Below are 57,671 nucleotides of genomic sequence, written 5' to 3'. Positions count from 1 at the left end.
AGCAGATTACATCCCTAAATATCCTAAATCTGGTAACGGATTTTATATGCTAAGTCCAGAAGAAAGTCCTAGACCTAGAATTAATGGAGCTAGTGTCTTTGGAGTTCGCCCAGGTAAAGTATTTTTATACACCATTCCTGCAACAGGAGAAAGACCTATGACTTTTTCTGCATTAGGATTGCCTAAAGGACTTACTTTAGACAGTAAAACAGGAATCATTTCTGGTAAAATTGAAAACATGGCTCACAAAGACTATAAAGTTACTTTTAAAGCCAAGAATCATAAAGGAAACGCTTCCAAAAAATTCGTCATCAAAGTAGGTAAAGAAATTTGCTTAACACCTCCTTTGGGATGGAACAGCTGGAACTCATGGGCAAGAAGAAATTCACAAGAAAGAATGCTAAACTCTGCGAGAGCTATGATTTCCAAAGGTTTAGCAAACTACGGGTTTTCTTATGTAAACTTAGACGGAAACTGGCAAGGAAACACCAGAGGTGGTAAATACAATTCTTTAGAAGCAGACCCAAAAAGGTTTACAGATATGCAAGCTATGTTTGATGAAATTCATGCTTTAGGTTTAAAATGCGGGATCTATGCTACACCTTGGGTTACCTCTTTTGCAGGCGGAATTGGTGGTAGTACTAATGATAAAGATCAAGTATGGAACAATTCTATGGTAGACCCTAAAGGCACTAAAATGGCAAACAGTGTTTGGAGACGTGTTGGTAAATATTCGTATGCAGCACAAGATGTTAAACAATGGATGGAATGGGGTATTGATTATTTAAAATACGATTGGACTCCTCATGACGAAAAAAGTCTACTAGAAATGGCTGATCTGTTAGAAAACAGTGAAAGAGATGTTATTTATTCTATTTCTAACACCTTAGAGCTATCTCATGCAGAACTAGCTAAAACAAGATTAAACGTATGGCGTAGTGGTGGTGATATTAAAGACCATTGGATTCACCCTACTAGAAAAAGAGGAGGTAGTCTATTGGCTGCTTGGATAAACCAAAGAGAATGGCAAGAAAAAGGATTTAGAGGAGCTCCTGGACATTTTCCAGATCCTGACATGTTAATTGTAGGAGATGTAAACTCTAGTAGTATAGGGCCTAGATTAGAGCCTACATTACTAACTCCTGATGAGCAATATACGCATATCTCACTTTGGACACTTTGGGCAGCTCCTATGTTAATTGGTTGCCCTATTGACTACATGAATTCTTTTACTTTAAATTTATTTAAGAATTACGAACTAATCGATATCCATCAAGATTCAAAAGCGATTCCTGGTATTACAGTTTATGATAAAGATGGATTGGAAGTGGTTGTTAGAGATTTATCTGATGGCTCAAAAGCTATTGGTTTATTTAATAAAAATGAAACGGAACAAGTTGTTAAAATGGACTGGAAAACAGTAGGACTTTCTGAAGGCCCAAAAAAATTCCGTGATGTGTGGAGACACAAAGACATTGGTACATTTGAAAACAGTTTTTCTGCAAGTGTTAGACCTCATGGTACCGTTTTACTTAGAGTGAAATAAATCTTATGAATGTTTTAATACATGCCCATATTTAAACATCTATATATTAATAACCCTTTAATTTTTGGTAATGCTGCCAAAAATGGTTGGTGTTTTTTTTATAAGATATACATTATATTACCCAAGTTAATTTGAACAAGATATAAGCTCTGCTGAGGAGCAACTTATTAGCGATAGAATTAACCTTATACAGTAAAATAAGAGATTAGGATTTTCCTAGTCTCTTTTTATTTTACTGGCAACCTAAGTTCTATTATTAAAATACTGATAATCTGAATATTATAGTTTTCCTGCGAGGTTTTGAACACCTTGTAGGTATTTCTAATTGATGTGATCATACCTACAAGGTCAAAAAAAAGACCTTGCAGGATATCAGAGTTGGATTTTATTGCTTAAAATCAATTCATTATATGAAATATTATTAAACGAAATCAAGTTGGTACGTTTATGGCTAAAAAAATATAAACTTAAAAAGTCAAGATGATTTCTATATAAAAAATAGCTAAACTTACCTAAACCTCCCAAATTCGCTTTTATATTTTTTTGGTGTCGTATTTAAAAATAATTTGAAATCTTTATTAAAGTGACTCTGGTCATAATAACCACAGGCCAAAGCTACAGACTTTAAACTCTTATCTGTACTTCTAAGCATTTTACAAGCCAAATGAATCCGTACTTTTTTTAAGTATGCTAAGGGAGAGGTTTGAAAAGTTTCTTTAAAATGTCTTAGCAAAGAGGTTTTAGACATTAAGGCTATTTTACAAAGTTCATCCAATGATATTTTTTGATCAATATGGGTTTCCATATAATTTAATACCTCAATTAACTTATCGTTTTTAAAAGAATATTCATTAGATTCTCTTAATTTTGATGTAATACCAAGAATGGCTACAACATTTTTATTTATATCGTATATAGGGTACTTCGATGTTTTAAGCCAATGTGTTTTAAAATCTGCAAATGGCACCATTTCAATTTTATCAATAATCGTTTTTCCTTCCCTCAAAATCAAACTATCATCACAAACGATAGACGTTGCTATGTGCTGTGGAAAAAAATCAAAATCAGTTTTGCCTAAAACCTCTTTTTGTGTGTCAACTCCATAAATAGAAAGCATAAAAGTATTTATGCTCAAAATCTCTCCTTTGGTGTTTTTAGCAAAAAACCCCAAATTAGTTTTTTCGAATAACTTTTGAATAAAATTAATCGAAATAACTCCATTAGGCAAGGCATAATCTATTTTCACAAAAAAAATATTTAATCAAAAAAATAGAAATTAATATTTAAGAAATCTACATTTTTTGGTTCTTTTTTACAAAAAAAAGATAATTTAATCATATAAAAAATGATTTATCTATATTATTTTTACCAAATGTCAATTTAAACTAATCTAATCTTTGCTTAAAATTTATAAAATATTACTATGCATAACTGTTTTTTTTACGGTTACAAATGGCTTTGCTAAGCGCTATGTATTTGATAAAAAAAAGATTGGCGGAAACTTTAAACTCATCTTTTATGCCCCTGAAAATTTTAATGCTAAAAAGGTCTCAAACTTGGCATATCTTTTGGTTGACTCTTTAAACATAGAGCTAAGCAATTACATAAAGACTAGTGATATCGAAAAGTTAAACGCTAATGGAGCGCTTAAAAACCCTTCAGTATATTTATTAGAAGTCCTTAAGCATTCACAAACAGCCTATGATACTACTGAAGGCTATTTTGATATTTCCATGAAGCCTCTAATGAAACTTTGGGATAAAGCCGAAAAAAGCGGAAGACTTCCTAAAAAATGCCGATTAAGAAAAGTTAAAAAAACCATAGGATTACATGATGTGTTTTCTATACAAGAAAACAGTAATTTAAGCTTAAAAAAACATAGCGCACTAGATATAGGCGGTATTGCAAAAGGCTATATTATAGACAAAGTATATGAATTATTAAAAACACATAAGGTACCCGCTTTTTTAATTGAAGCTGCCGGAGATATAAGAGTTTTTGGCAAACCAGAAGGTCATGAAAAATGGATGGTAGGTGTTTCCTCAAATACCAACTCTACTATCAATGTAACGTTAAATTCAGGGCAAGCCATTGCTACATCTGGCAAAACGTATCGCTATCGAGTTATCAAAGAAAAAAAATACTCCCATATCATAAATCCAAAAACCTTAACACCAGTAACTCATAATATAACAGCTTCTGTAGTTTCAAATTCGGCTACCGAAGCAGATTATTTGGCTTCCACATTTAATATTGTTGAAGACCAAAGTCAAAGAGAAATAATTTTAAATAAACATAAAAATGCAGAACTCCTATTATTAAACAACAAAGAGGTTCTGTATTCATCAAATAAATTCCCAATTTCAAATTAAACTAAAATGAAAAAAATAAGTGTTTTCATTCTGCTTCTGCTATGCGCCTCTGTTTTTAATGCACAAACTAAGTACACACTTTCCCCAGATTCTAAAATGAAAGTTGATGGTTCTTCAACCGTTAGCGATTGGTCTGTAGAAGTTATTGAACCTACTGGAGACTTTGTATTAGTAGATGATTTTAAAATCGAAGTTGGAGCTGCTATTTTATCAAATTTATCCTTCAGTTTCGAGGTAGAAAAAATGGATAGCGGTAGAGGTCCGATTATGAATGGTAAAGTAGAATCTGCATTAAAAAGCGACGATCATCCAAATGTTAGTTTTACTTCAAATGAAGCGAAAATTACCGCGGTTGATGCTGATGGTTTTACTGCTGAGTCTATAGGCACTATCAAAATAGCTGGAGTTGAAAAAGAAATAACTGTTGTATTTAAAGTAACAACAGAAAATAACAATGGTTCATTTCACTTTAAAGGAAACAAAGGTGTAACTATGTCTATGTTTTCTATTGAAAAGCCAACAGCTTTTTTTGGAAAGCTTAAAACTATGGATGATTTGGATGTTTCATTTCACTTAAAGTTTACTAAATAAAAATTAATTAAAGTAATTATATTCAATATGAAAAATTTAAAAATCGCTTTATTGGTAGTTGTAACCTTAGCAAGCTCAATAAATACGATAGCTCAAGAATCTTTTAAAGCCTATACTCAAGAAATCCCAGGAACAGATGTTTCTTTTAAAATGACACCTATTGAAGGAGGGACTTTCGTATTAGGTGCCTCTAAAAAAGATAAAAAGAAAGAAGATGATGAATTACCAAATGTAAACGTTGAAGTGGCCTCTTTTTGGATGGGAACACACGAAGTAACCCATAAAGAGTTCTTGTTATTTACAGACAAAACAAGAGATATTTTACCAGATGGAAAGCAAAACCCTGAAGTTATATCAAGACCTTCAAGCCCTTATGAAGACCCATCAAAAGGATTGGAAGACGAGGATTTAAAACCCGTTGTTGGGCTTACACAATATGGCGCCTTATCATACTGCAGATGGTTGTTTAGAAGAACAGGCGTATTTTATAGAATACCAACTGAAGCTGAATGGGAGTTTGCCGCAAGAGCAGGCACCGAAACACCATATTTCTTTGGTAAAAAGAGTAAAAAACTAAAAGAATATGCTTGGTTTGCTGATAATGGTGAAGAAAAACTACACGTCGTTGGTTTGAAAAAACCTAGTCCAAATGGGCTGTACGATATTTATGGTAATGTATCTGAATGGTGTCTAGACCAATACTATGAAGATTTTTATTCAAAAATTGAAGCGGGAGAAAAAAACCCACGAGCATATCCAGATGCGCTTTATCCAAGATCTGCAAGAGGAGGTTCTTTTTTAGATGACCCTGAAGAATGTAGAAGCTCAAACAGAATAACCTCAACAGACCAATGGAAAGAAAGAGACCCACAATTACCTCAAAGTTTTTGGTGGAATACAGATTCAGAGTTTGTAGGATTCAGATTAGTAAGACCATTAGAGCAGCCTAGTAAAGAAGATGCTGAAGCATTTTTCTCGTCAATGCTAGAATAATATTATTTTATTAAACTAAATAAAAATGAAAAGAAGACATTTTATAAAAAATTCGGCAATGGCAGGAGCTGGTTTATTAGCAACTTCAAGTGCTTTTGCTAGCGAATTAGGATTCAACAGCGGATCAAATGACACTTTAAAAATTGCATTAATTGGATGTGGAGGAAGAGGTTCCAGAGCCGTTTTAGCTGCGTTAAAATATAAAGACGTGCCTTGTGAATTGGTAGCCATGTGCGATTTGTTTAAAGACAAAATAGACGAAAAACATAATGCAATACTAACAGCTGCAGGGGCAAACAAATCAAAAATAAAAGTTACAGAAGACACTAAATTTGTTGGTTATCAAGGTTATAAAGATGCTATTGCTATGTGTGATATTGTATTTATAGGTACACCAGCATCTTCTAAACCTGTTATTTTTGCAGAATCTATTAAACAAAACAAACACGTGTTTATGGAAAAACCTGTTTGTGTAGATTCATTAGGTTTCCAAAGTATTTTACAAACAGCTGCATTAGCAACTCAGAAAAAAAGATACGTAGCTTCAGGTTTACAAAGACGCTATTCTGAAGGTTACAGACAAATGATAGCTGAAATTCAAGATGGAGCTATTGGAGATATTCACACCGCAGAATGCTACTGGATGGGAGGTCCTATTGGGCAACTAGGCAGACCTAGAAAAGAAGGATGGACTGAAATGGAATACCAAAACAGACACTGGAGATCGTTCTCTTGGGTAAGTGGTGGAAATATTGAAGAGTTTCATGTTCACAATCTAGATATTATAAATTGGGCATTAGGAGAATTAAACCCAGAGTCGGTAATTGCCTTAGGAGGAAAAAACTTCGACAGACACTATTCTAGTGCTGTAGGAGGTTTTGATTATATCACCTCTAACTTTAAATACAAAAACGGTGTGTCCTTACACAGTTATAGTAGAAATTCTAGAAACTGTAAAACTAAAAATGGTGAATACCTTTACGGAACTAAAGGAAAAGCAGTTATGACAAATGATGGTTTTATCTATAACAATAAAGGAAAATTAATTTTTACTGCGGAAAGTAAAAAACTAGGTAAATTCCATGGTTCTCATAATAAAGTTCAAGAAAAATTAATTGATAGCATATACAACAGCAAACCTTATTATAATGAAGCTGTATATGCAGCGCATTCTACAATGACTGGTACATTTGGAAGAATGTCAGCTTGGTCTGGTAAAGAAATGATTTGGGATGAAGCTGTTACATCAAAAGTTCAATTATTTGATTATAACGATCAAACAAGTTTAAACAGTGTGGCACCAATTTTACCTAATGCCAATGGAGAATACCCAGTACCAATTCCAGGAAAAACTAAAGTTATGTAATTAACTTTTTGGTATTTAAAAATCTAAAGCGTTTTGGATTTTTTATCCAATTCCTAAAATTAAATTAATAAACGCTTTTTTAAGAACCTTAAAGATGTTAACAAACAAAGTTTATTTATTCGTAGCACTCGCAATACTATACATAAATAAAATACATACGCAAAACAGTGCTAAAACACCAAGATTAAACCCATAATAGTAAATTATAAAAATTATGAATACGTTTTATAAACCATATACCAACAATCTATTTAAAACTATTTTATTAAGTTTTACAATTATATTCTTAGTTCAGTGCAAACATAAATCACAGTCTCAAGAAAAAACAAACACCATCAATGTATTGGCTGGTGATGCCTTATCAAATTTTCATGAGTCAAATGGTTGGCAAATGGTTGAAGCTGTAAAAGCTGTTCCTAATAAAACGGAATTCACCATTACAAGCAATTCTAAAAATAAAGGCACTATTCTAAATAATGGAGCCACAAAAATAAAGCACCCTTTTTTAATTACTAAGCAAGCGTTCCAAGATGTAAAAATCGATCTCGAATTTATGGTTCCTAAAGGCTCTAATGCTGGAGTTTATGTTATGGATCGTTATGAAATTCAAATTTTAGACAGTTATGGTGTAGCTCATCCTACGTTTGCCGATTTAGGAGGAATATACCAACGATGGGATCCTAAAAAAGAAGATGATTTAAGAGGTTATGGAGGTGTTGCCCCAAGAGTAAACGCATCTAAAGCACCAGGAGAATGGCAAACTTTAAGCATTATTTTTAGAGCCCCTCGTTTTGATTCTGAAGGAAACAAAACTGAAAATGCTCGATTTATCTCTGTTAAAGTAAATAATCAATTGGTTCAAGATAATGTAGAAGTAGAAGGTCCTACAAGAAGATCCGAAATTAAACCAGAAGTGCCTACTGCTCCTATTGCCATACAAGGAAATCATGGGCCTGTTGCCATTAAAAAGTTTGAAATAACACCTTTAGATAAAGACCCGTTGTTAGCTATTGAAGAAGAATGGACAACATTATTTAATGGTAAAGATTTAAGTGGTTGGGCAGCTTATACAGGAGGAAGAGGTGATGAAAACGCATTAAAAGGCGATCGTATTTTTAAAGTAAATAATGACGTTATTCATATTTACGAAGGCGCAAAATCCAATTCAAAACAACATAATGCGAACCTCGTTTCAGAACAGGTGTATTCCAATTTTCATTTACAAGTAGAATACCGATGGCTTAAAAAGAAATTTGAACCTCGAACCAAAGCAAATCGAGATGCAGGTATTTTATTTCACATTCATACAGATTTACAAAAAGTATGGCCACATTCCATTGAAATGCAATTAGGAGATGGTAAATCTGGAGGCAAATATGTTACAGGTGATATTTTTGTAATTAAAGATAGTAGAGCTGAAACCCCAATTGAAAACAATGCCTACAAAAAAGGAGCGCCTTTAAGCCCAAGAGGTATGTTAGATACAGGTAGGGTTGGTCGTGGAAAGACCTCTATTTTCCCGGAAAAAGAAATTGGGGAATGGAATTTAGCCGAAATCATTGTAAACGGAAATAAAAAAGCAACATATTATATGAATGGCGTATTGGTAAATGAAGTTTACAATATGCAATATAAAGCGACAGATAGTACTTGGAAACCACTCATATCAGGTCCTATTTCATTGCAGGCTGAATGGGCAGAATTGCAATACAGAACGATTCGCTTAAAAAAATTAAACCCAACTAATCAATAAAAAACAACTAAGAATCGTGTATTATATAGGATTTGACTTAGGAAGTTCATCAGCAAAAGTAGCTTTAGTAGATGCTAAAACTGGTGAAAAACTTATGGCGCTTCATGAACCAGAAAACGAAATGGAAATTACAGCCTTACAATCTGATTGGGCAGAACAAAATCCAGAACTTTGGTGGGACTATATTTGTACCGCTACCAAAAGGGTTATTAAAGAAGCTAATATTGATGCCTCTAAAATTGAAGGTATTGGTATTTCATACCAAATGCACGGTTTGGTGGTGATTGACAAAGCTGGAAACTCATTAAGAGATGCTATCATTTGGTGTGATAGTAGAGCTATTGAAATAGGAAATAAAGCCTTTGATGAACTGGGTCAAGATAAATGTGCTGAACATTTATTAAACTCCCCTGGAAATTTTACAGCTTCTAAACTAAAATGGGTTTTAGATAATGAACCCGATGTTTATAAAAACATTTATAAATATATGTTGCCTGGTGATTACATTGCCTATAAATTATCTGGTAAAGTGGCTACCACAAAAAATGGGCTTTCAGAAGGCATCTTGTGGGATTATAAAAACGATACTCCAGCAAACTGGCTATTAGAACACTATGGAATAGACACTTCTTTAACTCCAGATATTGTTGAAAACTTTACGAACCAAGGTGAAGTTAATCAAAAAGGATTTGAAGACACTGGAATTCCTGTAGGAACTCCAATTTTGTATAGAGCTGGAGATCAACCAAACAATGCACTTTCTTTAAATATTTTTAATCCTGGTGAGGTTGCCGTAACTGGCGGTACATCAGGAGTTATTTATGCAGTTACAGACCAATTAAAATCTAAAGAATCATCAAGAATTAACAACTTCGCTCACGTAAACTATACCAAAAGTAACACCAACTTAGGGAAACTTTTATGTATAAATGGCGCTGGAATTATGTACCGTTGGTTACGCAACAATGTTGCCGTTAATTCTTATGAAGATATGAATAATAAAGCATCCGAAGTTGCGGTGGGTGCTGATGGCTTAATTATTATTCCTTTTGGAAATGGTGCAGAACGCATGTTAAACAACAAAAACATTGGAACACATTTTTCCAACCTAAACCTAAATCAACACAGTACAGGACATTTATGTAGAGCTGCTTTAGAAGGGATTGCCTTTTCATTTGTATATGGTATGGAAATTCTAAAAAACGACAATGCAACTATTAATGTGATTAGAGCAGGTAACGACAACCTTTTCCGTGCAGAAATTTTTGCCAATACAGTTGCCACTTTAATTGGACATGAAATTGAAATCTACAACACAACAGGTTCTGTAGGAGCTGCTAGGGCTTGTGGATTAACAGATGGTGATTTCAAATCTTTTGGAGATAATATTACAAATAACGACCACGTTATGACCTTTAAACCCCTTGGGAATAAAGAACAGTACGAAAAAGCATATCAAGTTTGGAAAAAAACGTTAGAACAACTAATTACTAAAACAGAATAATTATGACCCGTAAAACCAATTTTTTTACAAGAAGAGATTTTATAAAAGATTCTTCATTAGCTACTGGAGGCATATTACTTGCACCTTCAATACTAAGCGCAACATCACCTTTAAAAAGCAAAACAAACACTTTAAAATTAGCTATTGTGGGTTGCGGAGGAAGAGGTACTGGTGCTGTTCTTCAGGCTCTAAATGCAGATAAAGACGTAAAATTAGTTGCTATGGCTGATGTGTTTAAGGACAAACTTGATAAGTCTTTCAAAACACTTTCTGAGCATATTGACGCTAATAGAATTCCCGTAAAAGAAAGTCATAAATTTACTGGGTTTGGTTCTTACAAAAAAGCTATTGACGAAGCCGATGTAATTATACTAACCACACCTCCAGGGTTTAGACCGCAACACTTTGAATATGCTGTTGCTCAAGGCAAACATGTGTTTATGGAAAAACCTGTGGCTACAGATGTGGCAGGTGTAAAAAAAGTATTGGAAGCAGCAAAAGTAGCGAAAGCCAAAAAATTAAATGTTGTGGTTGGGCTTCAAAGACACTATCAAAATAGTTATCAGCAAATCTACAAACATATCCAAAAAGGGAAAATTGGAAAAATTGTTTCTGGACAAGTATATTGGAATACTAACAAAGCTAAACAACCCATTGAACGGGTTAACTATTCTGAATTAGAGCACCAATTAAGAAACTGGTATTACTTTAATTGGATTTGTGGGGATCATATTCTAGAACAGCATATTCATAATATAGATGTTGCCAATTGGTTTATTGGCGAATACCCAATAAAAGCACAAGGTATGGGAGGTAGAGAGGTTAGAACAGGCAATGAATATGGTCAAATTTTTGACCATCATTTTGTAGAATTCACTTATCCTAGTGGTGCTGTTATATCAAGTCAGTCAAGACAACAACTTAACTGTTTAAAGCGCATTTCAGAAACATTTCAAGGCACAAAAGGAATCGCGGAGACAGATAACAGAAGAACATCACTTTTAAAATCCTATTCTGGAAAAACCATTTACAAACACGATACCCAAGAAGATAAAAACCCATATCAGGTTGAACATGACAACCTATTTGATTCCATAAGAAATGGAGGGGTTATAAGTGATGCAGAAAACGCAGCGAAAAGTACAATGACTGGAATTTTAGGAAGAATGGCGACCTATTCAGGTCAAGAAATAACTTGGGACGCGGCTATGAATACCAACCTAAAATTGGTGCCAGATGAAAACACCTTAACAATGGATAGTCTAGCACCTGTGCTACCTGATAACAATGGGAATTACCCAATTCCGGTTCCTGGTAAAACATTATACTTTTAAATTTTAAGCTATGGATAGAAGATCATTTGTAAAAAAAAGTGCCACAGCAGTATCTGCTTTAGGATTGGGAATGCATCAAGTAAATGCTATAAATAATATAGCTCCTGAAAATAGCAGCCTTAATTTTAAGCTAAAATATGCGCCTCACTTGGGGCTCTTTACAAGTCATGCAGGTAAAGAGCCATCTGACCAAATTAATTTTATGGCGGATCAAGGTTTTACAGCTTTTGAAGACAATCGTTTCGGTAAACGTTCTGTTGAAGTTCAGGAGCAAATAGCCAAAACCTTAGTCAAAAGAAATATGGAAATGGGTGTTTTTGTAGCAGCGGGTGTTAATTTTAAAGATCGAACAGAAAACAACTTTAACAATACAATAACTTCGGGTACAAAAGAAAGTTTTGAAAAATTTTTAAGAGACATAAAATCTTGTATAGAGCCTGCAAAACGTGTCAATGCCAAATGGGTGACTATAATTCCTGGATTGATATATTCAAAACTACATATGGATTATCAAACAGCAAATGTTGTTGAAGTCTTAAAACAAGCCTCTGCCATTTTAGAACCTCATGGTATTACAATGGTATTAGAACCGCTAAATCATTTCGTAAATCACCCTGGTGCTTTTTTAAGTAGATCTGCGCAAGCTTATCAAATATGTAAAGCGGTAAATTCACCTGCTTGTAAAATATTATTCGATATCTATCACCTTCAAATACAAGAAGGCAATATTATTAATAATATCGATAAATGCTGGGATGAAATTGCTTATTTCCAAATTGGAGATAACCCAGGAAGAAAAGAACCAACAACAGGAGAAATTAATTATAAAAACATTTTTAAGCACATTCACTCCAAAGGTTATGATGGTATTTTAGGAATGGAACATGGTAAATCTATGAAAGAAAAAGCTGGAGAAATAGCATTATTGAATGCTTACAAAGTTTCGGATAGTTTTTAAAATAATAATTATACAATCAATAACAAAACAAAATGGCACTAATAGGTAATAAAGAATACTATAAAGGTATTGGAGACATTAAATTTGAAGGAAAAGAATCTGACAATCCATTAGCATTCAAATACTATAACCCAGACCAAGTTGTGGTAGGAAAAACAATGCGCGAGCATTTTAAATTTTCTGTAGCTTACTGGCATACATTCTGTGGACAAGGATCTGATCCTTTTGGATCTGGAACGCAAAGTTTTGAGTGGGATAAATCTTCTGACCCTATCCAAGCGGCTAAGGATAAAGCCGATGCTGCTTTTGAATTTACCACTAAAATGGGATTTGGATACTACTGTTTTCATGATTACGATTTAATTCAAGAAGGCGCAACTTTTGGAGAGTCTGAAAGCAGATTACTAACCATTACAGATTACTTAAAGCAAAAGCAAGCAGCTTCTGGAGTAAAATTATTGTGGGGTACAGCAAACTGTTTCTCAAATCCGCGTTATATGAACGGTGCTTCTACAAACCCTGATTTTGATGTAGTAGCAAGAGCTGGAGGTCAAGTAAAATTAGCTTTAGATGCAACCATCGCTTTAAATGGTGAAAACTATGTATTTTGGGGTGGTCGTGAAGGTTATATGTCTTTATTAAACACAGATATGGGGCGTGAATTAGACCATATGGGACAATTTTTAGCCATGGCTAGAGATTATGCTCGTGCTCAAGGGTTTAAAGGAAACTTCTTTATTGAGCCTAAACCTATGGAGCCGTCTAAGCACCAATACGATTTCGATTCTGCTACTGCTATTGGATTCTTAAAAGAATACGGATTAGATAAAGATTTCAAAATTAATATTGAAGTAAACCACGCTACTTTAGCACAACACACATTCCAACACGAAATTGAAGTAGCTGCTAAAGCAGGTATGTTAGGAAGTTTAGATGCCAACCGAGGAGATTACCAAAACGGATGGGATACGGATCAATTCCCTAATAACATTCAAGAAACTACAGAAGCCATGTTAGTATTCTTAAAAGCTGGTGGTTTACAAGGTGGTGGTGTTAATTTTGATGCTAAAATTAGAAGAAACTCTACAGATTTAGAAGATGTATTCTTAGCTCACATTGGTGGAGCAGATACTTTTGCAAGAGCTTTATTAATTGCAGATAAAATCATAACTTCTTCACCTTACGAAAAATTAAGAACAGAGCGTTACAGTTCTTTTGATTCTGGAAAAGGTGCTGAATTTGAAAAAGGAAACTTAAATTTACAAGACTTGTACAAAATTGCACAAGACAATGGGGAGTTAAGTTTAAAAAGTGGTAAACAAGAATTGTTTGAGAACATTATAAACCAGTATATTTAATACATTTTGCTAAGGTTTTATCTTAATGAAGTCATCTTGACTTTTTGTTTTTGACCAAAATGAGATAAAATTCATCCAGATGAGGCACTTTTTGAAGTGCATAGCAGCGATACGGACAAAAAAAGTAACGAAATATGGATGAATTTTATCCGTTTTTTAGGAAATAGAAAAAGTCAAGATGACTTCAATTATAGCAATTAAAGAAAATAATGCTTCAGAAGTATAAATAAATATAAAGACTAATAATCATGAGTAAAAAAATTAGACTAGGGATTTTAGGCGGTGGTGGCGACTCTTTAATTGGAGTACTGCATCGTGTAGCATCTCATATAAATGATAACTATCAAATTGTAGGAGCAGTTTTTAATCCAGATTTTGAAGAAAATATCAAATTCGCTAAAGAAATTGATATTCCTACGAATAGGGTTTATAAGGATTTTGACACCTTTATTACTGAAGAAATGAAATTACCTGAGGATGAGCGCATCCAAGTATGTTCCGTTCTAACGCCCAATTTTCTTCACTTTCCAATGGCAAAAAAACTATTGGAAAATGGGTTTCATGTCATTTGCGAAAAACCGATGACCACCTCTTTAGAAGAAGCTAAAATTTTGCAAGAAGCTCATAAAAAAGCGGGAACAGTCTTTGCCTTAACACATACGTACACAGGGTATCCTATGGTGAGACAAATGCGCGAAATGATTAAAGCTGGAGCTTTAGGAAAAATTCATAAAGTAGATGCACGCTATTACCAAGGCTGGATTAACACCATTATCCACGATAAGGAAAAACGTTCTTCAGTATGGCGATTGGATCCAAAAAGGGCAGGTATTAGCTCTTGTATGGGAGATATAGGAGTACATGCTTTTAATTTAATTGAATTTACTACAGGATTAAAAGTAAAATCGGTTTTATGTGATTTCAATTATTTATATGAAGACAATAAAATGGATATTGATGGTACAGCACTCATTAGAATTGACGACCATGTAAAAGGATTAATTAGAAGTAGTCAAGTTGCTACAGGTGAAGAAAATGGGTTAGCAATAACTATTTATGGAGAAAAAGCAGCGTTTAGATGGGAACAAGAACGTCCTAACTTCTTATATAAATTAAGCGATACAGAGCCTACTCAAGTTTACAAACCTGGGCATGCCTATAATTCAGACTTATCTTTAGATGGCACTAAATTACCACCAGGACACCCAGAAGGTATTTTTGATTCTATGGCAAATATATATTTAGGAGCAGCAAGAGCCATTAGAGGCGAAAAATACAACGATGGTGAATTTCCAACCATGTTAGATGGTGTAAGAGGTATGGATTTTATAGAAAGTACTGTAAAATCTCATAAAAACGGAAATGTTTGGGTAGATTTAGAAATACAATAAAAAAGATTTAAACATATGAAAACATTAAAAGGACCTGCAGTTTTTTTAGCCCAATTTGCGGGTAACGAAGCTCCATTTAACAGTTTAGATGGCATGTGCAAGTGGGCAGCCGATTTAGGATATAAAGGCATTCAAATTCCTACTTGGGAATCTGGTTTAATCGATATTGAAAAGGCTGCTGAAAGTCAGACCTATTGTGATGAATTAAAAGGAAAAGTGAATTCCTATGGATTGGAAATTACAGAATTATCAACCCATTTACAAGGGCAATTGGTTGCTGTAAATCCAGCTTACGATACCATGTTTGATGGTTTTGCACCAGAACAGGTTAGAAATAACCCAAAAGCAAGAACCCAATGGGCTATAGATTTTGTAAAAAAATCTGGAACAGCAAGTGGACGATTAGGCTTAAAAGCACATGCTACATTTTCTGGAGCTTTAATGTGGCATACCGTTTATCCTTGGCCACAACGCCCTAACGGATTGGTAGAAATGGGCTTTAAAGAATTAGCAAATCGTTGGTTACCCATTTTAAATCATTTTGATGAACAAGGAGTGGATGTGTGTTATGAAATTCACCCAGGTGAAGATTTACACGATGGCATTTCGTATGAACGTTTTTTAGAAGCTACAGGAAATCATAATCGTGCTAATATCTTGTATGACCCAAGTCATTACGTACTACAGCAATTAGATTACTTAACGTTTATTGATTATTATCACGAACGCATCAAAGCGTTTCACGTAAAAGATGCTGAGTTTAATCCAACAGGAAAACAAGGTGTATATGGTGGTTATGCCGATTGGAAAGATAGAGCAGGTCGTTTTCGTTCTTTAGGTGATGGACAAGTAGATTTTAAAAGTATTTTTTCTAAACTAACCAAATATGAATGTGATGTTTGGGCAGTTATGGAATGGGAGTGCTGTATAAAATCGTCTGAACAAGGTGCCAGAGAAGGCGCGCCATTCATTCAAAAACATATTATAGAAGCAGCAGGACGTAGTTTTGATGATTTTGCTGGTGGTGCTATTGATGAAGATTTTTTAAAGAGCGTTTTAGGAATTTAAAAAAATAGTTATGCACAAAAGTGTTTGTTTTTTAATACTTGTTTTCTGTTTTTATGTTGCTGATGCACAAGAAAACAAGATTCAAAAAGCCATAGAGTTAGGGGTTTATGATGGTATAAAAGAACCTACAAAACATGAGGAGACCGAATTTTATACTCCAGTTCCTCCAGTAGTAAACCCAGTTGGACAAAATGGCGTACCTAGTGATGCTATTGTATTGTTTGATGGTACAAATTTAGATGCTTGGGAAAATAATGATGGTTCTAAACCTACTTGGAAAATCAATTCTGAAGACAAAAGTACGACGATTGATAGAGGTCCTGAAAACAAAAGGGCAAACATTAAAACCAAGCAAAAATTTGGTTCTGTACAACTTCATGTAGAATGGAAAGCACCTGAAAAAATTAAAGGTAAAGGTCAAAGTAGAGGGAATAGTGGCGTGTTTTTGCAAGAGCGTTACGAAGTACAGATTTTAGATAACAACAATAATGATGTATATGTAAACGGGCAGGTTGGTTCAATTTACAAACAATCTATTCCTTTAGCCAATGCATCTGTTCCTACAGGTGAATGGAATACTTATGATATTATTTTTCATGCACCAATTTATAAAGGAAAAAAGAAAATAAAAGCAGGAACTATTACTGTACTTCACAATGGTGTTTTGGTACAAGATCATTTTATTATAAAGGGTGCAACTTCTTATATTGGTTGGCCAAAAGACAAACCGCATGGTAAAGCATCTATAAAATTACAAGACCATAACTCACCTGTAAGTTTTAGAAATATTTGGGTGCGTGAGTTGGATTAGATTTACAAAAGATTATCTATAAAAAGCAAAGCACGGTAGTATAAATTACCGTGCTTTGCTTTTCTAAATCCTTACGTCTAACTCAAGTTAAAAAGAAGCCAATGCCTAGAGCTATACTTTTGTATGGGGTAAATCTATTAAATACTATAAGAAGCGTGCCAAAAATAAGAGGCTGTCTAAAAAGTAAGTTCGATGTCATATTGAGCTTGTCGAAATATTTTTAACTTACTGATAATCAAAATCGATTTCGACAAGCTCAACCTGACAAATCAAATTATAAAGACTTTTTAGACTGCCTCTTTGTTTTAGAAAAAAATTAAACTTTTTGCATCAACTAATTCTTAATAATTTTATGTATTTCACTACCATCATTTTTAACTATTTGTAAGAAATAAATACCTGTATTTAAATGTGATAGATTTACTTCATTAAAGGCTGTAGAATTACTGCTTACCGTTCCGCTTACTACTAAAACACTAAACTGATCATATATATTATATTGTGTGTCTGTAGTTGTAGAAATTGGTGATATTAAATAAATACTATTTGAAAAAGGGTTTGGAAAAATACCCCAATCATTATCTTCAGTAGTTACAATTCCTTCGTCACAATTCGCACCTACTTCCTTTTTGAAGAAACGTGCTGTTAAAGCAGGTATTGCCAAAGATGCTCCATTGGTAAACTCATCATTAGTCACATCCTTAAAAGAACAGCTACTTTCCTCTTCAAAATCTATATTTACTTCGGTATCATACTCTGAATTGTTTACAATAACAAATCCATTTTCAAACTCACGGAAAACGACCAATGGCCCTGTTATCATTTCTACATTTTTAATCTTCATATCTTTCAACTCTTCAAAAGATAGTTTTAGTGTTGTATTTTGTTCTGTATTTTTTCTAAGGTAAAATAAATTTGTATGATATCCTTTAGTTCCTGCAATTCCTAAAAATTCTTTATAATGCTTGTTGTTATCGATATCATCATAATTTAAACTTTCAGGTAAATATCCTATTACAGAAGTTGGCACAGCACTAGTGGCATCAAAACCTGCTACAGGCGCCATGGCTTTTAAATCCATTTTTAGAATTATTTCATTAGAAAGGTCTATACCCGATAAATAAAGATGTGTATATTCTTTTGGCATTTCTTCTTTATCAACATCCACATTAGGAAACTCAGCATCCAACAAAGCAGCCTCAGTACTCATTCCCGAATCATTAGCTTTTACAGTCCATGTTGTTCCGTCACTAAAAGTTCGTAAAGTACCATTTCCTACAACAGCAGAATTCATAAGTGAATCAATAGATATCATGATATTCTCTTCAGAATATGCTATCTTTAAAGGTGCAACCGGTAGCCCTAACCATCCTGTGTCTCCATTAATATCGCCCTCTAATAAATAGGGGTAATCAATATAATCAGGAGATTTAATAAGTCCTGAAGCAACACCTAATACGGTACTCATACCATGAGATAAGGTTATAAATTTTGATTTGTCTGCTTCTGGAACAGGATTTACCTTATCGGCTATAAACGAGAATTGCTTATCTCTACCAAATTTTTGCCAATACGTATAATTATTAATCGTGTTAGTAATACCTCTATAAGCATCTAAATTTGAAACTAAGCCTTCTAACTCTAATCCGTTAAATTCATCAATAGATTTTTGATGGCGTAATAGACTTCCATCGGAAATAATGATTGTTTCATCTCCTAAGCGTGTTCTTAGTTTTTTAGCAAAATCGTTTTGACCAATACGCCACCGATTTTCTCCATTAATATAGCCTCCATCAGCTATATTATCGTTATTACTATCAATTTCTGGCTTTACAAAAAAAGCAGCAATATCTAAGGCTACACCATTAGTATATGATATGTTTGAAGGAAGATCTACCGTTTCTTGTCCAATAAAATCAGAAAAAACATCAGATGCTTGGTCTCCATTAGCATCAAATGGACAATCGATACTTAAATTTAAACGCCAATAAACATTCCTTGACCAAGAATATCCTGTAATAGGTAAAAGTATAGCTTGGTCTTTTAAAAATTTAACAGATGTCGAACCGTAACACCCTCTTATAACTGTAATATTTCCTTCAGCTTCGTTTATAGATACTAAACTTAGGTATTCATACTTACTCCAATCTCTATCTCCATTTTCATCTAAAGCTACCATAAGAATATCAGAAGGAATATCTATATTTGGATTTCCAGACTTTCTATACACATATTCTTTTAACGAAAAAACGTCAGTATTACTCACTTTTAAAGTCGTTTTATCTCGACCACTATTTTGCTTTAAAATACTTCCTGGTTTAAATGCAAAATGTCCTGGAAAGTAATTGGCTTTAGCTTTCCTTTGATGGTCTTGATAATCATGAACTACAGGAGCAACACCATTAATATGAGATAAAATATGTTTTTCTGGAGCAGCAGTTAAAAAGCGATGTTGCATTTCTCTTAGTGGAATTATGGGACTACCTTTAGCCTCTAACTCACTGTTTGTATAAGAGTGCCCATAATTTTGACCAAATCCAACTACTTGCTCAAGAAAATCATTCTGTGTTTCAATACTTTGTTTTTGCAAATACGTGTCATTCCTAAAAATAAATACTTCTGGAAACGTTGTCTCGGTGTTGTGCCAATTTTCATAATTGACACTTAAACTATCTTGAGAGAACGTCAGGTTAGTGAAGAGAGAAATAGCAATTAAAAAAATCCCTTTTTTTAAATTTTTCATATTTATTTGGTTATTGAGTTTGTTAATTGCTAATATAACAAAAAATAAGTGTAAAAAAAACACTTATAATATTTTAAACAAAAAAAAATGCAATATCTATAAAATTAACTTGAAAAATATATAGAGAATTCCTTAAAATGAACATCAAATTTAAGCATAATAGCACAAGCTCTATCGTGATACTCTTCAAACAAATCTTCATAGTATTTTCCTTTTTTAAAATAGATAAGTGCCACTCCATAAGCTTTAGTAGTAATCCGTCTTCATTTTAAACTCAAAATCTGTATTATTATTTGTAAAGACTGAGATATCTTGAATTGTTTGTACAGCATATTCATTTCAAATTTTAACAAACTCTTCGCCTGCAATAAATCGATTAAAAACTGTCTATTTAGGTCACCCCAAAAAACAGTCACTAATAAATACAATATTAGTCTATAACATACTGTATCCCTCCAAGAATATGTTTTAAAAATAGATCATCGGAATAACTATCAATAGTGTGTCCTAATCCTGTGTAGAACATTTTGCCTTTTTTAACTTTCTGACACCAACTAATAGGATGGAATTCACCGTTTAATCCACCAGTATATGTGGTTTCGTCCAAAGTAAGTAATACATTAATGTTAGGGTTGATATTTTTAAAATTATACCACTCATCAAACTTTACCCATGTCTTATTTAAGAAACTAGTAGCAGGGTGTTTACAATTTTTTACGTGTATTGTAGCATTTTGCTTTTTAGGATGTTTTAAAAAATAAGCTCCTACCATATTTCCATACCAAGACCAATTATGTTCTGTGTCCGTAGCTGAATGTATCCCTACAAAACCTCCTCCTTTTTCTATATAATTCTTAAACTGTTCTTTTTCTTCGTCATTAAAAATATTTCCTGTGGTATTTAAAAAAACAACAGCATCATATTTATGAATATTTTTAATCAACTCGTTAGAATTCTCGGTGGCATGTACCAAAATGTTATTTTGTTCTCCTAATCGTTTGATACTCTTAACCCCTACCTCAATTGATTTATGTCTAAAACTCGATGTTTTAGAAAATACTACAATTTTTGTTTGAGCTACAAAAGCTGTACAATACAATATACTTTACTAAGAGTAAAATTTTTGCTTTCATAAAATGATATTAAGCGATTAACAATATACATAAAATACAGATTTACATCACACTGCAACAAAACAAAAAAAGCGTTAAGAAAATATTCTTAACGCTTTTTATTTTTATGTGAAAAAGGATTAGTTCCCTTTTGCGTAATCCGCTAAAAATTGAGCCAAACCACTATCAGTTAATGGGTGCTTTAACAATCCTTCAATAGATGATAAAGGTCCTGTCATTACATCAGATCCTATCTTAGCACAGTTAATTACGTGCATTGTGTTACGTACAGATGCAGATAAAATTTGTGTATCAAAATCGTAGTTATCATAAATCTCACGAATTTCTTCAATTAAGTGTAATCCGTCTGTAGAAATATCATCTAAACGACCTAAGAATGGAGAAACGTAAGTAGCTCCTGCCTTAGCAGCTAATAATGCTTGACCTGCAGAGAATACTAAAGTTACGTTTGTTTTAATTCCTTTGTCAGAAAAATATTTACAAGCTTTTACTCCTGCAGCAATCATTGGTAATTTTACTACAATTTGTGGATTTAAAGCAGCTAATTCTTCACCTTGTTGGATCATTCCTTCATAGTCCGTAGCAATTACTTCAGCAGAAACATCTCCATCTACTAAGTCACAAATGTCACGGTAGTGTTGTAAAATGTTCTCAGCTCCAGAAATTCCTTCTTTTGCCATTAATGATGGGTTTGTAGTTACACCATCTAAAACTCCTAAAGCTTGAGCTTCTTTAATTTGCTCTAAGTTAGCTGTATCAATAAAAAACTTCATATTCTTTTGTTTAAATATTATTTTATGTTATTTGTTTAAAAATTCTAAAACTTGTTTCGAAACTTGAGGCCCTGTAAATCCGAACTTCTCATCTAATACGGCTGCTGGTGCAGAGTATCCAAAGTGGTCTAATCCAAATACTTGACCTTTATCACCAACCAATCCTCTTAAGTTTACAGGTAAACCTGCTGTTAAACCAAATTTAGGTGCTGCTGCTGGCAATACACTTTCTTGATAAGCTTCTGACTGCTGTCTAAATACACCTTCTGAAATTACAGAGGCAATAGCTATTTTTAAATTGTTCTCTTTTTCTAAAATTTCTGCTGCTGCTACTAAGGTAGCTACTTCAGATCCGTTTGCAATTAAAACAACATCTGGATTTTCTACTTCTTGTACTAAGTATCCTCCTTTTTCAGCTTGCAAAGCACTGTCAAAGTTAGTAGAAACATCTTTAATTCCTTGTCTAGACAAGACTAAACCTGTTGGTACTTTGTCATTTTCCATAGCCATTTTCCATGCTACTTTTGTTTCAGCAGAATCTGCTGGACGTAAAGCTACAAAACTTGGAATTCCACTATGATTTTTTAATTGCTCTAACAAACGTAATTGTGCTTCTTGCTCAATAGGTTGGTGTGTAGGTCCATCTTCTCCAACTCTAAAAGCATCGTGTGTCCAAATATATTTTACTGGTAATTCTTGAATAGCACTCAAACGCATTGCTGGTTTCATGTAATCAGAAAACACAAAGAATGTAGCTACTACTGGAATAACCCCTCCGTGTAATGCAATACCGTTTGCAATACAAGCCATAGTTAACTCAGCCACTCCTGCTTGTAAGAAAGCTCCATTAAAATCTCCTGCTTGTAAAACAGTTGTTTTCTTTAAGAAACCATCTGTTTTATCACTGTTAGATAAATCTGCAGAAGAAACAATCATGTTTTCTACATTTTCAGCTAAGTATCCTAATACGGCTGAAGAAGAAGCTCTTGTTGCTAAACCTTCTCCTGTTGCAATAGATCCAAAATCTAAGTTTGGTAACTCTCCTGCTAAGAAACTATCTAATTTAGTTGCTAAGTCTGCGTTTTCACTTCTCCAAGCTGCAATTTCTTCTTTTTTAGCAGCAGCATCTTTAGCTTTTTGTGCTAATACTTGTTTGTAGTGTGCTTCAACATCTCCGTAAATAGCAAAAGGATCATTTACATCTGCTCCTAAATTCTTTAAGGTTTCGTTAAAATCTGCTCCTGTATCACCAATAGGTTTACCGTGTAATTCACATTCTCCTTCGTACTTAGAACCTTCTGTAGTTACACAACCTTTTCCAATAATTGTTTTACCTATAATTAAAGTAGGTCGCTTTTCTTCAGCATTTGCTTCTGTTAAAGCTTGTCTAATTTCATCGTGATTATGTCCATCAATCGTAATAACTTTCCATCCCCAAGACTTATACTTCATTTCAGTATCTTCTGTAGTTACTTCATCAGTAGCTGAAGATAATTGAATGTCATTAGAGTCATAAAACATAATAAAGTTGTTCAACCCTAAATGACCTGCTATTCTACCAGCTCCTTGAGAAATTTCTTCTTGAACTCCACCATCAGAAATAAATCCGTAAACTTTGTGGTTCATCCAATCACCAAATCTAGCTTTTAAGAATTTTGCTGCAATAGCTGCACCAACTCCCATCGTGTGTCCTTGACCTAAAGGCCCTGAAGTATTTTCAATTCCTCTTTCTACATCTACTTCTGGATGCCCCGGAGTAATTGAACCCCATTGTCTAAAATTCTTTACATCTTCTTTTGCGTAGTTCCCTAATAAATAATATTGAGCATACATTAAAGACGATAAGTGACCTGCATCCATAAAAAAACGATCTCTGAATGGCCAAGCCATATCTGTAGGATCATAATTTAAAAATTCTGTATATAAGACGTGCATATAATCTGCACCTCCCATGGGACCTCCTGGGTGTCCTGAATTTGCTTGTTCAACCATTGCTATGGCCAATGCTCTTATATTATCTGCTGATAATTGGTCTATACTCTTACTCATCTTTTTGGTTTTTAATAAAATATTATACTAAAAAATCATGCTTATTTTTTATAAGTGTATTTTTTACACTTGCAAATATAAACATATTTTTTTATTGATGGACAAAAAAGACCTATAAATTAAGAGCTAAAAAAAAGCCAGTTTAACACTAGTACTAACTACTTAACCGTATTAATGAGAGTAGTCGGTCACAAACTTTACTCAAACAGTTTGCGAAATGCAGTTTAATACTTTATCAAAATTTTAACTTCATACTGAATTTAGCACCTCGCTTTAGAATAAATAACTCTTTTTTTTCAGCATCATACACCCACTCATCTGCATTCTTTACACGCTTAGGCTTTAATTCGCTTTGTATTAAAAATGCATAAGGTTGATTAGATGTTCCGTCAACTTTTACACTATTTTTATTGCCATTATAAGTAATATTGACTGTCTCATAATCAATTCCATCACTTAGAGGCATGTGATATTGGTATGTAGATTTATTATCATCAGGCAGAATATAGATTGTTTGTTTTCCTGCCAATGAAGCATCTCCAATACTAGAGAAGTTGTTGGAGATTTCCATGGGAATGATAGCTCCCTTCTTTATAAAAAACGGGTATTGATTGAGTGCATAGGTATTGGAAATTTCAGTGCCTCCTGAATGTACTTTTTTTGTCCAGAAATCCATCCATTCCCCTTGTTTTGGGAGGTTGAATGTTACTGAGTTGTTTTCTGAACTTATGATTTTTGTGAAGATAGACTCTCCTAATGTATGGCTCTCCTGCTCATAAGACCAGTTTTGTATAATCGTTCCACCGTTTTTATGAGCATCAACACCAGCACTAAACAAGTAAGGGACTAACTGCTCATGTAACCACACCGCCTGCCGATAAGCTTTTGTAGTCTCTTCGTCATGCCACCAGGGTAAATGGTTGGTAAATGCGCCATTCATACCGCCATTAACCATAGCTGCCGTGAATGCCCCAAATTGCGCGTACCTAATGAGCTGTTGTTTAGTAGAACCTGCTCTCCAAAAACCGCCCACTTCGCAACTAATGGCGCCATATCCAAATTCAGCACTTTTGTAAATATTATTGATTTGCAATTTAATGCCTTTCCAGTTTCCTGAAAAATCACCACACCAGCCTAAACCTAGTTTATTGACTGGAGCATATACTCCTGGTTTGTTTGTTTTTCCTCCTTGATGTGAATATGGTCTCGCCAGAATGATTCCATCTGACTTCTTACTGGTGATATAGTCAGACATACTGCTGTAATAATATTGTCTGAAAGTTGTATTGTCTAGTTCTCCTATTGAAGTTTTGACTGTATCTCCAAAGAAGGAAGCGGCATTATCAACCTTGAATCCATAAACACCCTCAATGGTGACTTTATCTAATTGCTTATTCCACCATTGGACAGCTTCAGGATTGGTGAAGTCTATATACACGCCTTTTCCTTTCCACCATTCAGATTCTTCACCATTGTTTACTACGAATCCCTTTTCAACCACTTCATCAAAGTAAGGGTTCTTTTGAAGCGGCACATCGTTTCCTATTGTATTAAGTGCCCCCGTGAGCCACAAGATTACTTTAACTCCCTTTTCATTCAGCGTCTGAATCATTTCGGAAGATTTGGGATATCGTTGGGTATCCCAATTAAGGTCATTGTAGGAATTAGACCAGGGACTGTCTATGATAATGCCATCTACTGGCATTTGATGCTCCAAATATAAATTTACAAGTTTTATCGCATCCTCTTGTGTGTTTCTATTGTCTTCCCAGACTATATGCCCAAAAGCCCATTTTGGAGTGATTGGAGGTGTTAATTCTAATTGAGCAAGTGTTGTTTGAATACATATTAAACAAAGAGTTAGGGATAAAAGTACTTTTTTTATTGTTGTCATTTCAATTAATTAGTGATGGTCATTCAGGTTTTCCCTAAACCTACATCCTGTTAAATTCTGTAAAGCATTTTAGTTTTAATTACTCAACCCTTTCAAAGAAGTTAATAAGTCATAAACTATTCCTTTTACTTTATAACAACTTACTTTATAACAGCTTTGGGATAGCCATCTAAAATAGTTACTAATTCTTTTACTTTTTCAGGATTGGCTTCTGCTATATTTTTTGTTTCGCTATAATCATTTTCAAAATCATATAGTTCATAGATCACATCATTGTTATCCTTTAGATTGCTCCAACGTACCATCCTATGGTTTTTCGTTCGAATAGCTTCTCCCAAATATCCGCCCATAGTAAAACAGTGGTAGGCATGAGTTTTAACTTCCTCAGATTGTTTTTTAAGAATTGGTAGTAAACTTACACCATCTATAGGCTGTGGGCAGCTACTATTATCAGGTATTTTAAGGCCAGCTAAATCTGCGAGTGTTGGAAACACATCAACAGACTCTGCAATTTGTTCTGTAGAACTATTTGGTGTGGTTACCCCAGGTGCAACAATGAGTAAAGGAATACGTGTTGCCTGTTCAAAATTGGTATGTTTTGTCCATATCGCATGATCGCCTAAATGCCAGCCATGATCTCCCCAAAGTACAATAATTGTATTCTTATCGAGTTCTAATCTTTTTAATTCGTCCATGACTCTCCCTAACTGAGCATCCATATAACTTACACTGGCATAATACCCGTGGATAAGTTTTCGTTTAATGGAATCTGGATAAATACCCCACTTTTCAGGGATGGGTTCAAATTGATCTATTTCAATACCCTTTTTGATTACAAAATCTGGAGCTCCTTCTGGCTTGCCTTCAAATTTGGGCATTGGTAATGTTGAAGGATCGTACATATCCCAATACTTTTTAGGAACCGAAAAAGGCAAGTGCGGTCTTGCAAACCCCAATGCCATAAAAAAGGGTTTGTCTTGATTTTTCTTCAAGCTTCTTAACCGGTCTATGGCATGATTTGCAGAACGTCCATCTGCATAGGCATCATCTACAACATCAGGACTTTCCCATGCCGCGCCTCTTGGTAATTCTTTATTTGAGGGTGTATCTTCAATATACAAGCGTGTGTTTTCAAAAAATGCTTCCTCTCTTGTAAGTTTTCTGCCTGTACTTTCTGGAACGAGGTATTCAATAACTTTTTCTTTATGGTGTGGTACACTCCAAGAAGCTTCATCATTAGTATTCCCATGCCCCACATGAAACACTTTACCAATAGCTTCGGTATGATATCCTGCTTTTTGAAAATACTGTGGCATAGTAACAGCATCAGGGATAACATCTCTAAATTCATTTGCAAAACCATAAATCCCCGTACTAGTGGATCTTGAACCGAGTAAAATATTGTATCTCGAAGCAACACAAACGGCTTGATTAGCATAGGCTTTATTAAATCGCATTCCGCTAGATGCAAGGTTATCAATATTTGGGCTAACGACATAAGAATCGCCATAAGTACCCAGAGTAGGCTTAAGGTCATCAATCAGAATCATTAAGATATTTGGTTTTGCACTTTGCTCATTAACATGAACTGTACGCTTCGGCTTATCGGAACATGAAAAAACGGTAAGAAATAATACCAGTAGTTTTATTATTTTCATAATTTATTAAATATGCATTAATTTATGTAATGAATATTTTTAAAAATAGTAGTTTTTTAATTTGAATCAACTAGAATAAGTGAAAATATTTCTTGAGATAATGTATTGTAATTTGATTTTATCTGACAATTCTTAACTTATTTGAAATCGTTTCATTTCTCTTTCATAATGATTCTTTAGCATAATCCTTTAAAAAAATTATACGTCTAACAAAGAATAGGCATAGGTTAATTACCTATGCCCATTCAACAACTAAACTACTACTATTAAACAAATTCTTTCAATAACTTTATTCGTTTAGAATTAACATTGTAAAAAAAACCTGTTAAATTGATTTCAATATGTTTTAATAAAGTATTTAAACCTAGTGACTAACTCAAAATAATTAATTTATTAAAAACTTCTTTACAAAACTTTGATGATAATAGATACAATCTATCAAAACAGAGTTGCTCAATTTAACAAGTTTTTACAAAGTCAGGGTAATGTTTATTTATTAGTTAGGGTTTTAATTAAATCTATTTCTCCTTGATCATAAGGTGTGCCATCTTGTCTTAAAATATCATGATGCCATATCTCTGGTTCAGCAGTAAATGTTTCTTGCCATGAGTGCCATGGATAAATAGTATTGGTTTTACCTGATACAAATCCCCAACTTATAGCTCCTATATTTTCTTCCTTAAAAAGAGGCATTAAGTTTTCAAAGGTATTATTTTCACTACGTGCCATATACTCAGTACAAATTATAGGACGCCCATATTTTTTTAATTCTGAAATTTTCTTGTTTACTATATTAATGTCTTTATCATAAGTATGAAAAGTAATGATATCTGAGTTTTCTATCATAACTCTATCAACGTCTAACAACTTTTCAGGCGTTCCCCAATTATTGATATCATTCCACCAAATACCCATAGTTATAGGTTGAGACGGATTTACTTCTCTAGCCCATTTAAATGTTTTCTTTACTAATCGTAAGGTATATTTACGTTTTATATCTGGAGCTAGTTCGGTTTTATTTACAGATTCTTCACCATACCAACCTGTATTTTCTTGAGTTGGTTCATTATATAAATCCCATACAGCAACACGATTATCATTTTTAAAAGCTGAGAGTACGCCTTTAACATAAGCTTCTAATAATGGGTGCATTCCCTCATTTTGCAAGTATTCTTTACCTGGTGCTTGTAACCATCCTGAATTGTGTCTATGGGGTACAGGTTCTCTTTGTTTTCCTAATTTTGGATTAGGATCCCAAACATCATCAAACAAGACAAACATAATTTTAATATTGTATTTATCTGCTACTTCTAAAAACTGATCCATTCTATCTATAAAAGCACAAGAATTTTGTTGCCATAGTAAATTGTGCAAATACACTCTGTGAAGGTTAAAACCTAAATCTGCAGACCATTTTAATTCTCTATCAATGGTTTCCAAATCAAACGTTTCTGCCTGCCACATCTCTAATTGATTGATGGCTGTACTTGGACTAAAATTTGTGCCCGCAAACCAATCATAACTACTATACCATTTATTAGCTTTTTCTTCAGACCATTTACCTTCGTAAACTTGTCCATACATTTGAATCGTCAAAAAACTTATAAGCAATATACCTATGCTAATTCTTTTACTCATGCCTTTGCTATTTATATTTTTATAAATGAAAAACCTTTACTCTTTTCTTTAGTTTATAAAAATCAGTTATCTAAAAGATGAAAACTACAAAACTTTAATTTTCAGACTTATTCAAAATCTGTCATTTCTTAGTCAAAATTAATCACTTAACTAACCTTGACTGAAACATTTGTTTTATAATCTTAAAACAATAATTGTTAACAACACCTTAAGGGAATTTTACATAACAAATTATTAATGAATACATAATTCATTACACTTATTTGCTTTTTACTTAACCCTGTTTAATTATTCTTACTACTCCAACAAATTTAAATAGTTAGAAAAAGGTTAATATTTAAGCAGTTTAATTCCATTATTATCTTAGATAAAAAGAGCAGCCTTTTAGACCAAAACTGCTCTTTATCTTTTCTAATTTACTATACTATATTGTTGTATTTATTTTTTTACTACTACTAAAACCTATTATCTTGGTTGAGGAGCAGGACCATCTGTAATTGAAATTAAATCAATACGTAATGCAAAGTCTTGTGCAGGCAACCTTGATATAAAGTTATCTGGACCTAAACCAGAATCAACTGTAGCACCAACATCTTTTGGAATCACAAAGAATTTAATCATTTGATGTGGCACATCTAAAGATACCGCATCAAATGGCTCATCTGGTATGAAAGGACAACAAACTAGCTGTGAGTTATCTGCAAACAAAGCAGCAATACTAAGAGAATAAAGTTTCCATTCGTTATCTGTTGGCCCAAAATCAATGGCATGCTCAAATATCCAAAAATCAGCTCTAGTAGCATTTTCGGTTTGGAACATAAGACCTAATCCTGCTTTGGCTGTTCCTGTATTTACCCAGAAGTTTAGGTATGGATCAGCTAAGTCCGTAAAATCGACACCTGTATCGGTATCATTATCAGGATTATTATCCCAAGCTGCTGGCCAGTACTTAAAGTCATGGAAGTTTCGTGCAGGAGTTGTCTCATTTCCATCAGCATCTAATACAGACTCAGAAGCAGGAGTAATTAACCTTAAGTAGTTATTACCTTCAAATGCTGGTATATCTGTAGCATCGTTACGTCCCATTCTACCAGAAGGGCTCCAAAAATCAGCTCTAAAAACCCATGCAACTTCACTTCCAACGTCTTCAAAATCCATAATTACCCCTAAACCATTAAGATTCATTGGGTCAAATGGTTGACAGTTAACGTCATCTGGATTTGCTTCACAGAAGCAGTCAGCTGTTTCAGGCGTGTACGTAGGACATGGATCTACGACAACACCACCGCCATTATCGTCACCACTACTACAAGAATTCAGACCTATTATAGCTCCTAAAGCTAAACATACGCCTATTGTTAAAAATACGTTTTTAATGTTCATAGTTTAAATTATTTAAAAAGTTAATAAAAAGTTTAATTATATATTTAATTCAATTAATATTCATGCATTTATCTAATAGCCTCTATTTTGCTCAATACCCCAGCCTACTGCATCTTGAGATGGAATTGGAAATACAGGGACTGGATTAATATACACTTCGTCATCTGCCAACGTATGCTCTTGTATATTATCTCCTGTTTGGTATAAATTATCCATTACACTAATGTACCTTCCTGTTCTAACCAAATCCCAGAATCTAAGTTGCTCCATGGCTAATTCCCTTCTTCGTTCATCATAAATAAAATTAAGAAGCTGCTGTCCTGATGCTGGAATATCGCTTTCTAGTAACGGAGAAAAACCTGTTGCTGCCGTTTGATTTGGTTTAGAAGGGTCAAAACCAATTGGATATGTACTTGCGCTCGCACGTGCTCTAATCTCAATTAATCTTTGTCGTGCTTGTCCTGGTTTTGATTCATGATAGGCTGCTTCTGCATTCATAAGTAATATATCTGCATATCTAAACTTCATAATATTACCTGTAGAAGCTTTATCATCCCCTCCATTCCATATAGCTGGATCCATTATTGCCTTTCTAGAATGGTATCCCGTATTATTTCTTACACTTTCTTCCATTAATACACCATACACATACTCACCCACAGCTAGTGCCACAGAAGGTCTTCTAGCATCATTAGGTGCATAGGCATTTGCCAGATTTTGAGTTGGGATATTGAAACCCCAGCCTCCCATAAACTGAGGGCTCTGAGTTAATGTCCATTGACTTCCTGTATATGGCCCTCTTTGTCTCCAATCACTTCCTGGAATTGCTTGAATTTCAAAAATTGATTCTACTCCATTCTCATGATCTACTTCATGAATAAGGGCATAATTAGGTTCTAAGCTATAAGAACCATAAGCTTGGGCAATAAAATCATCAGTAATATCTAGCAGATTTTTCCAAGTATAAGATTGCGCATTTACTGTACCTAACTGGTACATAATAGATCTTGCTAAGTATGCCGCTGCAGATCCTTTATTTGCTCTACCAAATTCTCTAACGCCTTTCTCAGGAAGATTTTCTATAGCAAACCTTAAATCAGCATCAATTAGGGTATAAATATCACCTACTTTTGCCTTAGTAAAATTTCTCGCTGTAAGTAAATCTGGATCTATTGGCTGATCAAACAAAGGAACTGGACCAAAAATTTTAACAAGTGTAAAATAACTATAGGCTCTAAGGAAATGAGCTTCTCCTTGTAGTTCTAATTTTAAGTCCTCTGAAATGGTTGCTTCTGAACTTGTAAGTAATGTAAGTGCTTCATTAGCACGTGAAATTACTACCCAATGTTTAGCCCACAAGGCACCTATATTACCATTACCACCATTGGCTGTAAAATCTTTTAAAAAAGTTACTCCTGGTTGATCCCCATTAGTCGATCCTTTTTCCGAATCATCACTTGCAGTATCTCCAAACCAAAATTCATAGGCATGATTGGTAGTCTTAAAAGAGGATTCTCCCCAACCAATGGGATCGTAAACGCCATTTATTAATTCTCTCGCTGTAGTTTCATCCTTGACCAAAACAGTTCCTGAAACCTCTGTCTCTGGGATTTCTTCTAAAAAATCTTCACATGAACTCAGAGATACAGCTATAAGTAAAATGATTACTTTAAGTGAAGTAAGCTCATTTTTCATATCTTTTAGTTTCATTTTATTAAATATTTTCTTCATTGTCATCAAAATTTAAAATCCAATATTAACTCCAACATTAAATGTTCTTGCTTGCGGATAGTTTCCAAAATCAACTCCAATTGAGAATGGGTCTGGACCTTGTCCTATTTCTGGATCAAGACCATTATAACCTGTAATTGTTAACAGATTATCAACTGAAGCATAGAACCTTATATCTAACTCTGTATCTTCATTAATCTTCCACTCTGGACTATAACCTACCTGTACGTTTCTAACTCTTAAATAAGAACCATCTTTGATATACAAATCGCTATACCAGTCATTTTGTGTAACCTGTGAAGTAAGACGCGGTTGAGAATTGGATGGATTTCCTGGTGTCCATCTTCCTAATCTGTCTGTTGTTAAATTATTAAATTGTGCAGACGAACCATTTATGTAATAATCAAAAACATTTGCTATTTCATTCCCTTGAACTCCAGCTAATGAAAATGAAAAATCAAAAGCTTTATAGTTAGCAGAAAAACTTAATCCGTAAGTAAAATCTGGAATTGCACTTCCTAAATTAACGGCGTCATCTGTAGTTATGGAACCATCGTTATCAGCATCAAGATACTTTACATCACCTGGTCGCGCTCTTTTTTGAATCTTAGCTTGCTCTGAAGATTGCCCATTCAATGTTGGGTCATTAGACACTATCGTACCTACATAATCACTTCCAACATTGGTAAGAATATTTCCATCTTCATCAATTGGCATGTTAGAACTATTAACAGCACGATAAGAATCAATTTCTTGTTGTGTTTGAAAAATACCCAAACTTTGTAATCCGTAGAATGACGCAAACTCTTCACCTACAAGGGTTCTTGTAGCTGGTATCTGAGTTTTACCATCACCAATTCCTCCATCGATACGCTCACCGCCACCTATGTCTGTTACCTCATTTCTTATAAAGGATATATTACCATTTACACTAAAGCTAAAATCTCCGAAGCTTTGACGATAGCCTACACTAAACTCCGTTCCCCAGTTTTTCATGGATGCCGCATTTGTAGTTGCAGCTTGAAGACCAGCAAAAATAGGCACAGGAGCATACTGCGTATCTACTAAAAGATCTTCTGTAACCTTATCAAAATATTCTGCCGTTAGTGTTAATTTGTTACTTAACATCGTGAGATCGATACCAAAATTGGCCATTTTTGACGATTCCCATGAAATTTCTCTTGCAGGCATGAATACAGCAGCCCAACCATTTGATGCAGTTTGATTATCAAATGAATAGAAAGATTCATTAGTCATTATAGAAAGAAAAGTGTAAGGCTGTATAGGTGCTTGATTACCAATAATTCCATACCCTCCTCTTAGCTTAAGTTTTGAAATTATATCTGTTTCAGGAAAGAAAGACTCCTTATCTACATTCCACCCAAGTGAAACAGCTCCAAAATCTCCTCCTCTAGAACCTTTTGGAAATTTACTAGAGTAATCTCTTCTATAAGACCCTGTTATAAGGTACCTATCGTCATAAGAATAAACAACTCTTCCTAAAAGCGACAGTAAATTATAGTTTCTAACTTGTGGCGCACGAGCATCAAAGGGTGCATCAGAGTTAGTTAAATCTGTCCATGTAGCTGAACTATTAGATTGAAAAGCTTCAAACCCAACAACAGTATTTAAAGAATGTTTTCCAAAACTTTTACTATAAGATATTGTATTGGTATTCTGAATATTATCTATTTCTTGAACTCCAGATATTAAACGTGTTTCGGTAGATGACTCGTTAGAAGAAATTTGAGGTAAACCCGTCATAGGGTCAATAATTTTACTGGTAACAACAGTTGTAGGTTCCGTCTTATCTATGTTAGTAGATTTTGTTTCATCAAACACTACAGAAGATTTAAGCGTTAAACCTTTAATCAATTCATAAGAAACCTCAATCATTGGCTGAATACGTGTAGAGGATATTGTATTATTATCCTGTAACTCCACTGCTAAAGCAGGGTTACCTATATCTGTAAGTCCAGTTCTATCATAATTTCCTGTTATAGGATCTCTAACTGGGTTTATAGGATCTTTTCTTAACGCAGTTCCTATAGGGCTCGTATAAGGGTCTGCTCGAAAATTCACAAAGTCATTCGATGTATACTTAACACCTGTTTTCACTTTTAATCCCTTTAGAGGAGACACTTGAAGCTCTGCATTAAACTGCTTACGCTGTTGATTTGTATTTTTAATAATACCCTGCTGATCAAAGAATGTTCCACCTAGCTTATAATTAAAAGCACCTGAATTACCTCTAACCGAAGCATTTACACTATAAACACTGGCCAATCTAAATACCTCATCCTGCCAATCGGTACCTCTAGCTACACCAGTTGCAGCTTCATTAAGCCACGCTTCAAGGTCACTTGTAGGCTGAACTGCAATAGATTCCCTATACAATTGCGAATACTGAGATGCATTTAACATGTCCAGTTTATTCCAAGCTTGCTGAACACCGCCATAAGCATTTATTTCAACTTGAAGATCATCTTTTACAGTAACTCCTTTAGTTGTAATTAGAATTACCCCATTAGACCCTCTAGAACCATAAATTGCGGTAGCCGAAGCATCTTTAAGCACTTCCATTGACTTGATATCATTAGGAGATATATTATCGATATTATCAGTAAGCACACCATCTACAACATATAATGGGTCAGAATTATTAAAAGACCCCACGCCTCTTATTCTAACTGAAGAATTTTGTCCAGGCGCTCCACTAGCTGAAGTAACTTGCACACCAGCAGCTGCACCTTGTAAACTTTGTTTCACATCTATAGATGCAAATTTTTTCATTTGTTTTGTATCAACAGATACTATTGACCCCGTGAGATCACTCTTTTTAACAGAACCATAACCTACAACAACAACCTCATCTAAAGACTCGGTATCTTCTTCCATAGATATATTTAATACAGTTCTTCCGTTAAGCGCTACTTCTTGGGCTTTAAAACCTAAATAACTAAACACTATCGTGCTAGAAGCAGGCACATTATCTAATGTATAATTACCATCAAAATCTGTTAATGCACCTTTAGTAGTTCCTTTAACTAATATGTTTACACCTGTTAGAGGCATATTGTCAGCAGCAGATATCACAGTACCACCCACATTAACGGTTTGTGCTTGTACAGTAGATATCATTAATGTAAAAACAAATAGGAACACATATTTGTGTGTAATTTGTTTTTTGATATGTTTTACATATTTTTTCATTAGTCTCATTTAGTTATATTTTGATTTGAATTTTTTTGTTTGGTAAACATTCAAAACCAAAATTCGTCGGTGATGTAAAATTCAGTATTAATGAGATTATCTTGGATTTAAAACATCTCATTTATCATTCAAAACATTTCAAAACCCTTGTTTTTAAAGAAATTTTAAGACTGTGACACGATTTGACACTCTATGAGACAATTAAAAGCGTATTAATATTTATATTTAAGTATTAAAACATTTTAGAACTTTTGAAGAAAACACTATTTTTTACTTTGTTCCTTTTAGGTATATATAACTTACTATATACTCAGAACTACTATTTTAAAAACTATGGAGTAACTCAAGGGCTTTCTCATAGTACCGTATTTTGCTCGCTTCAAGACCAACAGGGTTTTTTATGGTTTGGTACAAAAAATGGATTAAGCCGTTTTGATGGTAAGACCTTTAAAGTATATCAAAACAACGATCATGACTTACATGGTTTGAAAGGAAATTACATAAAAGCTATTCACGAATTTCATAATTTAATGTGGGTAGGCACCGATAAAGGATTGTTTTCCTATAATCCCAAAAATGAAAAATTTAGTGTAGTTGAAAACACTCAGGGCTTTCTTGTTCAAAATATTGAGAATGACAGCATTGGAAATTTATGGTTTATTGCTAATGATGCTGTTTACAACTATAATATGGCAACGAAAAGTCTTAAAAATAGTTCACAAGATTTTTTCAATAACCCCAGTGCTATAGTTTTTGATAAGGTTGGAGACATGTGGGTATCATCAAACGGACTACTTTATAAAAAATCTAAAAATGAAGCGTCTTTTGTAAAATATGACATTACAATTTCTAAAGCTACTTCAGAAACAATTAAAATATCTGATATGCTTTTAGTAGATGAACATACCTTAGCTATTGGTACATTAAGACACGGTGTTGTTCTGTTTAATCTTGAAAACAAAAAAACTATTAAAACACTTAAAGACACCAACAACCTTTTATACATTAGAAACCTTATGAAAAAAGGTGATGAACTATGGATTGCTTCAGAAAGTGGCATTCTTGTTTATCATTTAAAAAATGAAACCAGTATGCATTTAACAAAAGATATTAATAATCCATATTCAATATCTGATAATGCAACGTATTCCTTAACTCTAGATAGAGAAGACGGTGTATGGGTAGGGTCTTATTTTGGAGGTGTTGATTATTATTCTAAATCTAATAATTATTTTGAAAAATATTTCCCTATCGCTTCAAAAAATTCTATTAGTGGTTTAGCTGTTAGAGAAATTTGTGGAGACAATTACAATAATATATGGATTGGTACCGAAGATAATGGTTTAAACAAATACAATAAAAAAACTGGGGTGTTTACAACTTACAGCTCTAAACATCTATCTCATTATAACATTCATGGTTTATTAGTGAGAGACAATGAACTTTGGATTAGTGTTTTTGAAAACGGTGTAGATGTGATGGATATTTCATCTGGAAAAATAAAAACACATCATGATTTAGTTCAAGATAGTGATTTAGATGGGAATTTTTCAATCACCCTTTATGAAACCAAATCTAAAGACGTTTTTGCTGCTACTACGCATGGAGTTCAACGGTTTAATCCAAAAACAGAAGGGTTTGATAAGGTGGATTTTTTTCCAGAGAAATATGTTTATAATACATTTTTAGAAGATAGTAATGGTTGGTTATGGGCAGGCTCTAGTAATGGCTTATACTACTATAAACAAGATACTAAAGAAAAAGGGTATTTTAAAAATAAAGAAGATGAGCCACTTAGTATTAGTTGTAATATGATTAATGGTGTATTTGAAGATAGTCGCCATAATATATGGATTACAACCGAGAATGGGCTCAACCTATTTAATAGAACCTCTCATACTTTTGAAATATTTAATACCAAAGATGGTTTCCCAAGTGATGTGTTCTATGCTATTATAGAAGATGAACATGGCTTATTTTGGATAACCACAGCCAATGGATTGGTGCAGTTTGACCACACCAACAAAGAAATTATTACTTATACTAAAGCCAATGGTATTTTAAGCAACCAATTCAATTATAACTCTGCGTTTAGAGATAATAACGGTAAGATTTTTATGGGCAGCATCAATGGTATGATAAGTTTTAATCCTAAAGAATTTACCAAAAATAATTTTAGTCCGCCCGTTGTTATTACATCTTTAAAAGTTGATAATAAAGACTTACTTGTAGATAATGCCAATTCTCCTTTAACAGAATCCATTACCACTATAGACAAAATCACTCTTGATTACACACAATCTACATTTAGTTTAGATTTTGCAGCTTTAGGATACGTAGCTCCAGAAACCACAGACTACTGGTATAATATGGAAGGTTTAAACAACAATTGGATTTCATTAAACCATGAAAATCGCGCTTTTTTTACCGAATTACCTATTGGAGACTATACGTTTAATGTTAAATCAAAAAACGGAAGTGGCGTTTGGAGTTCTAATACCACTAGCATACAAATAGAAATCCTCCCTCCTATTTTACTATCAAAAATTGCCTATTTCATATATGCGCTTTTAATTTTCATGCTTATATATTTTACTTCAAGGTTTTACCATAAACAGCAAAAATTAAAAAACCTAAGTAGATTAAGACAAGTTGAAAACAAAAAAGAAAAAGAACTCTATCAAGCTAAAATAGATTTTTTTACCAATGTTTCCCATGAAATACGCACACCTTTATCACTCATTAAAGGCCCTTTAGAAAAAGTCTTAAAAAAGCCTAATAAAGATCCTGAAATTTCAGATAACCTATCGATAATCGAAAAAAACACGCAACGCCTCCTTAACCTTGTTAATGAGCTATTAGATTTTAGAAAAACAGAAATGGAAGTGATGAGCTTGTCTTTTATAAGAGTTAATGTCTCGGCATTGATTAAAAGCGTTCATGGACGATTTAAAAAGGAAATTGAAACTAAAGAATTGGATTTTGTTTTTGAAATGGATGCCACCGATGTTTATGCGCATTTAGATAAGGAAGCTGTTAGAAAAATAATAAGTAATCTTATAGGAAATGCTATTAAATATGCTGATAAAAAAATTATTGTATCCTTAAAAGCCGAAAATGAGTTTATTGAATTTTGTATTAAAAATGATGGAAACTTAGTCCCCGAAGAATTAAAAGATAAAATTTTCGACCCATTTTACAGATTAGAAGCCGCTAAAACAACAAAAGGAACGGGTATTGGGTTATCTTTAGCGCTGTCATTATCAGAAATGCACAACGGAAGTTTGAGCTTAGACACCACATCAAAAACCATGAATGTTTTTGTTTTAAAACTCCCAAAAAATCAAGAGAATAGATTTCATTTATATGATGAGCCAGAAAACGAAAACAACCCAGATATCGAGACTAACACAAACTCTGAAAATGACACCATTGCTGACTCAATTATAAAAATTCTTGTTGTTGAAGACAATCTTGACTTATTAGACTTTGTTACAAACGAATTAGATACTACCTACCATGTTATTAAATGTTCAAGTGCAGAAGAAGCACTCACAAAATTAGATGACACCAATATTGGCTTAGTGATAAGTGATGTAAATATGCCTGGTATGGATGGATTTACCTTTTGTAATTATTTAAAAACATCAATTGCTTACAGCCATATCCCCATCATTTTATTGACTGCAAAAACAACATTAGCCTCAAAAGTAGAAGGTTTAGAGTCTGGTGCAGATGCTTATATAGAAAAACCGTTTTCTATGGATTTTTTAAAGGTTAGAATTCATAATTTACTAGAAAACAGAAAGCATATTGTAGAACATTACACCACGTCTCCTTTAGCACATATATTGAGTATCGCCAATACTAAAACTGATAAAACTTTTATTGAAAAATTAGACAAAACTATTGATGAAAACATGAGCGACCCCAATCTTAATGTAGAAACCTTGTCTGAAATCATGTTTATGAGTCGCTCTACCTTATACAGAAAAATAGATAATATTTCTAGTTTAAGTCCTAATGAACTTATTAATATATCCCGACTCAAAAAAGCGGCACTTTTACTTTCGCAAGAAGATTATAAAATTTATGAAGTAGCCGAAATGGTTGGCTATAATTCTAAATCTAGTTTTGGCAGGAATTTCCAAAAGCAATTTAATATGACTCCAACAGAGTATAAAAAGACATTAACAAATACCAGTACTACGAAATTGGATGCTTAGTGTTTACTAAAAACTGATGGTTTTATAATATCTTAACCCAATACGCTTTGTTTCAGAAAAGCTGTGTTTCAAGTTATATTAACGTGATTTCTATAAAGCACTAATAATATCGTACTTTGTAATAATTTGATAATTGTTGTCATCTAACTTTACCAAAACCGCGTTATTATCTCTGTGAATCAATTTAGAAATCGCTTCAATAGGTATGTTTTTTTCAACAATAGGAAACGGTTTGTGCATCACCTCTTTTATTGGTAAATCTGAAATATCCTTGTTTTCAATATACTTTCTCAACAAATCAGCTTCATCAATTGCTCCAACAAAACCATTAGAATCTTCAACAGGTATCTGAGAGATTTTATACTTCTTCATACGCTCTATAGCGTGAGACACCAATTCTTCAGTTTTAACAGTAATCAATGGTCGTTCTGAATGATTTGAAACAATATCTTCAGCAGAAGTCATTTCATCATCAATAAATCCGCGTTCACGCATCCAATCATCATTAAACATTTTACCTACATAACGACTCCCATGGTCGTGAAATAACACTACTACAACATCGTCTTTTTTAAAGTGATCTTTTAATTGTAGTAATCCCTTAATAGCTGCTCCCGCAGAATTACCAAGAAACATACCTTCTACTTTCGCTAGTTTTTGTGTATAAATAGCAGCATCTTTGTCCGTTACTTTTGTAAAACCATCAATAACACTAAAATCTACATTCTTTGGTAAAATATCCTCGCCAATACCTTCAGTAATGTAAGGGTAGATTTCATTTTCATCGAAAACTCCTGTTTCGTGGTATTTCTTAAAAACACTTCCGTAAGTATCTACACCCCAAACTTTTATATTAGGATTTTTCTCTTTTAAATATTTACCTACACCAGAAATGGTTCCTCCTGTTCCTACACCAACTACAAAATGTGTAACCTTTCCATCTGTCTGTTTCCAAATTTCTGGCCCTGTGCTTTCGTAATGCGCTTTAGTATTACTTGGATTATCATACTGGTTAACATACCAAGAATTTGGCGTTTCCTCAGCAAGTCTTTTTGAAGTAGAGTAATAAGATTTAGGGTCTTCTGGCTCTACGTTAGTTGGGCAAACAATTACTTTACTACCTACAGCACGCAAAATATCCATCTTCTCCTTACTTTGCTTGTCGCTAATAACACAAACCATTTTGTATCCTTTAACTATAGCGGCTAAGGCTAAACCCATTCCCGTATTTCCAGAAGTGCCTTCAATTATGGTTCCTCCTGGTTTTAATCGTCCATCGGCTTCGGCATCTTCAATCATTTTTAAAGCCATTCTATCTTTAGTAGAATTACCAGGGTTAAAAGTCTCGTATTTTGATAAAACCAAACATGGAAGATCCTTTGTTAACTTATTTAATTTAACAAGCGGTGTATTTCCAATTGTTTCAAGTATGTTATTTGCATATTCCATATTTAATCAAATCTTATAGCTTTAACTGGTGATATTTTGGTTATAATATACGAAGGCAATAGTAACATTAATAGGCATAATATTAATGTACCAAGATTTAATGCAACTATATAACTTAAACTTATATATACAGGTGCTTCTGTTACGTAATAAACGTTAGGGTCTAGTGGAATTAATTTAAAGTATTTTTGAGCAAACAAAAGCCCTAAACCAATAAGGTTACCCCAAAACAAGCCCAATACAATTAAATAAGAAGCATTGTATAAAAACAACTTGCGTACACTCCAATTATTACTTCCTAAAGCTTTTAAAATGCCAATCATTTGAGTACGCTCTAATATTAATACAAGTAAAGCTGTTATCATATTTATTCCTGCTACAAGTATCATAATACCAATGATACCATATATGTTTTTATCGAATATTTTAATCCACTCAAAAATGGAGTAGAACTTATCTGTAATAGCCTGAGTATTTAATAATGATGGTGTATTTTGATAAATCTCAATCGTCTTTCTTTCAATATTATCGAAATCGTCTATAAACACTTCAAAATTGCCTATCTCGTCTTTTTCCCATTTATTAATACGTTGTAAATGTCTTAAATCTCCAATAATATAAGTAGAATCAAAATCCTGAAATCCAGAATTATATATACCAACGATATGATATGTTATAATATTTGGGGACTTAGCAAGGTCGCTCTTAGCAAATACCATTTGAAACTTGCTATCCAACTTAAATCCTAATCTGTTAGCCAAATATTGAGATATTAAAACTTCTTCATTTCGTTTGGCTGAATAATCTGGAAGTCTTCCTTCTATTAAAAATTCTTTAAAATAATCCCAATTATAATTTGCATCAACTCCTTTTAAAATAGCAGCTTCAAAATCTGTTTCAGTACGAATAACTCCTAATTTGGTAGCTACAGCCTGAATATGCTTTATTCCTTCAACCAACTTAAACTCTGGGTAAAATTCTTGGTTCTTAGAAATTGGATATATCGTTTCTTGAGAATTGTTACTATCGTAATTGCTAATCGTTACATGTCCATTAAAAGCAACAACTTTGTCACGTATTTTTTGCTGTAAACCAATACCTGTTGCTATGGCAATCATCATAACAATTATACCAATAACAATTGCAGCGATACCAATTTTTATTATTGGTGCCGAAATACTACTTTTATACGCTTTACTACCAATAATGCGTTTAGCTATAAAATACTCGTAATTCAAACTTAATATGCGGTTTAATATTTTCAAAAATACAGTTTTCCCTATAATTATCGGGACTGTTTTAATAATGATTTCTTGTGCAAATTCAGCAAAGACTGAAAGCAAAAATCTAAGCACAGAAACTTTAAAAACTAACGAGACCCTAAAACAAGTTAAAGGTGATGAAAAAATAATTGTTGGTGCGAATCAAACTGAAATATATCTACCTTTATTAAAAGGGAAACGCATTGGTATTGTTGCAAATCAAACCAGTGTTATTTTTAAAACTCACAATAAATTTACGCATCTAGTAGACTCACTAATTTCACTTAATATTGATGTAAAAAAAGTATTTGCACCAGAACATGGGTTTAGAGGTATTGGAGATGCAGGCGAACATTTAAACGATGAATTTGATTCAAACACTGGATTACCAATTATATCTTTACATGGAAAAACTAAAAAACCTTCAACAGCGCATTTAAAAGATATAGACATTTTAATTTTTGATATTCAAGACGTTGGTGTTCGTTTTTACACTTATCTCTCAACACTGCATTATATTATGGAAGCCTGTGCAGAAAATAATATTCCTTTAATAGTTTTAGATAGACCGAATCCTAATAGTCATTACATAGATGGCCCAGTTTTAGATATTAAATTCAAAAGTTTTGTTGGCTTACATCCAGTACCACTTGTTTATGGTATGACTATTGGCGAATATGCACAAATGATTAATGGCGAAAAATGGCTCGATAATGGTCTTGAATGCGACCTTAAAGTTATTTCATTGAAGAATTACAATCATAGTTTAAGCTATAGCTTACCAATAAAACCTAGCCCTAATTTACCTAATGATAAGGCTATAAATTTATACCCAAGTTTAGATATTTTTAGAGGAACACCAATTAATGTCGGGCGTGGCACAGATTGTCAGATGCAACGTTATGGAGCGCCATTCTTTCCAAAAAGTGAATTTAGTTTTACACCCAAATCTAATGAAGGAGCAAAACATCCTAGATTTAAAGGAGAGAAATGTTACGGTACAGATCTAAGAGATGAATCAAAACTAAACCGATTTACTTTAAAGTATGTATTAGATGCTTATAAAAAAACTCCAAAAGAGATACCTTTTTTTGGATCTACTTGGAATATCCATTCAGGTAATGCTATTTTAAAAAGCCAAATAGAAGCAGGATTAACGGAAGAAGAAATAAGAGAAACTTGGGAAAAAGACCTAGAGAATTTTAAAAAAATTAGGGAGAAATATTTAATTTATGAATAAGCTTTCAAATACATGAAAAGTCAAATTATAGCCTTTATTCTAGTTTGTTTCTTTTTTTCATGCAAAACACCTCGTGAAAATTTTAAACCAAAACCTGTTTCTGCTTCAGATTATGCCCTAGCTTTTCTTAAAAAGAATGACATCCCAGGAATGTCGATAGCTGTTTCAAAAAATGGTACGTTAATTTGGTCTCAAAGTTTTGGGTTTTCAGATTTAAAAACATACTCCAAAGTAACTAAGAACACTAAATTTAGAATTGCAAGTATTTCTAAACCAATAACAGCTATAGCTTTAGGAACACTAGTTGACAAAGGTAAAGTTCACCTTGATAGCAGTTTGTATAAATATCTGCCAGATTTTCCAAAGAAGAAATACAATTTTACGATTCGGCAAATTGGTGGTCATACAGCAGGTATTCGACATTACAAAGGCAATGAATTCAATTTAAATAAAAAGCTATCTATTACTGAAGGGTTAAATATTTTTAAAGAAGATTCGCTTCTTTACAAACCACTAAGCAATTATAAATACAGTACTTATGGTTATAATTTATTGAGCGAAGTTATTCAAACTGTTGCAGACACTAGTTTTAGCACCTATGTGAAAACTATCATTTTTAACCCCTTAAATATGAATGCTTCTACCATTGATAATTCAGATTCTATTTTACCTAATAGAACTCAGTTTTATATTAAAAACAAAGCAAACAAAGTTGTTCTTGGTCCCGAAGTAAACATTGAATTTAAAGTCGCAGGAGGCGGATTTCTATCCACTTCAGAAGATTTAATCTGGTTTGGTAATGAAATAATATTTCCAAAAATAGTTTCAAAAGAAACACTCCAAGAATTATTAAAGCCTCAAGTTTTAAAATCTGGAGAGATTGTTAATTATGGTGTTGGTTTTAGTTTAGATAAAACTAAAAAGGAAACTCCTAGATATAGTCATTCTGGTAGTGGTATTGGTGCATCAACTTTATTGCTAATTTACCCAGAAGAACGCATCGTTATTTCTATTCTTACTAATTTATCTCAAGTACCTATTTTTGATTTAGGGAATCAACTAGAAGCTATTTTTGTGAATTAATTTTCACTAGAAATTGTTTAGCAAAATTGAGCATCTCTATTTTATTCTTTTTTTCATTTCTTCTACAATATTAAAAGCCGCAGGGCATATAGCAACATTTTTTAAAGTTAAATTAGAAATTTGCTGAAATTTTTTTCTATCCGTGTGCGGAAACTCTCTACAAGCTTTAGGACGTACATCGTAAATCGAGCAATAATTGTCCGTGCCTAAAAAAGTACAGGGAACACTTTGAAGCACATAGTCGTTATCTTCATCCAGACGTAAATAATTGCTAATAAATTGCTGAGGCTTCATTCTAAAATGCTTAGAAATCCTGTCTATATCTTTATCGGTAAATAGTGGCCCCGTTGTTTTGCAACAGTTAGCACAGTCTAAACAATCGGTACGTTTAAATTCGGCTTCATGTATTTCTTGCATCACATAATCTAGGTTCTTAGGTGGCTTCTTTTTAAGCTTAGTGAAGAATTTTTTATTTTCGTTATGCTTATCTTTGGCCTGCTTTGGAAGATTTTTAATTATGTCTTGCATGGTGTAAAAATAAACAAACTTGTCATTCTGAACTACGTGAAGAATCTAAAATTAATAAGATGCTTCGACAGGGTTCAGCATGACATAACAACATTAATTTTGAAAGACCTTTTCGGAAAAGCTTTATTAGATTATCAAAATGGAAACTATACTGAAGATATTATTACTTCAACTAGTATTTCAGATGATGATGTTTTACCTCTTCCCTATTTATTCCGAAAATTTAAAAGCATGCCTGCGTTAGAACAAAAAGCGTTAAAACTCAGTAAAGGAACAATTTTAGATGTTGGTTGCGGTGCAGGAAGCCATAGTTTGTATTTACAAGAAAAAGGCTTTAATGTAAAAGCAATAGATATTTCGAAAGGTGCTATTGAAGTTGTAAAGCAACGTGGTGTTTTAAATGCTGAAATCAAAGATATTTTAAATGAAGTTGAAACGTTTGACACCCTGCTTCTTTTAATGAATGGTACGGGTATTTTTCAAGAAGTATCTCAAGTTTCTAAATATTTATCGCATTTAAAAAGTTTACTGAAACCAAACGGACAAATTCTTATTGATTCGTCGGATATTAAATATATGTACGAAGATGAAGATGGCGGTTATTGGATGGATATGAACTCTAGTTACCATGGTGAACTCGATTATTTTTTGTCTTACAAAGGTGAAAAAGAAAACCCCATGAAGTGGCTTTATTTAGATTTTGAAACTTTAAAACTAGCTTGTGAAACGGTTGGGTTGGAGTGTGAATTGGTTTTGGAAGGTGCGCATTTTGATTATTTGGCTAGATTGAGTTAAGTCTGTAATGCCCAATTATTGTAAAATTAAACAAACAATCTTCAATAACTTGACCTGAACCAATATTGTGAACAATAAGATTTCGTGAACCTTCTTTCGATTTTCTATTAACGACAATGCCAATATGAGTCACAGCACCTCCTAGATTCCAGCAAACAATATCACCAGGTAAATAATCATGAGAAACTTTGGTTATTGGTTTTTCAGCACCTTTTCTTTTGAAATAGCACATTAGATTAGGGACTCTTCTATGGTCAATATTTTTATCCGTAGTCTTCAATCCCCATAGTTTTGGATATACTCCAAAATTAGCTCTCATATCCTCATGAACTTCCTTCTGTAAATCAAGACCAAGTTTTCTGTAAGCTCTAATAACAACATCAGTACAAACACCTTTATTTTGTGGAACATCACCATTTGGATAAGCAATTGAAAAATAACTTGGATCATAGGTGACTTTTTGTTCGATTAATTCTAACGCAGCATCAGAAAGGGTTAATTCTTGTACAGCACTTTGAGCAATGCTTACATTCAAGAATAATATTGAAATAATGAAAAGTAGTTTTTTTATAAAAGCTGAACTTAAATTTAAAAGATTACCACGTCGTTTTACTCCTCGTAATGACCTTAAAAATCAAACTTAAAAGTAGCACCCGCTAAAAATTGAATACTTTGCACTGGATAATCCATCCATTTTTGGTAAGCTTCATTTGCTATATTATTTGCTTTTGCAAACACCGATATTTGGTCATTTATATGATACCCTAAATGAGCGTTGGCATCAAAATAACTATCTAAATCAACCGTCATGGCTCTAAATCCTTCAAGCGGATCAATAATACTTAATAAATCTTTACGCTCGCCTACGTAAAACAAATTAGCGCCTGCAAACCAATGTTCATTAATTTGATAATCTAAAAATAACGAACCTTTTATATCTGGTAAATTCCACGCTTCTGCTTCATCATTAGTTGAATAATTAAAATATTCTGCTTTAATCCCTAACTTAAAATTTCTATTTACATCAACGTTAATTTCACCAGAAACTCCAAAAGTATCAACATCATCGTACACAATTCCGAAGGAATTTCCATATTGATAATTCTCGGCTTCTGTAAAATCTAATAATGTTGTATTACTTCTAAATAACACTTTATCTCTATCGGCTAAATAACTTCCGCTAATATTATAGCTCATATTGCTAGACAGTTTTCCTTTTAATCCTATATAAGCATTGTATTGCTGATCTGTTGGCATAATAGTCAAAGTTGGTGACACAAAAGGGTTTTCAGTTGCTAACCCATGATAAGAATTCTGTATTAAACCACCTTCAATACCTCCATAAGCAATTAAAATATCGTTAACCAAACGGTAACTTGCCGTTACATTAGGGTATACATAAAACCTGTTATCGCCTGTTTCTTTTTCATTTAAATAGAAAGCAGAAAAGCCTAAATTAACAGTTAAATCATCTTCCTTTATTTGGTAACTTGGTGTTATTCCTATCTGGAAATTACCATAATTTAATTCGTTCATAGAATCGTAACTTCTATCGAAAGTACCGCTCAAGTAATCAAAAGTAATTTTAGTCGATACTTCTTCTCCATTTATTGGAATATCGATTAAAGTATTCGCCATAAACCTGTTTTCTCCAGAACCTTGATTATCTCCAAAGCGTCTAAAAAAGAAACTTCCTGAATTTATATAGGTATCTTCAAAAGTAATATCGCCACCAAAATGCGCGCTAAAAAAAGAATGATCGGTTTGAATATCTGCTCCTTGTGCAAAAGAAGTTAATGCCTCTGGCACACCATACCAATTATTTGTGAATCTTTGAAAACCTCCTTCTACATTCCATGACAAATCACGCAACCTAGACGCATAGTTTACATTGATTTTTGAATTTGAAAAATCGTCATCAAATTGAACACCTTTTATACCTCCTTGCGATGAATGGTGGCTAATATAGCCGCCCACACTTTCTGTTCTACTAATGGCATGATTTAAATAAACCTCTCCTAAAATAGTGGTATACGTACCAAAACCTATTGTTGCATAATTATCATACAATTTAGTGGGTTTAGCCTTCTCTACAATTGCTGCATTTCCTTTTGCTGGAGTAAAAGTAGATGCCACTGGAAATGAAAAAATATTGTACTTTACTTCTTGTTTGGAATCTGTAACCTCATCATCCAAAGAAGGAATTTCTTTCACTTTAAAAGCGTCTGATATTGATGGTGTATATGGTTTTACAACATCTATTACACCCGTATTTATTGTATCATTTTCTCTTTGTTGTGAAAAAACAAATGCGGTACTAAATAAAACGGCTACTATAATTATATTTTTTATGTGCTTTCGCATATTTAATTTTTTAATGATTTATGAGATGCTTCACATCGACTGCACCCAGTGCAGGCTCGCTAAGCATGACAATTAAATTACTAATCTTCTGGTTGAATTGATGAATTTGTTTTAGCTTCTTTAGCTTTTATTCTACTTAATTCTTGTTTAGCCTCCTGCACAACATCATCAAACTCTTTAAAGTTTTCAATAACGCTTTCTAGAATATAGGTAGCTTGAAAAGCATCTCCTAAGGCATCATAGTTTTTAGCCATAAGTACCAAACCTTTCGCACTGTAATATTTATATCCAGAAAAATCTTTAGCTAACTTTTGCACCGCTTTATTTGATGCTTCATGCTTACCTTCTTTATTTTTGAAATACGCATTATAATATAAAGCTTCGGCTGCCATTTCTCCAGATGCAACATTTTCAACCTTAGCATAAGCTGTTTTAGCTTTATCCTCATCACCTGTTTTAATTGCAGAACGTGCAATAATTATATAGGCATCACTTTTAATTTTATTATCAATTTTAGAATTGGTTAATACTTTTTCTGCATAAGAAACAGCATCATTATAATTTTCTAATTGATAATTTGCTTTCATCAAGTTAGATTGTGCAAATACCACATTTTGAGGAAAGTTTGCTTCTTCTTCTAATCTCAGCAATAAAGGTATTGCTTGATTCCAGTCTTTATTCTCTAAATGAAACTGGGATAATCGCGATAATGCTTCTTCGGTATATTCACTTTGTGAAGCATCAACAACATACTTATAATGAGGTGCCGCATTTGCCGTTAAATCTTTTTTATAATATAATTGTGCTAAATAAAAATGAGCTTGCAGTGCGTGAATACCATTTGAGAATTCATTTAAATAACCATTAAACTGTTTAATAGCTTTTTCTGTATTATTATCTAAATATTGTTTTTCGGCTGCTTCGTAAGTGGCATTGTCTAAATCGGCATCGGTAACTTCTACATAGTCTAATGTTCGAACCCAAGAAGCATAATCGTCAACACGACCTAAATCAATATAAATTAGTCTCGCAGTAGAAACTGCTTGTACAGCCTCTGGTGTACCTGGATAATCCTCAGCAACTTTCTTAAACTTGGTTAAAGCCTGTTCATTTTGACTTCCATTATAATAGACCAAACCTTGTCGCAGCAATGCCTTAGGCACAAATGAACTCATACGGTATTCGCTACTTAAACGATTGTAAACAGCCATGGCTTTATCTGTTTCGTTAGCTTTTACATATGAATTTCCTAATTCATACATGGCATCATCGCGCAATTTAGATTTAGGATACGATTTAATAAAAGTTTCTAATTCAGATATTTTTTTTGAAGACTTTCCTGTATAACCAATACTTATCGCTTTTTGGAAAAATGGATAATCTGATTCTATTTCATTTAAATCAATCGCATTTTCATAAGCATTAATAGCATCATTATATTGACTTGAAACAAAATGACCATCTCCTAAACGTAAATAGGCATCATTAAGGCGCACTTTATCTTCTTTTTTATTGGCTATAAATTGATTAAAATACTCTGTGGCGCTCGGATAATTTTTTTGTTTGAAATAAGTATAGGCTAAATTATAGTCTATGTTTTCAATTTCTGGTGTAGAAGCCGATTGCGTTTGCTGCTGAAACTGCTTAAACCCAATTAAAGCATCATCATAATTAGTTAAATTATAATCTGCTTCTGCTTTCCAAAAAGTAGCTCTTGCTGTATATTCTGGATCTCTTGGTTCTTTTAAAGATTCATCAAAAAGCAAACGAGCTTCTTGGTATTGCGTTTCATTATACAACTCAATACCTCTGTAAAATGCTACTTTTTGGTAAGCAACTTTATTTTCGAAATTTTTCTTTCCTTCAAGTAGCTTTAAGGCTTCTTTATAATTTTTAGACGTAATATATGAGTCTATTAAAAGCGTCTCTATTTCTTCTTTATAAGGTGTATTTGGGTATTTATTTAAATATCCAGCTAACACTTGAGGGGCTGACTGATAAGGATTACCAATTTCGTAACTAATTTTAGCATAGTTTAACCAAGCATCTTCTTGAATTTTTAAATCGAAATCCATTTCTGAAGCATTTTTAAAAGCATTTAATGCCTCTTGCTTCTTACCTAAATTAATATAGCTCTCACCTAAATGATAATAGGCATTTTGAGCGATAGAATTTCTTCCATCTACAATTTTATTAAATTCTGAAATGGCGTTTTCGTAATCTTTCTGTTTATAATAGGCGTATCCTAATTGGTAATAATCGGTGTTATTCCATCGTCCTCTCTTTCCTTTATATTCCTTTAAATAAGGAATAGCTTCTTGATACTGCTCTAAATTAAAATAACTTTCTCCAATAATTTTTGAGAGTTCTGAAACTTCGTTTTCATCACCTGTCTCTAATCGCTCCTTAGCAAGTTCGATTGCCTTTTCAAAATTACCTAATTTGAAGTTTAAATCGGCTTGGTAATAAGACAGCTTTTCTTGATAACGCTCTTGGTCACTTACTTGATCGAAATACTCGTTTGCTTTATCGTAATCGTCTCCTTCATAAGCCATAAATCCAATATAATATTTAGCCTGTGAACCATACTCTTGAGAATTCTCAACACGAGTTAAATATTTTTTTGCTTCTTTATAGTTTTTGGTTGCAAATGCCGAATAACCATTATTGAAATTGAATTTTTCTTTTTCGCTTCTTGCTAAAGCACTTTCATTTACTTTATCATACCATTTTTTAGCATGGGCGTACTTTGAATTCTCAAAATAATAATCGCCTACATCAACAAAAGCAGTGTTCCGTTTTGTACTGGTAGGATAATCTTTTACAAAATCTTCAACTAAACCATCGGCATTTTGCTGATTTAAACGTACAGCACAATTAGCGATGTAATAAGCGCAATCCGATTGTAAAACCTCTTCTTTTGCTGTTTTCTTTATAGTACCAAATAAAGACTGTGCTGCGAGATATTGCTGATTATTATATAATGATAAGGCCTTTTGATAGTCAACTAAATTACTGGTATACGCTGCAGATTGTTGTGCCCAAACTTGAAAACTAAAAGCTATAACGAACACTAGCGTTACAATATTTTTTAAAGTCATTAACGATTCGTTTTTTATTTTAAAATCAAAGATAATTTAATATGAATCTTATAACGTAATAATCGTGCCATAATTATAAACCGAGTTGTTAAAAGTTAAAAAATACATTCGTAGGTAGTCCAATTAATAAATTGATGTAATACTTGCTTCAAACTTTTTACGTTTAGTTTTTACTTTCAACTTTTAAATAATACTTTTACAACGCTTTAAAAAATATCATTTATTTTATGCCAAATCCTATTTTAGAATTAAAAAATGCTTCTATTTTTCAAGGTGACAGTTTAGTACTTTCAAATGTGAATGTTGAAATTAATAAAGGAGAGTTTGTATACTTAATAGGAAAAACGGGAACTGGTAAAAGTAGTTTCATGAAAACACTTTATGGCGATTTGCCTCTAACCAAAGGCGATGGTAATATTGTAGATTATAATTTAAAGACTCTTAAGGAGAAAGATATTCCATTTCTTAGAAGAAAGTTAGGTGTTGTATTTCAAGATTTCAAGTTATTAAACGATAGAACCATAAATGACAATTTATTATTTGTTTTAAAAGCAACTGGCTGGAAAAACAATAACGAAATGAATGCCAGAGTTGAAGAAGTTCTTGCCAAGGTTGACATGAAAACCAAAGGATTTAAATTCCCACATGAACTTTCTGGTGGCGAGCAACAACGTGTTGCCATTGCAAGAGCCTTACTAAATAACCCCGAGCTTATTCTTGCGGATGAACCTACCGGAAACCTAGATCCACAAACTAGTGTTGAAGTTATGGAAGTTTTGCAAGACATAAATAAAAATGGTAATACCATATTAATGGCTACTCATGATTATGCGTTACTACTTAAATACCCTAGCAAAACCTTGAAATGTGATGAGAATCAGGTTTATGAGGTCGTGCAACGACAAAACTAAAATAATCTTTTAAATAGGCGTCCAAAAAATGATTTGCGTTTTGGCTCTTCAACTTTATCAAATTCAACTATAAAAACACCAAAATTACTTAAGGTTTTTTGAGCGCGATCATTATGAAGTGGTTTTTCAAACACTAAATTATTCATAGGGAAGTTAATTTGAATAGATTTATCAAGTAGTCCAGTTTTTAAAACTTCTTTTCTATTTTCAATATCTATAATTTTATAGCTAAGACCTTCATTAAGTTTAAAACTAGAGAAATCTACTTTAACATCCTTTCCTTCTTTACTAAAAAGAGTCACTCTAAATAAGTTTGGTTTGTATTCATTTTGGGTGATATCTAAAACATTATTCAATCCAAATGATTTAATATGTTGCCATCTGCTATTGGTATCAAAATTGAATTTAGATTTCCATTCTTCAAGATTATAACTGTTTTTTTTATCTACCCTAAAGGACTTATTCTTTTTTGTATAATACATATTATCATTAAATATCCATTTTGAAGGGTCATAATTTTTAAACAATGTAGAGTTTAAAAACACATACCCACTGTAAACTCTATTTTTTTTAAAACTCAATGAATTTGCTTGCAAAATTCTTAACGCATTATTTCTTCCGAGTATAGTATTATTGTGAATACTTATATTTTCTACTGGTGCATTCGCATGAAAACCAATAGTCAATGAAGCAGCATCCCCATTTACTTGATTCCTATTATAATCAGTATTATGATAAAGTATATTATTTTTAATATCAATATTCTTAGCAATATTTATTCCATTTCTATCGTCTGTAGCTAGAATTATATTATCTACTGTTCTGTGACCAGACGGTAAACCACTATTAAATATTACATTATTATCTAGAGTTATGTTTTTTACATAATCTTTATTTGCTTTTCTATTTGCAGACCATATTTCAACACCCTTGTAATAATTATTAAATATGATGTTATTTTTTATTAAACGTGTTTTATCCCCTTCATTCTGCACATACATTCCTGCTCCAAAAGCTTTTCCCTTTTCATCTACAAAACCATTATTATAAATAATACAATGAGAAATTAAACTACCATTGGTTTGCCTCCAAGAGCCTATTCCCCCTCCAGGATTATTATATATTACTAGATTAATTAATTTACAATCTGAACCACCTTTAGTATGCGTAATACCGTTAACTTTTTGAAAATCACCTTTTCCTTTTATTCTAGAAAATTCACCTAACCATGTAATTTCAAAGTCTTTAAAAATTACATTGTTTCCTTGAATGGTCAATACTGCCTTTTTGTTTGAAACTACATTCCCGTTTAATATTACTTTATCTTTTTTAAATGCAGAAACAGTAATATACTTATTAGCAATCGTACTTTTTAATGTACTAATAAAACGCCCATTATAAACCCCTTCATGCAGCCAGATAATAGCACCTCCATTTACGGTTTGAGATTTTTGATTTAGTGCGGTTTGCAAATCCCAAGGATTCCCGAAGCTCCCAGTACCTATTGATTTACCATGATTATTTTTATCATTCTTCGGAAATACATGAAACTCTTTTTGAGCTATAAGATTTAGTTGAAAAAAAGTGATAACTATAAAAATGTAGATATGTTTCATAAAAGTTTAAAATCAAGTATTGTACCAAATAGAAATTAGATAAAAATACTTTTCTTTTTAAGAAATGTTTTTTATCTAATTGAAAAATAAATACTTATTTACCAAAAACTATAGTATGTTAACTTAATAAAAAACATGTTTTTTAGATTAAATGTAGGTTCAAAGCTATAAACGGTTAGAAACAAATACATTAAAATTATATATTTGCAATATAAAATTTAACCTAAGAACTTATGAATAAAAATTACTTATTAAACACCCTAGCATTAATTATTGGTATTAATTTATTTGCTCAAACTACTTTAACACAATCTGCAGATCCTATAACTATTAATACCACGGGAATAGCATGTACCAAGGTTATTGAAAAAGATTATGTCGACAACTCTTTTTATAGGGTTTATAAACTTTCAGATTTTGGCATTTCAGGAGACTTTGAAATAAGCTCATTAGAGTTTGGTCAAGGTAAGGCACGTGATGGCAAAGAATTGACATTGAATATATATACTGTAGATACTGACGATTTATTTACAGCTTCATTTGGCGCACCTATAGCAAGTACCTCATATATATGCTCATCAGGCGACAATAATAAACTAATAAGTGTAGCTTTGTCTGTTAATATACCTACAGGTTCTATCATTGCTTTTGAAATATTTGCTGCCGAAAACGGAGATGGTCTTGGATCAACTGATACTACGGAAGATTTCCTTCCTGGATTTAATTCTGGTTTGGAGAATGATCATAGTTATTTACAAGCCCCTGTTTGTTTTGCTAATAAACCAACAACTTTAACTAACCTTGGTTTCTCAAATAACAGGTATGTTATGAATATTGTTGGATCTGAAGTATTAGGAGTTAATGATTTTAATGCTTTTAAATTGTCCATATCTCCCAATCCTACTAAAGATATCATTACTATTGACACAGGTTCTTCCAATGCAATCACTAACATGAATTTGTATAATATTACTGGACAATTATTACAAAAAAGCATCAAATTACCAAGTGTCGATTTATCTGAACTTAAATCAGGAATTTATCTTTTAGAGGTTAGTACCATAAAAGGAAAAGCGACTAGGAAAGTAATTAAGAGATAAGGAATTAAAACTAATTTCCTGTTTTCATCCAATATTTGATTTTACATTTCTAACTTTAAGGTTTTTTAATTATATATTAAGTCTTTGTTTTAAACTATTTTTAACACATAAAAGGCAGCCATGGTAATAATTACTGACAAAATAGATTAATTTTTGAAATACATAAAATTACCTTTCATCGATTTTTTTTGCTTTTCGTAGATGTTTTATGATTTTTTATCTTATATTGGTTCCCTATAAACTAAGCTTTAAAAATAATTTATTCTTTTAAGCTAGGTTTGTATGCTAACTAACTGTTTTATAACAAATTAATATTGATTAATCAAAAATGAAATGTTTCAACGACCTACTATAGAATAAAAGCGTATTTCAACGAGTATATTTGCTATATGTAGACCGTAGTAATAATTTTACACTTTCCCTCATTAAATTGGTTAATAGCACTTTGAACCAAAATACTTACTATTACTAGATAAATCAATATCTAGCAGTAGTTATTATTAGTTAGTGCAACGCCCTAAAATTAACTATTTATGAAGAAAAATTACATTCAAAAAATTGTTCTCCTTATATGCCTATGGTCTTTTAGCATCAACCTACATGCTAATAATGATTATGTAAGTAGAATATCTTCAACGACAACACCTACAAATACTTTTTATTACGGAGCTATTTCTGATTATGCTAAATTGAGTAATAATTTTCTAGCCAATAACATAAATGAATCAACATCAAACTTTGTTCCTCCTACAGCAAATTGTCAAGACATAACTGTTTCTTTAGACTCTTCTGGAAATATATCTATCGCTGAAGATGCGGTTAATAATGGAAGTACTGGTGCAGGAACACTATCTTTTGATACCGATATAACAGATTTTGATTGCTCAAATATTGGTATAAATTCAGTAGTTTTAACAGTTACTGATTCAGATGACCCAAGTAATCCAAGCACTTGTACAGCAACCGTTACAATAACAGATAATAGTACTAGTGCCTCGGTTAGCATATCTACTCCAAATACAACTATTTGCGAAGGAGATTCTGCGACGTTTACCGCTGTTCCTACAAATGGAGGAACACCTACTTACCAATGGCAAGTTAATGGCGTTAATGTTGGAACTAACAGTAGTACATTTTCTTACTCTTATAATAGTCCTCCATCAATACCGCCTTATGGAAATGGTGATGTGGTTACTGTTATCATGACATCGAATCTTTTTGCTTGCGATGTAACAAGCAATCAGGTTATCATGACGGTTAATCCTTCCGTTGTACCTTCTGTTACTATACAATCTACAGCTACTACTATTTGTGCTGGTGATTCTATAACGTTTTCTGAAGATTTAATATTTAATGGTGGACTATCGCCCTCATATCTTTGGTTTGTTAATGGTGTTTCAACTGGAGTAACAACTGCTACTTATACAACATCATCATTAAATGATAATGATTTTGTACAATTACAAATAACACCTTCTGCTGAAGTAAATTGTCCTTCTCCAGCACAAGCAATAAGTCCTCAAATTGATATATCAGTGAACCCACTCCCTACTCTAAGTACTGTTGATGGTTCAGTCTGTGCTACTAGTCAAACCAGTATTGATTTAAATACTTTAGTAACAACTAATGGGACTACCGTTACATTCCATGCATCTCAAGCCAATGCTGATAATGACACAGGAGCTATTCCTCCCTCTGTAAGTCCTGCTTCAGCTACAACTTATTTTGTAAGAAGTGAACTAGCAACTGGATGTTACAATACCGATACCATTTTAATTTCTATTGACCCACTCCCTTCTGTAAATGCTGGAGTTGGTCAATCTATTTGTATTGGAAATTCTTTTGACTTAGCTTCCATTGCCTCTGGTAGTGGAACTCTAACATATCATACATCACAAGCAGATGCCGATAATGATACTGGAGCTATTTCATCAACCGTAAGTCCTGCTGCAACTGCTACTTACTATGTAAGAAGTGAAAATGGTACAACAGGTTGTTATAATACAGATAGCGTGCAGATTACGGTAACTCCTTTACCTACCCTAAGCACATCAAACGGTTCAGTCTGTGCTACTAGTCAAACCAGTATTGATTTAAATACTTTGGTAACAACTAATGGGACTACTGTTACATTCCATGCATCTCAAGCCAATGCTGATAATGACACAGGAGCTATTCCTCCCTCTGTAAGTCCTGCTTCAGCTACAACTTATTTTGTAAGAAGTGAACTAGCAACTGGATGTTACGATACCGATACCATTTTAATTTCTATAAATCCATTGCCTACTTTAAGCACTATTGATGGTTCAGTCTGTGCTACTAGTCAAACCAGTATTGATTTAAATACTTTAGTAACAACTAATGGGACTACCGTTACATTTCATGCATCTCAAGCCAATGCTGATAATGACACAGGAGCTATTTCTCCCTCTGTAAGTCCTGCTTCAGCTACAACTTATTTTGTAAGAAGTGAACTAGCAACTGGATGTTACGATACCGATACCATTTTAATTTCTATTGACCCACTCCCTTCTGTAAATGCTGGAGCTGGTCAATCTATTTGTATTGGTAATTCTTTTGACTTAGCTTCCATTGCCTCTGGTAGTGGAACTCTAACATATCATACATCACAAGCAGATGCCGACAATGATACTGGAGCTATTTCATCAACCGTAAGTCCTGCTGCAACTGCTACTTACTATGTAAGAAGTGAAAATGGTACAACAGGTTGTTATA

38 protein-coding genes (1 of these 38 running past the window's edge) are annotated in these 57,671 nt (G+C 33.0%); 20 read left to right on the top strand and 18 right to left on the bottom strand.

Features of this window, described 5'->3' with window-relative positions; translation table 11 throughout:
* On the top strand, positions 1-1,546 hold the 3' portion of the coding sequence (locus tag Q0739_RS11905; RefSeq protein ID WP_298238961.1) for a putative Ig domain-containing protein. 65 nt of this gene lie to the left of the window's left edge; only the last 1,546 of its 1,611 coding nucleotides appear in the window; its start codon lies off the left edge, out of view; the stop codon is at positions 1,544-1,546.
* Between the two features lie 508 nt (positions 1,547-2,054).
* Here Q0739_RS11905 and Q0739_RS11900 read toward each other — a convergent pair.
* Entirely contained in the window at positions 2,055-2,792 is a 738-nt protein-coding gene (locus Q0739_RS11900) for a helix-turn-helix domain-containing protein (RefSeq protein WP_298238960.1), read from the bottom strand.
* A 151-nt stretch (positions 2,793-2,943) separates the two neighbouring features.
* On the opposite strand from Q0739_RS11900, the gene Q0739_RS11895 reads away from it, so the two are divergent.
* The 12 genes from Q0739_RS11895 to Q0739_RS11840 all read left to right on the top strand — a co-directional run bounded on the left by Q0739_RS11895 (position 2,944) and on the right by Q0739_RS11840 (position 17,045).
* Positions 2,944-3,918, top strand: coding sequence for an FAD:protein FMN transferase (locus Q0739_RS11895; protein ID WP_298238959.1), 975 nt, complete (start codon positions 2,944-2,946; stop codon positions 3,916-3,918).
* A gap of 6 nt (positions 3,919-3,924) precedes the next feature.
* A complete protein-coding gene (locus Q0739_RS11890; RefSeq protein WP_298238958.1) occupies positions 3,925-4,509 on the top strand; it encodes a YceI family protein in 585 nt (194 codons plus the stop codon).
* Positions 4,510-4,536: 27 nt separating this feature from the next.
* Positions 4,537-5,502, top strand: coding sequence for an SUMF1/EgtB/PvdO family nonheme iron enzyme (locus tag Q0739_RS11885; protein WP_298238957.1), 966 nt, complete (start codon positions 4,537-4,539; stop codon positions 5,500-5,502).
* A gap of 25 nt (positions 5,503-5,527) precedes the next feature.
* Positions 5,528-6,868: a Gfo/Idh/MocA family oxidoreductase gene (locus Q0739_RS11880; protein ID WP_298238956.1), complete on the top strand. Its 1,341-nt coding sequence runs from the start codon at positions 5,528-5,530 to the stop codon at positions 6,866-6,868.
* 214 nt (positions 6,869-7,082) lie between these two features.
* Positions 7,083-8,621, top strand: a complete 1,539-nt coding sequence (locus Q0739_RS11875) for a DUF1080 domain-containing protein (protein WP_298238955.1) — start codon at positions 7,083-7,085, stop codon at positions 8,619-8,621.
* Between the two features lie 16 nt (positions 8,622-8,637).
* Complete coding sequence (locus Q0739_RS11870; RefSeq protein ID WP_298238954.1) at positions 8,638-10,125, top strand: FGGY family carbohydrate kinase; 1,488 nt, start codon at positions 8,638-8,640, stop codon at positions 10,123-10,125.
* Positions 10,126-10,127: 2 nt separating this feature from the next.
* Entirely contained in the window at positions 10,128-11,459 is a 1,332-nt protein-coding gene (locus tag Q0739_RS11865) for a Gfo/Idh/MocA family oxidoreductase (protein ID WP_298238953.1), read from the top strand.
* 10 nt (positions 11,460-11,469) lie between these two features.
* Positions 11,470-12,417, top strand: a complete 948-nt coding sequence (locus tag Q0739_RS11860) for a TIM barrel protein (protein ID WP_298238952.1) — start codon at positions 11,470-11,472, stop codon at positions 12,415-12,417.
* Positions 12,418-12,449: 32 nt separating this feature from the next.
* Positions 12,450-13,775, top strand: coding sequence for a xylose isomerase (gene xylA, locus Q0739_RS11855; protein WP_298238951.1), 1,326 nt, complete (start codon positions 12,450-12,452; stop codon positions 13,773-13,775).
* A 248-nt stretch (positions 13,776-14,023) separates the two neighbouring features.
* The gene (locus tag Q0739_RS11850) at positions 14,024-15,166 is read left to right on the top strand and encodes a Gfo/Idh/MocA family oxidoreductase (RefSeq protein ID WP_298238950.1); all 1,143 of its coding nucleotides are present in this window, start codon (positions 14,024-14,026) and stop codon (positions 15,164-15,166) included.
* Positions 15,167-15,181: 15 nt separating this feature from the next.
* Positions 15,182-16,234 carry a sugar phosphate isomerase/epimerase gene (locus tag Q0739_RS11845; protein WP_298238949.1) on the top strand — a complete coding sequence of 351 codons (1,053 nt, stop codon included), beginning with the start codon at positions 15,182-15,184 and terminating at the stop codon, positions 16,232-16,234.
* Positions 16,235-16,244: 10 nt separating this feature from the next.
* The gene (locus Q0739_RS11840) at positions 16,245-17,045 is read left to right on the top strand and encodes a DUF1080 domain-containing protein (RefSeq protein ID WP_298238948.1); all 801 of its coding nucleotides are present in this window, start codon (positions 16,245-16,247) and stop codon (positions 17,043-17,045) included.
* 334 nt (positions 17,046-17,379) lie between these two features.
* Here the strand turns inward: Q0739_RS11840 and Q0739_RS11835 are convergent, their stop codons facing one another.
* The 10 genes from Q0739_RS11835 to Q0739_RS11790 form a co-directional block, all read right to left on the bottom strand.
* Entirely contained in the window at positions 17,380-19,788 is a 2,409-nt protein-coding gene (locus Q0739_RS11835; protein ID WP_298238947.1) for a T9SS type A sorting domain-containing protein, read from the bottom strand.
* A gap of 430 nt (positions 19,789-20,218) precedes the next feature.
* Positions 20,219-20,887, bottom strand: coding sequence for a ThuA domain-containing protein (locus Q0739_RS11830; RefSeq protein ID WP_298238946.1), 669 nt, complete (start codon positions 20,885-20,887; stop codon positions 20,219-20,221).
* A 153-nt stretch (positions 20,888-21,040) separates the two neighbouring features.
* Entirely contained in the window at positions 21,041-21,694 is a 654-nt protein-coding gene (gene fsa, locus Q0739_RS11825; RefSeq protein ID WP_298238945.1) for a fructose-6-phosphate aldolase, read from the bottom strand.
* A gap of 27 nt (positions 21,695-21,721) precedes the next feature.
* On the bottom strand, positions 21,722-23,743 hold the full coding sequence (locus tag Q0739_RS11820) for a transketolase (protein WP_298238944.1): 2,022 nt from the start codon (positions 23,741-23,743) through the stop codon (positions 21,722-21,724).
* 235 nt (positions 23,744-23,978) lie between these two features.
* The gene (locus Q0739_RS11815; protein WP_298238943.1) at positions 23,979-25,637 is read right to left on the bottom strand and encodes a TIM-barrel domain-containing protein; all 1,659 of its coding nucleotides are present in this window, start codon (positions 25,635-25,637) and stop codon (positions 23,979-23,981) included.
* A 140-nt stretch (positions 25,638-25,777) separates the two neighbouring features.
* Entirely contained in the window at positions 25,778-27,295 is a 1,518-nt protein-coding gene (locus Q0739_RS11810; protein WP_298238942.1) for a sulfatase, read from the bottom strand.
* 489 nt (positions 27,296-27,784) lie between these two features.
* Entirely contained in the window at positions 27,785-28,933 is a 1,149-nt protein-coding gene (locus Q0739_RS11805) for a cellulase family glycosylhydrolase (protein ID WP_298238941.1), read from the bottom strand.
* A 465-nt stretch (positions 28,934-29,398) separates the two neighbouring features.
* Complete coding sequence (locus Q0739_RS11800; RefSeq protein WP_298238940.1) at positions 29,399-30,316, bottom strand: hypothetical protein; 918 nt, start codon at positions 30,314-30,316, stop codon at positions 29,399-29,401.
* Between the two features lie 72 nt (positions 30,317-30,388).
* Positions 30,389-32,047 carry a RagB/SusD family nutrient uptake outer membrane protein gene (locus Q0739_RS11795; RefSeq protein ID WP_298238939.1) on the bottom strand — a complete coding sequence of 553 codons (1,659 nt, stop codon included), beginning with the start codon at positions 32,045-32,047 and terminating at the stop codon, positions 30,389-30,391.
* Between the two features lie 12 nt (positions 32,048-32,059).
* Complete coding sequence (locus Q0739_RS11790) at positions 32,060-35,269, bottom strand: TonB-dependent receptor (RefSeq protein ID WP_298238938.1); 3,210 nt, start codon at positions 35,267-35,269, stop codon at positions 32,060-32,062.
* A 242-nt stretch (positions 35,270-35,511) separates the two neighbouring features.
* Here Q0739_RS11790 and Q0739_RS11785 point away from each other — a divergent pair, with 242 nt between their 5' ends.
* Entirely contained in the window at positions 35,512-39,486 is a 3,975-nt protein-coding gene (locus Q0739_RS11785) for a two-component regulator propeller domain-containing protein (protein WP_298238937.1), read from the top strand.
* A 90-nt stretch (positions 39,487-39,576) separates the two neighbouring features.
* On the opposite strand, the gene Q0739_RS11780 is transcribed toward Q0739_RS11785, so the two are convergent.
* Complete coding sequence (locus tag Q0739_RS11780) at positions 39,577-40,935, bottom strand: pyridoxal-phosphate dependent enzyme (protein WP_298238936.1); 1,359 nt, start codon at positions 40,933-40,935, stop codon at positions 39,577-39,579.
* A gap of 2 nt (positions 40,936-40,937) precedes the next feature.
* Complete coding sequence (locus tag Q0739_RS11775; protein ID WP_298239021.1) at positions 40,938-42,173, bottom strand: FtsX-like permease family protein; 1,236 nt, start codon at positions 42,171-42,173, stop codon at positions 40,938-40,940.
* Positions 42,174-42,240: 67 nt separating this feature from the next.
* Here Q0739_RS11775 and Q0739_RS11770 point away from each other — a divergent pair, with 67 nt between their 5' ends.
* Together Q0739_RS11770 and Q0739_RS11765 are read left to right on the top strand one after the other, a co-directional pair.
* Positions 42,241-43,437: a DUF1343 domain-containing protein gene (locus Q0739_RS11770; protein ID WP_298238935.1), complete on the top strand. Its 1,197-nt coding sequence runs from the start codon at positions 42,241-42,243 to the stop codon at positions 43,435-43,437.
* A 12-nt stretch (positions 43,438-43,449) separates the two neighbouring features.
* Entirely contained in the window at positions 43,450-44,520 is a 1,071-nt protein-coding gene (locus Q0739_RS11765; protein ID WP_298238934.1) for a serine hydrolase domain-containing protein, read from the top strand.
* Positions 44,521-44,556: 36 nt separating this feature from the next.
* On the opposite strand, the gene Q0739_RS11760 is transcribed toward Q0739_RS11765, so the two are convergent.
* Entirely contained in the window at positions 44,557-45,048 is a 492-nt protein-coding gene (locus Q0739_RS11760; protein ID WP_298238933.1) for a YkgJ family cysteine cluster protein, read from the bottom strand.
* Positions 45,049-45,147: 99 nt separating this feature from the next.
* Between Q0739_RS11760 and Q0739_RS11755 the strand changes: the two genes are divergently transcribed.
* On the top strand, positions 45,148-45,843 hold the full coding sequence (locus Q0739_RS11755; protein WP_298238932.1) for a methyltransferase domain-containing protein: 696 nt from the start codon (positions 45,148-45,150) through the stop codon (positions 45,841-45,843).
* On the opposite strand, the gene Q0739_RS11750 is transcribed toward Q0739_RS11755, so the two are convergent.
* The 3 genes from Q0739_RS11750 to Q0739_RS11740 all read right to left on the bottom strand — a co-directional run bounded on the left by Q0739_RS11750 (position 45,830) and on the right by Q0739_RS11740 (position 51,308).
* Positions 45,830-46,378, bottom strand: a complete 549-nt coding sequence (locus Q0739_RS11750; protein WP_298238931.1) for a DUF1287 domain-containing protein — start codon at positions 46,376-46,378, stop codon at positions 45,830-45,832. The genes Q0739_RS11755 and Q0739_RS11750 overlap by 14 nt on opposite strands.
* Positions 46,379-46,470: 92 nt before the next feature.
* Positions 46,471-48,207 carry a TonB-dependent receptor gene (locus Q0739_RS11745; protein WP_298238930.1) on the bottom strand — a complete coding sequence of 579 codons (1,737 nt, stop codon included), beginning with the start codon at positions 48,205-48,207 and terminating at the stop codon, positions 46,471-46,473.
* An 80-nt stretch (positions 48,208-48,287) separates the two neighbouring features.
* The gene (locus Q0739_RS11740) at positions 48,288-51,308 is read right to left on the bottom strand and encodes a tetratricopeptide repeat protein (RefSeq protein ID WP_298238929.1); all 3,021 of its coding nucleotides are present in this window, start codon (positions 51,306-51,308) and stop codon (positions 48,288-48,290) included.
* Positions 51,309-51,535: 227 nt separating this feature from the next.
* Between Q0739_RS11740 and Q0739_RS11735 the strand changes: the two genes are divergently transcribed.
* Positions 51,536-52,219: an ATP-binding cassette domain-containing protein gene (locus tag Q0739_RS11735; protein ID WP_298238928.1), complete on the top strand. Its 684-nt coding sequence runs from the start codon at positions 51,536-51,538 to the stop codon at positions 52,217-52,219.
* Here Q0739_RS11735 and Q0739_RS11730 read toward each other — a convergent pair.
* On the bottom strand, positions 52,216-53,835 hold the full coding sequence (locus Q0739_RS11730) for a right-handed parallel beta-helix repeat-containing protein (protein WP_298238927.1): 1,620 nt from the start codon (positions 53,833-53,835) through the stop codon (positions 52,216-52,218). The genes Q0739_RS11735 and Q0739_RS11730 overlap by 4 nt on opposite strands.
* Positions 53,836-54,068: 233 nt before the next feature.
* Between Q0739_RS11730 and Q0739_RS11725 the strand changes: the two genes are divergently transcribed.
* Positions 54,069-54,935 (top strand): T9SS type A sorting domain-containing protein, encoded by an 867-nt coding sequence (locus Q0739_RS11725; RefSeq protein ID WP_298238926.1) that lies wholly within the window; start codon positions 54,069-54,071, stop codon positions 54,933-54,935.
* A 533-nt stretch (positions 54,936-55,468) separates the two neighbouring features.
* Positions 55,469-57,671, top strand: a 2,203-nt coding sequence (locus Q0739_RS11720) for a hypothetical protein (RefSeq protein ID WP_298238925.1), incomplete at its 3' end; no start/stop codon positions are given.

This window comes from uncultured Algibacter sp., assembly GCF_947487605.1.
Taxonomy (GTDB): domain Bacteria; phylum Bacteroidota; class Bacteroidia; order Flavobacteriales; family Flavobacteriaceae; genus Algibacter_D.
This window is presented reverse-complemented; position numbering and strand designations above follow the sequence as displayed.

Excerpts from the sequence above, each read along its gene's own strand:
- Q0739_RS11890 (WP_298238958.1), top strand. The coding sequence starts at position 3,925 with ATGAAAAAAATAAGTGTTTTCATTCTGCTTCTGCTATGCGCCTCTGTT.
- Q0739_RS11885 (WP_298238957.1), top strand. The coding sequence starts at position 4,537 with ATGAAAAATTTAAAAATCGCTTTATTGGTAGTTGTAACCTTAGCAAGC.
- Q0739_RS11880 (WP_298238956.1), top strand. The coding sequence starts at position 5,528 with ATGAAAAGAAGACATTTTATAAAAAATTCGGCAATGGCAGGAGCTGGT.
- Q0739_RS11875 (WP_298238955.1), top strand. The coding sequence starts at position 7,083 with ATGAATACGTTTTATAAACCATATACCAACAATCTATTTAAAACTATT.
- Q0739_RS11865 (WP_298238953.1), top strand. The coding sequence starts at position 10,128 with ATGACCCGTAAAACCAATTTTTTTACAAGAAGAGATTTTATAAAAGAT.
- Q0739_RS11860 (WP_298238952.1), top strand. The coding sequence starts at position 11,470 with ATGGATAGAAGATCATTTGTAAAAAAAAGTGCCACAGCAGTATCTGCT.
- xylA (WP_298238951.1), top strand. The coding sequence starts at position 12,450 with ATGGCACTAATAGGTAATAAAGAATACTATAAAGGTATTGGAGACATT.
- Q0739_RS11850 (WP_298238950.1), top strand. The coding sequence starts at position 14,024 with ATGAGTAAAAAAATTAGACTAGGGATTTTAGGCGGTGGTGGCGACTCT.
- Q0739_RS11845 (WP_298238949.1), top strand. The coding sequence starts at position 15,182 with ATGAAAACATTAAAAGGACCTGCAGTTTTTTTAGCCCAATTTGCGGGT.
- Q0739_RS11840 (WP_298238948.1), top strand. The coding sequence starts at position 16,245 with ATGCACAAAAGTGTTTGTTTTTTAATACTTGTTTTCTGTTTTTATGTT.
- Q0739_RS11835 (WP_298238947.1), bottom strand. The coding sequence starts at position 19,788 with ATGAAAAATTTAAAAAAAGGGATTTTTTTAATTGCTATTTCTCTCTTC.
- fsa (WP_298238945.1), bottom strand. The coding sequence starts at position 21,694 with ATGAAGTTTTTTATTGATACAGCTAACTTAGAGCAAATTAAAGAAGCT.
- Q0739_RS11820 (WP_298238944.1), bottom strand. The coding sequence starts at position 23,743 with ATGAGTAAGAGTATAGACCAATTATCAGCAGATAATATAAGAGCATTG.
- Q0739_RS11815 (WP_298238943.1), bottom strand. The coding sequence starts at position 25,637 with ATGACAACAATAAAAAAAGTACTTTTATCCCTAACTCTTTGTTTAATA.
- Q0739_RS11810 (WP_298238942.1), bottom strand. The coding sequence starts at position 27,295 with ATGAAAATAATAAAACTACTGGTATTATTTCTTACCGTTTTTTCATGT.
- Q0739_RS11805 (WP_298238941.1), bottom strand. The coding sequence starts at position 28,933 with ATGAGTAAAAGAATTAGCATAGGTATATTGCTTATAAGTTTTTTGACG.
- Q0739_RS11800 (WP_298238940.1), bottom strand. The coding sequence starts at position 30,316 with ATGAACATTAAAAACGTATTTTTAACAATAGGCGTATGTTTAGCTTTA.
- Q0739_RS11795 (WP_298238939.1), bottom strand. The coding sequence starts at position 32,047 with ATGAAGAAAATATTTAATAAAATGAAACTAAAAGATATGAAAAATGAG.
- Q0739_RS11790 (WP_298238938.1), bottom strand. The coding sequence starts at position 35,269 with ATGAGACTAATGAAAAAATATGTAAAACATATCAAAAAACAAATTACA.
- Q0739_RS11780 (WP_298238936.1), bottom strand. The coding sequence starts at position 40,935 with ATGGAATATGCAAATAACATACTTGAAACAATTGGAAATACACCGCTT.
- Q0739_RS11770 (WP_298238935.1), top strand. The coding sequence starts at position 42,241 with ATGATTTCTTGTGCAAATTCAGCAAAGACTGAAAGCAAAAATCTAAGC.
- Q0739_RS11765 (WP_298238934.1), top strand. The coding sequence starts at position 43,450 with ATGAAAAGTCAAATTATAGCCTTTATTCTAGTTTGTTTCTTTTTTTCA.
- Q0739_RS11760 (WP_298238933.1), bottom strand. The coding sequence starts at position 45,048 with ATGCAAGACATAATTAAAAATCTTCCAAAGCAGGCCAAAGATAAGCAT.
- Q0739_RS11745 (WP_298238930.1), bottom strand. The coding sequence starts at position 48,207 with ATGCGAAAGCACATAAAAAATATAATTATAGTAGCCGTTTTATTTAGT.
- Q0739_RS11740 (WP_298238929.1), bottom strand. The coding sequence starts at position 51,308 with ATGACTTTAAAAAATATTGTAACGCTAGTGTTCGTTATAGCTTTTAGT.
- Q0739_RS11735 (WP_298238928.1), top strand. The coding sequence starts at position 51,536 with ATGCCAAATCCTATTTTAGAATTAAAAAATGCTTCTATTTTTCAAGGT.
- Q0739_RS11730 (WP_298238927.1), bottom strand. The coding sequence starts at position 53,835 with ATGAAACATATCTACATTTTTATAGTTATCACTTTTTTTCAACTAAAT.
- Q0739_RS11725 (WP_298238926.1), top strand. The coding sequence starts at position 54,069 with ATGAATAAAAATTACTTATTAAACACCCTAGCATTAATTATTGGTATT.